Consider the following 54,795-nt stretch of genomic DNA (forward strand, 5'->3'; position numbering starts at 1 on the left):
TCGACACAACGCTGCGCGACGGCGAACAATCGCCCGGCGCCACCATGACCCATGCCGAGAAACTGGAAATCGCCGAGATGCTCGATGACATGGGCGTCGATATCATCGAAGCAGGCTTTCCCATTGCCTCCGAGGGCGATTTCAAGGCGGTCAAGGAAATCGCTGAACGCTCAAAGCAGGCAGTGATCTGTGGCCTGGCCCGCGCCAACCTCAAGGATATCGACCGCTGCTGGGACGCCGTGAGACATAGCGCCCGGCCCCGCATCCATACCTTCATCGGCACCTCGCCCCTGCACCGCGCCATCCCGGGCCTGACACAGGACGAAATGGCCGAGCGGATCCACGAAACCGTGAGCCACGCACGGGGCCTGTGCGACAACGTGCAATGGTCGCCGATGGATGCCACCCGCACCGAATGGGATTACCTCAAGCGCGTGGTCGAAATCGCGATCAACGCGGGCGCGACCACCATCAACATCCCCGATACCGTGGGCTATACCGCGCCGGTGGAATCGGCCGACCTGATCCGCCGCCTGATCGCCGAGGTGCCGGGCGCCGCGGACATCGTGTTCGCCACCCATTGCCACAACGATCTGGGCATGGCCACGGCCAACGCGCTGGCCGCCGTCGAAGGCGGCGCGCGCCAGATCGAATGCACGGTAAACGGCTTGGGCGAACGCGCAGGCAACACCGCCCTGGAAGAGGTGGTCATGGCCCTCAAGGTGCGCCACGACATCATGCCGTGGCACACGCAGGTGGATTCGACCAAGATCATGAACATCTCGCGCCGCGTCGCCACCGTCAGCGGCTTTGCCGTGCAGTTCAACAAGGCCATCGTCGGCAAGAACGCCTTCGCCCACGAATCCGGCATTCACCAGGACGGGATGCTCAAGAACGCCGAAACCTTCGAAATCATGCGCCCCGCCGATGTCGGGCTGGCCGAAACCAGCCTTGTGATGGGCAAGCATTCGGGCCGCGCGGCCCTGCGCGCCAAGCTGCACGATCTGGGCTTCGACATGGCCGAGAACCAGCTTGCCGACATCTTCGTGCGCTTCAAGGATCTCGCCGACCGCAAGAAAGAGGTCTACGACGAAGACCTGATCGCGCTGGTCCATGCCGGCGACGACCCGGAAAACGACCGGTTGCAGATCAAGTCGCTGCGCGTGGTCTGCGGCACCGGCGGCCCGGCCGAGGCGGAGTTGAAGATGATGATCGATGGCAAGGAAAAGACCGCGCAGCAAACCGGCGACGGCCCCGTCGACGCCGCCTTCAACGCGGTCAAGGCGCTGTTCTCGCACGACGCGACCCTGCAACTCTACCAGGTGCACGCCGTGACCGAGGGCACCGACGCCCAGGCCACAGTCAGCGTCCGCATGGAAGAGGAAGGCCGCATCGTCACCGGCCAATCGGCCGATACTGACACTGTCGTCGCCAGCGCACGCGCCTATGTCAACGCGCTCAACCGCCTGCTGGTCCGGCGCGAGAAATCCGCCCCCGGCGAGGACACCCGCGAGGTCAGCTACAAGGACGTGGGCTAACCGCGCGCCCCTTTCGACCCATCGAAGCGCGGCGCGTGATCATGCCTGCGCCGCGCTTCATCTTGCCCAAAATACTCCCGCCGGAGGCTCCGGCGACAGCCACGCGCGCAGCGGCCGGTCTTTGGCACGCCCTTCTATACGGGCGTGCGCAGTTTCTGCGCGGCGTCCAGCACTAGGGGGTCCAGCCCCTCGCCGCCCTGCGCGATATGATCCAGCAGTTGCCGGCGCATCCGCGGCTCCCAGAAGTCGTTGATATGATCGGCCACCCTGTCTGCCTGCGCCTCGCTGGGCTGGCTGTGGAAAAAGGTGGCGATCTGGTTGGCCATGCGGATCATTTTCTCAGGCGACATCATTGGTCCCTATCTTGATACGGTTTGCGTGCGAAAACAGCTCGAACCCCCTACCCTTGGCAAACGCGGCCAGGGTGATCCCCGCCCCGTCTGCCAGGCGCAGGGCATGCGCCGTGGGCGCGGACACTGCCACCAGCACCGGACAGCCGGCCATGGCGCATTTCTGCACCATTTCCACCGACACCCGACTGGTCAACACGAACGCCCCCTGCGCCGGGTCCAGCCCCTGCCGTGCCATCGCGCCGATCACCTTGTCCAGCGCATTGTGGCGGCCGACATCCTCGCGCGCGGCGACGATCCCCGCGCCGGGACTCAGGAAGCCGGCCGCGTGCACCGCGTTGGTGCGATCATGCAGCGGCTGATGCGCGCGCAGCGCCTCGTTCGCGCCCGCCAGTTCCGACCGCGACAGCATCGTGCCGCCCGATCCCACATGCGGCAACGTCCGCACCGCCTGTTCCAGGCTGTCGATCCCGCACAGGCCGCAGCCCACCGGCCCGGCCATCTGCCGCCGCCGCGCGCCCAGTGCCGCGCCGCAGCCTTCGCTCAGCCACATGCGCGCCTCGATACCCTGCGCGTGCTCGACCTGCTCGAACTCGGTGATCTGGCCGATGTCGCTGACGATGCCCTCGGTCAGGGAAAAGCCTATGGCGAAATCGTGTATGTCGGTTGGTGTCGCCATCATCACCGCATGTGTGGTGCCGTCATAGACCATCGCCACCGCCGCCTCTTCAGGCAGGGTGCGGGTGACGTCACGCACATCGCCCGGCCTGACGGACAGGCCGGGCATGCTTTGGGTGGCGCGCGTGGCCATCGCGTCGGCCCTATTGCGCCGCTGGCAGGATGCGCCGGGCACGCGCGGCCTGCGCAGCGTAGTCCTCCTGCCAGTCGGTTGGTCCGTTCGACGGGCTGACCTGCACCGCTGTCACCTTGTATTCGGGGCAGTTGGTCGCCCAGTCGCTGAAATCGCTGGTGATCACGTTGGCCTGAGTATCGGGGTGGTGGAACGTGGTATAAACGACGCCGGGGCTGACCCGGTCGGTCACCTTGGCCCGCAGCGACGTATCGCCGATGCGGCTGGCCAGCTTGACCCAGTCGCCCTCCTTGACCCCGCGCACCTCGGCATCGTGGGGATGGATTTCCAGCACGTCCTCGTCATGCCATATCACGTTATCGGTGCGCCGCGTCTGCGCCCCCACATTGTATTGCGACAGGATGCGCCCGGTGGTCAGCAACAGCGGATAGCGCGGCCCGGTCTTTTCCTCGGTGGCGACGTATTCGGTCACGATGAACCGCCCCTTGCCGCGCACGAACCCGTCCACATGCATCAGCGGCGTGCCGTCCGGATGTGCCTCGTTGCAGGGCCACTGCACCGATCCCTTTTCTTCCAGCAGGTCATAGCTGACGCCGCTGAAGCTGGGCGTTGTGGCGGCGATCTCGTCCATGATTTCCGACGGGTGCTGATACGCCCACTCGCCGCCCATGGCATTGGCCAATAGCTGTGTCACCTCCCAGTCGGCATAGCCGCTGCGCGGTGCCATCACCTTGCGCACGCGGTTGATGCGCCGCTCGGCATTGGTGAAGGTGCCGTCCTTCTCCAGGAAGGTCGACCCGGGCAGGAACACATGCGCATAATTGGCCGTCTCGTTGAGGAACAGGTCATGCACGATGACGCATTCCATCGCCGCCAGCCCCGCCGCGACATGCTTGGTGTCAGGGTCCGATTGCAGGATGTCTTCGCCCTGACAGTACAGCCCCTTGAAGCTGCCATCCACCGCCGCATCCAGCATGTTGGGAATGCGCAGGCCCGGCTCGTCGTCGATCTTGACACCCCACAGGTCCTCGTAAACCTCGCGCACATCAGGGTTCTTGACGTGGCGATAGCCCGGCAATTCATGCGGGAACGACCCCATGTCGCACGAGCCCTGCACGTTATTCTGCCCGCGCAGCGGGTTCACGCCCACGCCGGGCCGGCCGACATTGCCGGTCATCATCGCAAGGTTGGCGATGCCGATCACCGTGGTCGATCCCTGGCTGTGCTCGGTCACGCCAAGGCCATAGTAGATCGCTCCGTTGCCGCCCGTCGCGAACAGGCGCGCCGCCGCCCGCAAATCCGCCGCCGGCACCCCGGTCAGCATCTCGGTCGCCTCGGGGCTGTGGCGCGGATCGCTGACGAACTCGGCATATTCCATGAACTCGTCCCAATCGCACCGCTCGCGGATGAACGCCTCGTCCATCAATCCCTCGGTCACGATGGTATGCGCCATCGCCGTGACAACCGCCACGTTGGTGCCCGGCTTCAGGGGCAGGTGATGCGCCGCCTCGACATGCGCCGATTTCACCAGGTCGATCCGCCGCGGGTCGATCACGATCACCTTGGCGCCCTCGCGCAGCCGCTTCTTCAGGCGGCTGGCGAAAACCGGGTGCGCGTCGGTCGGGTTGGCCCCGATCACCACCGCCACGTCGGTATGCTCGACGCTATCGAAATCCTGCGTGCCGGCGCTGGTGCCCAGCGTCTGACCAAGCCCATAGCCGGTGGGCGAATGGCACACCCGCGCGCAGGTATCGGTGTTGTTGTTGGCAAACACCTGCCGCGCCAGTTTCTGCACCAGGTAGGTTTCCTCGTTGGTGCACCGGCTCGACGTGATCACCCCGATCGACCGGCGGCCATAGGTTTCCTGCAACCCGCGCATCTTCCGCGCCGCAAAGCTCAGCGCCTCGTCCCAGCCTACTTCGCGCCACGGCTCGTCCACGTGATCGCGGATCATCGGGCTCAGGATGCGATCCTTGTGCGCGGCATAACCATAGGCAAACCGCCCCTTCACACAGGAATGGCCGCGGTTGGCCTTGCCATGCTTGTAGGGCACCATCCGCACCAACTCGTCGCCGTTCAGCTCCGCCTTGAATGCGCAGCCCACCCCGCAATAGGCGCAAGTGGTCACCACCGAGCGCTCCGGCGTGCCCAGTTCGATCACCGATTTTTCCTGTAGCGTCGCGGTCGGGCAGGCCTGCACGCAGGCGCCGCAACTCACGCAATCGGACGACATGAAATCATCCAAAGACGCCCCGGCGCTGACCCGGCTGTCAAACCCGCGCCCCTCGATCGTCAGCGCAAAGGTGCCCTGAACCTCCTCGCAGGCGCGCACGCAGCGCGAGCAGACGATGCATTTACTGGGGTCAAAGGTGAAATACGGGTTCGACTCATCCTTGGGCGCCCATTCTGGGTTGGCCTCGCCGCTGCTATCGCGCGCCTCGAAATGATTGGCCAGGCCGCCACCTTCCGGCGCGCTGTAGCGCACATCGCGCAGACCCACCATGCCGGCCATGTCCTGCAACTCGCAATCGCCATTGGCAGAGCAGGTCAAGCAATCCAGCGGGTGATCCGAGATATACAGCTCCATCACCCCGCGCCGGATCTTCTTGACCTTGCCGCTCTGGGTGCGCACCACCATGCCCTCGGCCACCGGCGTCGTGCACGAGGCCGGCGTGCCCCGCCGTCCCTCGATCTCGACCACACATAGCCGGCACGAGCCGAACGCCTCCATGTTGTCGCTGGCGCACAGCTTGGGAATCTCCAGCCCCGCCTCGGCGGCCGCGCGCATCACGCTGGTACCCTCGGGCACCGTCACGTCAAAGCCGTCAATGCTCAGGGATACAGGCGCCCCCGTCTTGGCCGGGGTGCCCATGTCGCGATCGTCGGGGATGATGAAATCCTTCATGGCCGAACCCTTGCTTCATCTTGCCTGAAATACTCCGGGGGTGTGGGGGCAGCGCCCCCACCCGCGCGCCGCGCAGGGCGCGGCGCAATCGCGTGCGAACGCCCGATCATTCCGCCGCCTCCCGGCTGCGCGCGAAATCGTCCGGGAAATGCCGCAGCGCCGACATCACCGGGTAGGGCGTCAGCCCTCCAAGCGCGCAGAGCGAACCGTCGGTCATCGTCTCGCACAGATCGCCCAGCAACTCGGGCGCATCCGCGTCGCCTTCGGCGATGCGGTCGATGGTCTCGACCCCGCGCACCGCGCCGATACGGCAGGGCGTGCACTTGCCGCAACTTTCCACCGCGCAAAACTCCATCGCAAAGCGCGCCATCTTCAGCATGTCAACGCTGTCGTCGAACACCACCACGCCGGCATGGCCGATCAGCCCGCCCTGCCCGTCGAACTCTTCATAGGCAAAGGGCGTGTCGAACGTGCTGCGCGGCATGTACGCGCCTAGCGGCCCGCCGACCTGCACCGCCTTGACGGGCCGCCCGCTGGCGGTGCCGCCCGCGACATCGTCGATCAACTCTCTCAGGGGCATGCCAAAGGCCGTCTCGAACAGGCCGCCGTATTTCACGTTGCCCGCGATCTGCACCGGCGTCGTGCCCTTGGAGCGGCCCAACCCGAAATCGGCATAGTGCGCCGCGCCGCGCTCGAATATCACCGGCACGGTGGCCAGGCTGATCACGTTGTTGACGACTGTCGGCCGGCCCAGGAACCCCTCGATCGCCGGCAGCGGCGGCTTGGCGCGGACAACGCCGCGCTTGCCCTCCAGCGAATTCAGCAGCGATGTCTCCTCGCCGCACACATACGCACCTGCCCCGACACGGATTTCCATGTCGAACGCACGCCCCGATCCCAGCACGTCATCGCCCAGCATTCCGGCGGCGCGGGCGGCCTCGACGGCGGCGTTCATCACCTCGATGGCGACGGGGTATTCGCTGCGCAGGTAGACGTAGCCGCGCGTGGCGCCCACTGCCAGCCCGGCAATCGCCATCCCCTCGATCAGGGTGAAGGGATCGCCCTCCATGATCATCCGGTCGGCAAAGGTGCCGCTGTCGCCCTCGTCGGCGTTGCAGATAATGTATTTCTGCCCCGCCGGGGTGTCATGCACGGTTTTCCACTTGATCCCGGTGGGAAAGCCCGCACCGCCGCGCCCGCGTAGGCCGCTGTCGGTAACTTCCTGCACAATATCTGCGGGGGTCATCGCGATCGCGCGGCGCAGCCCCGACAGGCCCCCATGCGCCTCGTAATCGGCAATATCCAGCGGGTCGATCACGCCGCAGCGCGCGAATGTCAGGCGTGTCTGCCGGGCAAAGAACGGGATCTCTTCGACCGGGCCTAGCGTTTCCGCGCTGCCATCCAAAAGCGCGGGCACGTCGGCCACACTCACCGGGCCATAAGCCAGCCGCACGCCATCGTCATGCTCGATCTCGACAAGCGGCTCCAGCCAGATCATGCCGCGGCTGCCGTTTCGCACGATCTGCACGTCTTTGCCGCCGGCCTGCGCCGCATCGCGGATCGCCTCCGCGACCGCGTCGGCGCCAAGGGCCTTTGCCGCGCTGTCGAGGGGAACGTAGATCTTCATGCCCCGGCCTCCTTCAGGATCGTATCAAGCCGCTCCGCATCAACGCGGCCCACCAATTCGCCATCGACCATCGCCGCCGGCCCGCAGGCGCACAGGCCCAGGCAATAGACCGGCTCGATCGTGATCGCGCCATCGGCGGTGGTGCCGTGCCACGCGACCCCCAACCGCTCCAGCGCGGCATCGGCCAGCGCCGCGCCACCCATCGATTGGCACGCCTCGGCACGGCAGATCTTGACCACGTGGCGCCCGGCGGGCACGTCGCGGAAATCATGGTAGAATGATACCACGCCATGCACCTCGGCGCGCGTGATGTTCAGCGCGTCGGCGATCAGCGACACCGCCGCCTGCGGAATATGGCCGAACGCCTCTTGCAAGCTGTGCAGGATCGGCAACAGCGGCCCTTCCTTCTGCAGGTGGCGCTCGATCAGGGGCTGCATTTCCCCCGCTGTTGGCTGTGGCAGGTCTTGGCGCATATCGCCCCCCAGTCATTGCTATCGCGCATGGGTGGAGCAATCAGCATTTCAGATCAATATCGGTGTTCCGTTGCTTGATAGGCGTATCCTATCAAAAAAACGCCCGCGGCTCAAACCACACCGGTGCCCGCGTGAGGTTTGGTCGCGGCCAGACCCGCCTCGTCCAGCAGCGCCTGAAGCACCGGCGTGTGCGGCTCGCGGTACGGGGCGACAAGGCCCACCGAGTGCCCCTCGCTACTTTGCAGGATCGGGATAATCCGCAACGCCTTGCCCGCGGTCAGGAACCGCGCCAGATCCTGCGGCAGGATCGTCGTCCAGCCGCCGTTTTCCACATGCGCGACCAGTACCACCGTGGAGTTCGATTCCATCCGTGCCTGCGGTGCCACGCCGGCATCCATGAAATTCTTGTTGATGATCCGCCGGTTCTGCATGTCGGGCGTCAGCAGGCACAGCTTCAGATCAGCCAGATCCTGCCACGTCACCGCATCACGTCCAGCCAGCGGATGATCGGGCCCGCACACCAGCGTGTATCGCTCGCGATACAGAAACGCGGTGGAAACGCGGCCCAATGGCTCGTTATCTAGATAGGAAATCCCCGCGTCGATATCGAGGTTCTCCAGCATCGTCAGGATCTCGGCCGAGGTGCGCGACAGGATCGTGAAATCAACGTTCGGGTGGCGCAGGTTGAAATCCGACGCCAGCCGCGACGCCCATGTCAACGCGGTCGGGATCACCGCGATCCGCAGATGCCCCGACAGGCCCTTGCGGGTATATCGCATCTCCTCGCGCAGCATGCGCGCATCGCCCACGATCTGCCGCGCCCAGACCAGCGCGCGCTGCCCCTCGGGCGTCAGCCCGCCAAACCGCGAACCGCGCTGCACCAGTTTGACGCCAAGCTGATCCTCAAGCTGCCGCAGCCCCGTCGAAAGCGTCGGCTGCGTCACACCAAGGCTGGCCGCCGCGCGGCCAAAGTGCTGCTCCTTGGCCAGCGCCATGAACATTTCAAGCCTGTTTATCATGGATAAACCGATAGCATCGCCTGGGCGGATTTCAATAGAAATCGCCTATTCATCCAGCGCATAGGTTTCAAGCACCCGCATCGGCACGATATCCAGCGCGCTTTGATGCGTCGCCGACAGCATGACACGCGGCGCGCAGCCCTCATCATGCGCCTGCAGAAACCGCGCCGCGCACAGGCACCAGCGGTCCCCGACCGACAGGCCCGCAAAGCCAAACTCGGGGCGCGGCGTGCTCAGATCGTTGCCGACATACTTGGAATAGGCCAGGAACTCGGCCGTCATCACGGCACAAACGGTGTGGCGACCGGTATCCTCGGCACAGGTGTTGCAATGCCCGTCCCGGAAAAAACCCGTCACCGGATCGTTTGAACATGGTACCAGGGCCTGCCCAAACACGTTGACCGACTCGAACTTGTGAATTTCCATCGGCTGCCTCCGTCTGTGATCGCACGCCGGACAGGTAATCCGGTGTGGGCAGGTAATCCAGTGTTCGCCACCTGACACAGGTTACCCGATAATGGTCTTGTCGGCCATGCCGGGGGGCATGAACGGCCTTGAGCGGATGAGGTGGATGAATGAGGGGCCGCGCAGTGCCCGACCGCCGGGTGGGCGCTGCGCGGCGGCGCGCAAGCGCGCCTCTATTCCGCGCATTGGCGCCAAGCCTGAACGGCAACAACAGCCCATCCCCCCCTTATGTCAGATGTCGAACACCAGGCGGCCCGATACGCCATGATGAGGGCAGTGATACTCACCGAAACCTGTCGCGCAGCTTCTCCAGCGGGCTGCGGCGATCCGGCTGCGGCTCGGACTCTGGCTTCTGCTCTGGCTGCGGCGCGGACTTGTCCGGGCGCCCCGGCGCCCCTTCGCCGCCGCCCGACCGCGCCGGCGCCGTCCGCCGCGCCACCGCGTTCAGGAACTTCGGTGCCTCCCCCGCCGCCAGGTCGGGCGCGCCGTCGCTTATCCCGCGCAGCAGGTCGTCCAACCACTCCTGATCGGCGCGGGCAAAATCGCGCAGCACGTATTGCGCCACCGCGTCCTTGTGCCCCGGATGCCCGACCCCCAGGCGCACGCGCCCGAACTCGGCCCCGATATGCGACTGGATCGAGCGTAGCCCGTTATGCCCCGCATGCCCGCCGCCCCGCTTGAACCGCACCTTGCCCGGGGCAAGATCCAACTCGTCGTGAAACACAATCACGTCCGCCGGCGTCAGCTTGTAGAACCGCACCGCCTCGCCTACCGATTGCCCCGACAGGTTCATGAAGGTCGCAGGCTTAAGCAGCACCACCTTCTCGCTGCCCAGGCGCCCCTCGGCGACATGGCCTTGGAACCGCGCGCGCCACGGGCCAAACCCGTGGTCGGCGGCGATCCGGTCGACCGCCATGAACCCGATATTGTGTCGGTTTCCGGCGTATTTGGCCCCCGGATTGCCCAACCCAGCGAAGATCAGCATGCGCATATTCCCTTGCCTGAACCGGGGCAGTCCTACCGCGTTTCGGCGCGGTTTTGAAGCACCCCCGCGCCCCCGCGCACGCAAAAAGGGCGCGGCCCTTGTCGGTGCCGCGCCCCCACTGTCCCCCGCAAGCGGGGATCGGCGGTGATCAGTCTTCGCTGCTCTCGCCGGTGTCTTCGGCGCCTTCGGCCTCGGCCTCTTCGCCTTCTTCCTCTTCGTCATCCGCCGAACGCAGGCTGGACGGCGCCGATACGTTCGCGATCACGAAATCGCGGTCGATGGTCGGCTTGGCGCCCTTGGGCAAGTCCACGTCGGAAATGGTGACGGTGTCGCCGATCTGCAGCTTGGACAGGTCCACGGTGATGCTCTCGGGGATGTCGCCGGCGGTCACGCGCAGTTCCACCTCGGGACGCACAACCGTCAGAACGCCGCCCGCCCGCAGGCCGGGGCAATCCTCTTCGCCGACGAAATCGACATGGATGAACAGGTTGATCTTCGTGGTGCGGCGCAGGCGCATCAGGTCCAGGTGCGTCGGCAGGTCCTTGACCACGTCGCGCTGCACATCGCGGCAGATCACGCGCACATCCTCGTGGCCGTCAACCTTGAGGTTGAACAGGGTGGACTTGAACCGCCCATCCTTCAGCTTCTTGATCAGCGCGTTATAAGGGATGTTGATCGGCAGCGGATCGCTGTCGCCGCCGAATACGATACCCGGAACCATGTGCGCGCGGCGCGCTGCACGAGCGGCGCCCTTGCCCGTCCCCGTGCGTTCCTGGGCGTGAAGATCAGGAATTTCTCCAGCCATGTCAGTCTCCATATATTGGGGCGGGCATCCTCCAAGGCTGTATGCCCGCGTTAAGGTGTGCGCGTATAGACCAGACAACCGCCATTGGAAAGAGGGCGCAGCGGGTTTTTTCTGCACCCCCGGCCGCATCACCCCAACAGGTGCCCGCCCGCCTCCATGATCCGCGCATGCAGCGCGAAATCATTGGCCCGCGCGCGCCGCAGCTGCGCCTCCACCTGCGCACTGATCGGCGCCTCCGCCCCGGGCGAGACATTGCGCTGCGACACCTCGATATCACGGCCCGTGCGCTCCTCCATGAAGCGGTGGAACACGCCCAGCTTCTCATAGGCGAACAGATGCTCGACATGCACCCCGCCATCACCCGAGGACAGGAACGCAAACTGACTGCCGATATCGGCATAGGTCGGCGGCGCGTCCGAAATCGCGGCCAGCACGAAACTGTCGAAATCAAGGCCCGCCGCGCTGCGCGGGGTGCCTTTGCGCTCGGGGCGCTGGCGGTATCTGTACCAACTGCGCAAATGCTCCAACGGATCGCGCATCACCGCCACCCGCTCCGGGCGCAGCCCGTGCACCTGCGCCAGGTAGGGCGCAAAATGCTGCTCATAGGTGCGCAGGTTCATATGCTTGAGATGCCCCTTATGCGCCATCACGATATCGGCGCGCGAGCGCAGCGAGACATGATACGCCGTGCTGCCGGTCTTGGGCACCGCGAACAAGGTCAGGTTGGCATCGACAAAGACAAGCATCGCGCAAGGGTCCCTCAAGACATCCCGCGCACCCTGCCGCCCCCGCGCCCCGCCATCAAGCCCGAAACCGCCCACAGTTTCTTCTGGCAGGAAATATCCCGGGGGAATCGCCGACAGGCGATGGGGGCAGCGCCCCCTCACCGCTTAGCCGCCCGGGCGTACCGCCGCTACTGCCAGCGCCCCTCGAAATCCTCCGGGACCAGCAGGATATCGCGGTCCAGCTCGTCGATCCGCCGCCGTCCGCATAGCGCCATGGACACGTCCAGCTCCTTGTGGATCACCTCCAGCGCGCGGGTCACGCCCGCCTGCCCCATCGCGCCCAACCCATAGGTAAAGGCGCGCCCGATATAGGTGCCCTTCGCCCCCATCGCCACGGCCTTGAGCACGTCCTGCCCCGACCGGATGCCGCTATCAAGATGCACCTCCACCTTGTCGCCCACCGCGTCCAGGATCGCCGGCAACGCCCGGATCGAGCTAAGCGCACCATCGAGTTGCCGGCCGCCGTGGTTCGACACCACGATCGCATCGGCCCCGACTTTGAGCGCCATCCGCGCGTCGTCGGCATCAAGGATACCCTTCAGGATCACCTTTCCGCCCCATTGCTCCTTCAACTTGGCGATCTTGTCCCAATCCAGCGATGGATCGAACTGCTCGCCTGTCCACGCCATCAGCGACGAAGGGTCGGACACACCTTGCACATGTCCCACGATATTGCCGAAATCGCGCCGCTTCGCGCCCAGCATCCCGATCCCCCAGCGCCACTTCGTCGCAAGGTTCATCATCGTCGGAATAGTCAGCTTGGGCGGCGCCGACAGCCCATTCTTCAGATCCCTGTGCCGCTGCCCCAGGATCTGCAAATCCAGCGTGATCACCAACGCCGAGCAATTCGCAGCGCGGGCGCGCTCGATCAGCCGGCTCAGGTAATCCTGATCTTTCATCGTATATAGCTGGAACCAGAACGGCGCGCTGGTGGCCTCGGCCACCTCCTCGATCGAGTTTATCGACATCGTCGATAGGGTGAACGGCACCCCGAACGCCTCGGCGGCGCGGGCCGCCTTGATCTCGCCATCGGCGCATTGCATCCCGGTCAGGCCCACAGGCGCCAGCGCAACGGGCATCGCCACGTCCTGCCCGACCATCTGCGTCGCGGTCGACCGGCCCGTCATGTCCACCGCCACCCGTTGCCTCAACCGGATATCCTCGAAATCGCTGGTGTTCTCGCGGAACGTCTGCTCGGTCCAACTGCCGCTTTCGGCATAATCGTAAAACATGCGCGGCACGCGGCGCTGATACAGGCGTTTGAGATCGTCGATATTGGTAATCACGGGCATGTCTCTGGCCTTTTCGGGCTGAACTGGTCTGAATTTGTTACCCGTTCGGGGGTTTCGCTGCAACGCAAAAGCGCCGTTGCACACGCTCCGCCGCGCGCTAGCATGGCGGCGGCACTGACAACACGGAAACTGGCAACACGGAAAGGGCCCAGCGATGTATTTCGACGATCTGCCCGTTGGCTACCGCTTTGAAACCGGCGCGCGCACACTTGATCTGGAGGCGATCACCGGCTTTGCCGGCACCTGGGATCCACAGCCCTTCCACGTCGATGCCGAGGCCGCCGCCGCCTCCCCCTATGGCGGCATCATCGCCAGCGGCTTTCACACCCTGCTCACCGCCTTCGCCCTGACGCTTGAGGCGGACGTGTGGAACGAGGCGTCGATGGGCTCGCCCGGCATGGACGATATCCGCTGGCGCCGCCCGGTGCGCCCCGGCGACACCCTGCGCGTGCACGCCGAGGTGATCGCCGCCGCCCCATCGGCCTCGCGCCCCGACCGCGGACGTACCACGATCCGCTATGACGTGCTCAACCAGGATGACGAGCTGGTCATGCAATACAGCGCCACTCATATCCTGAAAAGAAAATATGAGAGCGACTCGCAATAGCCTTGCAATCCCGCTCCGAATGATGGAGCGTGCCGCCAACTCAGCAACCCGAAAGGCGCCCCCATGAACATCATCCTGATCGGCGTTCTGGCCAGCCTCGGCGCCGGGCTGATGACAGGTGTCGGCGCCATACCGGTGCTGTTCGGCAAACACATCAACCGACGCAACAACGACATGATGCTGGGCTTCGCCGCAGGGGTGATGATCTCGGCCTCGTTCTTCTCGCTGATCCTGCCGGGGATTGAGGAAGCGACCGATATCTACGGATCAATCCCCGTCGCGGCGCTGCTCGCCGCCGCCGGGATCGCGGCCGGCGCGGCCTTCGTCGCCGGCCTCAACGAATCGCTGCCGCACGAGCATTTCATCATCGGCCCCGAAGGCGCCGACCCAGGCGCGCTGCCCCGGATCTGGCTGTTCATCATCGCCATCACCATCCACAACTTCCCCGAAGGCATGGCCGTCGGCATCGGCTTTGGCGGCGGGAACATGACCAATGGGCTATCCCTGGCCACCGGCATCGGCCTGCAAAACGCCCCCGAGGGGCTGGCCGTGGCCCTGGCCTTGCGCGGCCAGGGATACGCCCGGCTGGCATCCTTCCTGATCGCGCTGGCCACCGGCATGGTCGAGCCGGTCGGCGGCCTCTTGGGCATCGCGATGATCAACGTTTCGGTCTACGTGCTGCCGCTGGGCCTGACCTTCGCCGCCGGTGCGATGCTCTATATCATCAGCCATGAAATCATCCCCGAGACCCACCGCTACGGCCACCAGAAATGGGCCACCACCGGCCTGATCGTGGGGCTGATCCTGATGATGATGCTCGACGTCACACTGGGCTGAAAGGCCGCAAGGGGGCGCTGCCCCCATCGCCTGACGGCGATTCCCCGGGATATTTAGGGCCATAAGAAACATCCGAGCCACGCATCCGGACACCGCCCTTCATCTTGCCCAAAATACTCCCGCCGGAGGCGCCCGAGCCGGCGCCCGCAGGGCAAAGGCGAGACATGATCTGGTGCGGCGCAGCCGCGCGCCGCTGGATACGGCCAGCGTTCAAGCGCGATGTGCGCCGCCCGACAGGCCCGCGACGAAGTTCAGCACCTCGTTCACCGGGCGACCCTTGGCCAGTTCGCCCACGATGGCACTGCCCACCACGCAGCCATCCGCGACGCCCGCGATCGCCTCGGCCTTTTCGGGCGAGTTGATGCCAAAGCCCACGATCACGGGCAAATCGGTCTGCGACTTGATACGCGCCACCTCGGGGGCCACGTCGGCGGCTTCGGCCTCGGCCGATCCGGTGATCCCGGTGATCGACACGTAGTAGACAAAGCCGCTGGTGTTCTCCAGGACCTTGGGCAGGCGCTTGTTGTCGGTTGTCGGCGTCGCCAACCGAATGAAGTTCAGCCCCGCCTTGGCCGCCGGAATGCACAGCTCCTCATCCTCCTCGGGCGGCAGGTCCACCACGATCAGCCCGTCGATCCCCGCCGCGCGCGCATCGTCCAGAAACCGAGCGACGCCGCGGTTGTAGATCGGGTTGTAATACCCCATCATCACGATCGGCGTCGTGTCATCGCCCTTGCGGAACTCGGCCGCCATGTCCAGCGTCTTTTGCAGGGTCTGCCCCGCCGCCAGCGCCCGCTGACCCGCCAACTGGATCGTCGGCCCGTCGGCCATCGGATCGGTGAACGGCATGCCCAGCTCGATCACGTCCACGCCTGCACCCGGCAACCCCTTCACCAACTCCAGCGAGGTGTCGTAATCGGGGTCCCCCGCCATCACGTAGGCAACGAAAGCTTTCTTGCCCTGCGCGCGCAGGTCGGCGAATTTGGCGTCGATACGGGTCATGTTGCTGGTCCTTGCTGATCGGCTCGCCCCGATGTGCCGCAAAAGCGCGGCAAACTCAATCGCTGATGCACGCCGCCCCCGCCCTTGTCATGCCCCGCCCCCCGCATTAAGAGCGGCGCAAACCAAGGAGGGCGCGACATGGGTTTCAAAATGGGCATCGTCGGGTTGCCGAACGTGGGCAAGTCCACATTGTTCAACGCGCTGACGCGCACTGCCGCCGCGCAGGCGGCGAATTTCCCGTTCTGCACGATCGAGCCCAATGTCGGCGAGGTCGCCGTGCCCGATGCGCGCCTTGACACGCTGGCCCGCATCGCCGGCTCGAAAACCACGATCCCCACGCGCATGACCTTTGTCGATATCGCCGGCCTGGTCAAAGGCGCCAGCCGCGGCGAGGGGCTGGGCAACCAGTTCCTGGCCAATATCCGCGAGGTCGACGCCATTGCCCACGTGCTGCGCTGTTTCGAGGATGGCGATGTCACCCATGTCGAGGGCCGCGTCGATCCGGTGGCCGATGCCGACACGATCGAGACCGAGCTGATGCTGTCGGACATGGAAAGCATCGAGAAACGCCTCGCCGGGCTGGCCCGCAAGATCAAGGGCGGCGACAAGGATGCCGTGCAACAGGACCGTCTGCTGCGCGCCGCGCTCGACGCGCTCAACGATGGCCGCCCCGCCCGCACCGTCGCCGTGGACGAGGACGACGCCAAGGCGTGGCGGATGCTGCAACTGCTGACGGCCAAGCCGGTGCTCTATGTCTGCAACGTGCCCGAATCCGACGCCGCCACCGGCAACGCCCAATCTGAGCGCGTCGCCGAAATGGCCGCCGCGCAGGGCAATGCACATGTCGTGATCTCGGCCCGGATCGAGGAAGAGCTGTCGCAGCTCGACGCCGAGGAAGCGGCGATGTTCCTCGATGAAATGGGCCTGCAGGAGCCGGGGCTGGATCGTCTGATTCGCGCGGGCTACGAACTGCTGCACCTCGAGACGTTCTTTACCGTCGGCCCCAAGGAGGCCCGCGCCTGGACCATCCCCACCGGCACCCAGGCCCCCAAGGCCGCCGGCGTGATCCATGGCGATTTTGAGCGCGGCTTCATCCGCGCCGAAACCATTTCCTTTGATGATTTCATCGCCCATAACGGCGAACAGGGCGCCAAGGAAGCGGGCCGCATGCGCGCCGAGGGCAAGGCCTATGTTGTCAAGGACGGCGACGTGCTGCACTTCCTGTCCAACACCTGAGCGAAGGGGCGCCGGCAAAAGGCGGCCCGCCGATGCGCTGCGCCCTGCGCGCGCTATTTCGTGCAGGGCGCTGTATGAGATGTCCGCTCAAGGCCAGTACCATCCACGTATTGAGCAGCAGCGAACGCCCGGTCAGGCCCGCCGCCGCGCCTCGATCCGGTTGGTCAACCGGCCACCGCCCGGTGCAGCAGGATCGTTGGCGCCGCCAATCGCGCGCCGGGCCGGGTCAGTCTTGCTCCCGCGCATCTTCGACGCCGGGCAGGGCGTCGCCGATCAGGTCTTCGATGAACAGGCCCAGCAACTGGGCCCGGCCCGAAACGCCCGCCTTGCGGTAGATCGCGTTGGACTGCGCCTTGACCGTCCCTTCCGAGGTATTGCGTAGCCGCGCAATTTCCTGCGTGCTCAGCCCCTTTACCGAGAACAGCGCCACGTCGCGTTCCGCCGGGGTCAGCCCCCAATCGCGGAACTGATCGTCAAGAAGATCCATGAACGCGCCAGACGCGGCGCGCAGCCGCCCTTCGACCCGCCGGTGACTGCGCAGGGTGTGGGCCACAGCCAACCCGCCGAACCCCACCCCCGTGACAAGGCCCAACGCCGCGCCAAGTTCCATGACCTCGCGCAGGTGCCAGCTCATTGGCGCGACATTCAGGCCCAGGATGGTCACAACAATGTCCGAGACGAAAAACAGGGCGCAAGCGACCTGGATAACGAAGAACAAGATGACCAGCGGCGGAATCAACATGGGGCAACATGACATGCGTGAGATTGCTTCAACCTGAACGCCCGCGGGTCAATCGCCATCGCCGCCATCGCCGTCACCGTCGCCATCGCCGTCACCTCCGTCGCCGTCTCCATCTCCTCCTTCGCCATCCCCACCGTCACCGTCACCGTCGCCGCCATCACTATCGCCGCCGTCGCTATGACCCGCGCCGCTGTCGCCGCCGCCATCCGCGTCGCCATCGCCGAAAATCGCATCGCCCAGAATATCCACAAGGCCCTTGCCCGGCTCCGCATCAGTGGCACGCGACATGTCTCGCAAGACCTCTCCGGTATTGGGGTTGACGACGATGACCCGTGTCATGTTGCCCTTGCGCGCCTCGAACCGCGCGCGCCCCAGCAATGTGCGCGACATGTCGATATCGCGATATCCCTGCGCGCTCAGTTGCCGCTCAACCGAAGCCCGCAACGTTTGGGCATGCGCAGAGGATACCAGCAACGCGAGCATCATACCGGAAACGAACAGAACCAATCGCGTTGCCATCTCTTCTCCTGTCACGAAGACCCGCGCCCTGAAATAGGCGCGGGTCATTTCCCTTTCACTCATGCGACCGCAGGCGCCGCCTCAGTCACTATCGCCACCGTCGCCATCACCGTCGCCGTCACCGTCGCCACCGTCACCGTCGCCACCGTCGCCGTCACCGCCATCGCTGTCGCCACCGTCGCCATGGCCGCCATCGCCACCGTCGCCATGGCCGTCATTGTCACCCGAATCATCGCCGCCATGATCATCGTCGCCGTGATCATCGTCGCCGTGATCATCGTCGCCGTGATCGTCACCGTGATCATCGTCGCCGTCGTTGTCGTCATCGTCACCTGCGCCGGCGGTGCCTGCGGTGCCAGTCCCGCTCGCCGAGGCTGTGGCGACACCGCCTTCGAACATGTCGCGCCCTGAAACACTGGTTCCCGTAGCGGCCCCCGTTCCGGTCGTGGCATTCGCTGCGTCGGCGGCTCCGGTTGCCGTTCCTGTCGCAGTGCCCGTCGCCTGTGCCTGCGCCATGGCCGAGCTGGCCATCACAAGGGCCGTGGTCATCATCAAAATGCGTTTCATGTCGTGTTCCTTTCACGTGTCTGGGATCAACCCGAAACGCAGGTCGCGTTCCGGCTGTCTCAACACGCCACATGGCTGTGCATTCATCCATTGACCCGGAGTTTAGCAATCGTGGCATAAACCCAACAAATAAATCCATAAACTCAGGTTTATGCGGCCAAGGACGCCTACCGCTCAGGCCCGTCGCCGCGCTTCAACCCGGTTTGCCAGGCCATCCACCGCCCGGTGCAGCAGGATCGTCAGCGCCGCCACCACCAGCACGACCGCGAACATCAGATCGATCTTTGCCCGCCCATTGGCCAGCAGCATCAGGTAGCCAAGCCCACGCGACGCGCCGACCCATTCCCCGATGATCGCCCCGATCGGCGCATAGACCGCCGCCAGCCGCAGCCCCGACAACAGCCCCGGCAAGGCCGCGGGCACCCGCACGCACCACATGATCCGGCCCGGCCCAGCGCCCATCACCCGGGCCTGCTCGACCCATCCGCGCGGGGTGGACACCAACGCGTCGAAAAACGCCGAGGTGACGGGGAAATAGATAATCAGCAGCGCCATCGCTATCTTTGCCGCCAGCCCATAGCCGAACCATAGCGTAAAGATCGGCGCCAGCGCGAAAACCGGCACCGACTGGCTGAACACCAACAGCGGCCGCACCATTCGCCGCGCCGAGGGCGACAGGGCAAGCCCGATCGCCGTGATCCAGCCAAGCACAGCCCCAAGGGCCAGACCGATCAGCACCTCCGCAATCGTCACAAGCGCGTTCTCGGCCAGCAGCGCGCGGTTCTCCCACAACGCGCCCGCCACGCGCACCGGCCCCGGCAGGATGTAGGGCGGCGGGCCAAGCACCACGATCGCCCCCTGCCAAAGGGCAAGGCCAAAGAGAACCGGCAAGGCACCCCGCAGCCCCCTCATGCCGCATCCAGCAATAACCGAGTGAGCCGGCCAGTAAGGGCCAGCGTATCATCGGCATCCGGCGCACGCGGAAAGGCGCGCGGCGCGCCCGCCGGCACCTCGGACACTCCCGCTGGCGTCAGCAGCACGATATGCTCGCCCAGCCGCGCCGCCTCGGCCGGGTCATGGGTGACGTGCAAGACGGTCCGCCCGCGTAGCTCGGCCGCGGCCAGCTCCTGCATCCGCGCGCGGTTGGCCACGTCGAGCGCCGAGAACGGCTCGTCCAGCAGGACAACGGGGCAATCCTCGAACAGGGTCCGCGCCAGCGCCGCGCGCTGCCGCTGCCCGCCCGACAGCGCATGCGGCTTGCGCCCCGCCAGACCGTGCAGCCCGACCCGTTCCAACAGCCGCGCCGCGCCCGCGTGACCCCTTCGCTCGCGCCGCAGCCGCGCGCCAATAGTGACGTTGTCGCGCGCCGTCAGCCACGGCAACAGCAGGTCCGACTGCGCCATCAACGCCACCCGCCCGGCCAGCGGCGCGCCATCCCCGGCCTCTGCCGTTCCGTCCAGCAGCAGGTCATCGCCCAACCCGGCAAAGCAATGCAGCAGCGTCGATTTACCCACCCCCGACGGGCCCAGCAGGCAGGTCCACCGCCCCGCCGCCACGCTTAGCGACATTGGCGCCAGCACCTGCGCCGCGCCCGACAGAACCCGCCCCGAAAACCGCAGGCCCGGCGGCGCGGTCACGGCCTCAGCCCCATATCCCAAAACCCGATCTCAAGGCGCGTCGCGGTGGTAAACGTCCGGCATAGCTGCGGCCAGCGCGGGCTGCCTTGCGGCGCCGGGCCCAACCGCCGCTCTGCCGCGCCATCGATCAGCGCGCCAACATCGGCGCATAGCGCCTGGTACTCAGCCCCGCCATAGGTGCCGATCCACTCGGCATAGGGCGCACCCCCGGCCTGCGCCGCCAGCCGCGCGCCGATCTCGCCATAGCCAAGCACACAAGGCGCCAGCGCCGCCAGCAGATCCATGAAGTCGCCCGAATGCCCGGCATCCAGCACGAACCGCGTATAGGCGAGGTTCTCGGCCCGCTCCTCGGCCTCGACCAATGCCGCCTCGTCTATCCCGGCGGCGGCGCAGGTGCGTACATGCAGGCGCAACTCGTCATCGATCAGGGCCTTGGCCGTCGCCGCGCAGGTCCGCATTTGCGCGACGGTTTCGGCCTTTGTCACCGCCAGCGCCCAGGCGCGCGAGAAATGCAGCAGGAAGATGTAATCCTGAACCAGGTAATGCAAAAAGGCCGCACGCGGCAGGCTCCCATCGCCCAACCCGCGCACGAAATCGTGCCGGACATACCCGGCCCATGTTTCGCCCGCGGCCTCGCGCCAATGCTGAAACGTGCGGCCATAGCTCATCCGTCCGCCCCCGGCATAATGGCAAGGCCCGACACCGGCCGCACCGCATCGATCAGGCCCGCGCCGTACAGGAATTCCTCGAATCGCACATAGCGCCCCGGATCAAGCGCCGCAGGGCGCAGCGCGAACCGCGGTAGCGTGTCGGCCCATGCCCGCGCGTTCAGCTCGTCGTCCAACTCCCTGGAGGTGGCCGCGAATATCTCCCAGCTGTCCTGTGGATGGTTGACGATGTATTGAACCGCCTCCTCGGTCGCGGCAAGGAACCGCTCGACCTGACCCGCATCCATATGCGCAGGGTTCGCAACGTAGATCAGCTCGTCATAGGGCGGCACGCCCTCCTCCTCTGGGTAAAAACAGCGCCCCTCGACGCCTTCGATCTCCATCTGGTTCAGCCCGAAATTGCGGAACGCGCCGATCACCGCATCCACCTGCCCCGACATGAGAGAAGGCGACAGGGACCAGTTCACATTGACCAACTCGATATCCGCCATTCCCAGTCCGGCGGGCTCTAGCATCGCCGACAAAAGCGCCTCCTCGACGCCGGCGACCGAAAAGCCCACCTTGCGCCCTTCCAGATCGGCGATCTCCGCGATCGGGCCGTCCTTGCGCACCAGAAGGCAGTTGAGCGGCGTCGCGACCAACGTGCCAACCCGCCTGAGCGGTAGCCCCTCGGCCACCTGCAGGTGCAGTTGCGGCTGGTAGGAAATCGCCAGGTCCGCCTTGCCGGCGGCGGCCATCTTAGGCGGATCGGCGGGATCGGCGGGCGCTATGATCTCGACCTCAAGGCCCCGCTCGGCAAACAGGCCGGTTTCCTGCGCGATGATGATCGGCCCGTGATCGGGGTTCACGAACCAATCCAGCGCGACGGTCATCTTATCCTGCGCCAGCGCGGGATGCGGCAATAATAGAAGGGCAAGAAGCAGTTTTTTCATGGGGTCTCTCCAGTAGGGCCGCCAAGGGCGACAAGGGTGATCTCGCCGTCCCACCGGGCGGCAAGACGTTCCGCGGCAGCCCAGGACCGAAGCCCTGAGCGACAGCAGAAAACAGCGCGTTGGCCCGGCGCGGGGCACGGCCCGCCGGGGCCAAAGGCATCCGGTGGCAGGCGCTCTGCGTCGGGCCGTACAAGCGGGCCTTCCGATGGCGCGCGCAGGTCAACCACGTAATCGCCTGCGCCGATCTGCGCCGGGTCGATGAACCGCGGCTGCCATTGCGGCTCGGGCGCGCCGTCAAAGCGAAAGCCGCCAAAACGGTGCGTGGCGGCATCGAAACTTGCGATCCGGCCCAGTGGCGTTTGCGCCATCCCCACCGCCACGGCCAACGCCATTTGCGCCTGAAGGCTGCCGATCACGCCCACCACCGGGCCCAGAACGCCATCCTCGGCGCAGGACCCAAGGCGCTGCGGCAGGTCCGGGAACACCGCGCGCAGCGACGGCGCGCCGCCGCAAAACCCGCCCGCGTACCCCGCGCAGCCGATGACGGACGCACTGATTAGCGGCAGGCGGCGCGCGTGGCACAGGTCCGACAGGATGTAGCTGACCGCAAAGCTGTCGGCACAGTCCAAAACCATATCGGCCCCCTGCGCCAGCGCCGCCGCATTCGCCGGGCCAAGCGCGCACGTCAGCGGCTCAACCCGGCAATCGGGGTTAAGCCCGTCCATCGCCCGCGCCGCCTGCTCGGCCTTGGCCAGGCCGATATCGGCGCCGCGAAACAGCGTCTGGCGGTGCAGGTTGCTTTCCTCCACCCGGTCGGGGTCCACCAGCCGGATATGCCCGATCCCGGCGCCCACAAGGTATTGCAGCACCGGCGCCGCCAGCCCCCCCGCGCCTATGATCAAGGCCGTCGCCCGACGCAGGCGGGCCTGCCCCTCGGCGCCCATCTCGGGCACTGCGGCCTGCCGGGCATAGCGGCTCATCGCGTCACCTCGATCCAGTCGCGTATCCGCCCCTCAGGATCGGGGTTCAGGGTGATGTCGGTGGCAACCGAAACCACGTCGGCCCCGGCGGCAAACGCCTCCGCCGCGCGCGCGATGTTCAGCCCGCCAATAGCCACCAGCGGCATATCGCCCACGCGCGATTTCCATTGCCGGACACGGTCCAGCCCCTGCTGATGCCATTTCATCTTCTTCAGGATCGTCGGCCAGACCGGCCCAAGCGCCACGTAGTCGGGATCGCACGATAGCGCGCGCTCCAACTCCGCCTCGTCATGCGTCGAAATACCCAGCCTAAGGCCCCCCCGGCGGATCGCGCGCAGATCGGCGGTAGCCAGATCCTCCTGCCCCAGATGTACCCAGTCGCAGCCCAGGTCGAGCGCCGCGCGCCAGTGGTCGTTGACCACCATCACCGCCCCCGCCGCGCGACAAAGATCGCGGCTGCGCGCCAGACTTGAACGCAATTCCGCCTCCGGCAGGTCCTTCAGGCGCATCTGCACCAACCGAACCCCAAGCGGCAGCGCCCGCTCAAGCCACGCCGGATCGTCGAAGATCGGGTAGAAACGATCGCGCATCATTCCAGCTCCGCCAGTCCCAAAACGGGCGTCGATGGCGCGGCCATGTCGCGCGGCTCCATCGGGTCGGCCTCATGGGCCAGCCGCCCCGCCTCCAACGCGCGCGCGAAACCCTCTGCCATCGCCGCCGGGGCGCCCGCCTTGGCGACCGCCGTATTCAACAGCACCGCGTCGAACCCCAGCTCCATCGCCTGCGCCGCGTGGCTGGGCATTCCAAGCCCTGCGTCGATCACCATCGGCACGCCGGGAAACTGCGCGCGCAGCGTGCGCAGGCCATAGAGGTTGTTCAAACCCCGTCCCGTGCCAATCGGCGCGCCCCAGGGCATCAGAACCTCGCACCCGGCCTCAAGCAACCGGCCGGCCAGGATGCCGTCCTCGGTCATGTAGGGAAACACCCGGAACCCGTCCTCGCACAGGATGCGCGCCGCCTCTATCAGGCCGAACGGGTCGGGCTGCAGCGTGTCCTCGTGGCCGATCACCTCAAGCTTGATCCAGTCGGTGCCAAACAGCTCGCGCGCCATGTGCGCGGTGGTAACCGCCTCGCGCACGCTGTGGCAGCCGGCGGTATTGGGCAGAACCGGCACGCCCAGCCCTTCGATCATGTCCCAAAACGCGCCGCCGTCGCCGCCCGCCGCCTCGCGCCGGACCGATACGGTCGCCACGCCCGCACCCGAGCGGTGAAACGCCTCGGCCATGATCGCCGGCGAGGGGTATTGCGCCGTGCCCAGCATCAGCGGCGAGGCGATTTCGACACCATAGAAAACCGGCATTCTACCCCCCCTGCCTTGGTGCCAGAATCTCCAGCCGGTCACCCTCGCAAAGCGCATGATCAGCGCGCATGGCGGCGGGCACGAATTCCCCGTTCACCGCCGTGGCAACCCGCGCCGCGCCATAGCCCAGCTCGTCCAGCGCCGCCGCCAGCTTTTCCGCCGCGATCTGGCTGCTCTCTCCGTTGACGGTAATCCTCATTGCAAAAACTCCGATGTATTCCCCTCAAGCACCCAATCCGCCGTCATCCGCGCCAGCGCGGGCGCCAGCAGATAACCGTGCCGAAACAGGCCGTTGACATGAATGCGATCCTCCTGCCGAACGATGCGCGGCAGGTTGTCGGCAAAGGCGGGCCGGGCATCGGCGCCGATCTCAAGCACCTGCGCCTCGGCCAGCCCGGGATGCAGCGCATAGGCCGCGTTCAAGAGCTCCACCACCGAACGCAAGCTCGCCGGGCCGCGCCCTTCGCTTTCGATCTGGGTGGCACCCAGCATGTAGATGCCATCACCGCGCGGCACGATATAAAGCGGATGTCGCGGATGCAGCAGGCGCACGGTGCGGTTGATGCCGACGCCCGGCGCGCGTAGAATCGCCATCTCGCCCCGCACCCCGCGCAGGCCCGGCAGCCGGTCGCGGGCGGCAAGGCCACGACAGTCGATTATCTGGCCCTGCGGCGGGGTCGCGCGCTCGATCCGCACACCGCGCGCAGCCAGGGTCCGTTGTAGCGTCTCAAGCGCGGCGCGCGGGTCCATATGCGCCTCGCTGGCAAAATGCAGCGCGCTGGCAAACCTGTCAGGCAGCTCCGGCTCAAGCGCGCCAACCCCCGCGCGGTCAAGCGTCTCGTGCCCCCCGGTGCGCCGCGCGAACCGGTCAAGCTCGCCGCGGTCGCGGTCCAGTGCCACAACCAGCGTTCCCGCCTGCGTCACCGCCGCGCCCGCCGCCTGCCACCACGCCGCCGCCTCGCGGCCAAGGCGCACAACCGGCTCTTCCGCCGTCTCGCCCTCGCACAAGGGCGCCAGCATCCCCGCGGCCCACCACGAACACGCCAGCGGTCCCGGTGCGCCCTCCGGGTCGATGAGGCGCACGCGCGCCCCCCGCGCCGATAGCTCCGCCGCGACAGACAGCCCCGCAACCCCGGCGCCCAGGATGGTCGCGTCAATATTCATGTCCAAACCTCGTGAAAATGATGCACCGGGCCATGCCCGCGCCCCACGCCAAGCGCATCCGCCGCCGCGATCGCCCCGTGCAGCCAGCCATGCGCGCGGCCCACGGCATCCTGCGGCGCCGCGCCCTTGGCCAGTTCCGCCGCGATCGCCGACGATAGCGAACAGCCGGTGCCGTGGGTGTTGCGCGTGCTTAGCCGGGGCGCCTCGAACACCGCCGTGCCTGCCGCGCTTATCAGCGCATCGCGGCAAACCGGCCCCGCCGCGTGTCCGCCCTTCATCAAAACCGCCCGCGCGCCCAAATCGCGCAGCGCGCTGCCTTGCGCCTCGACAGCGCCCGGCGTGTCCGCCTCCTCGCGCCTCAGCAGCCGCGCCGCCTCGGGCAGGTTGGGGGTCAGGATCGTCGCGCGCGGCACAAGGGTGCGCGCAAGCGCCGCCACCGCGTCATCGGCCAGAAGCGCATCGCCCGACTTGGCAACCATCACCGGGTCCAGCACGATCGGCCCTTCGTAGCCCGACAGCGCCTCGGCCACGGCCTCGATGATGCCGGCATCGCCCAACATCCCGATTTTGACCGCGTCCACCTCGATATCGGCCAGGACCGACGCGATCTGCGCCGACACAAGGCCAGGCGGCAGCATCCGGGCGGCCTGAACGCCGGTTGTGTTCTGCGCCGTGATCGCGGTGATCGCAGTCGCGGCATACACGCCGAGCGCCGAGGCCGCCTTGATATCCGCCTGGATACCGGCGCCACCGCCACTGTCGGATCCTGCGATCACGAGTATTCTGGAAATGTTTCCCATGTCCTCCTCCGGTTGCGGGCAACGGCAAAGAGGACAAAGAAAGCGGGCGATATGCGCGCTCAAGCTCCGTTCCCTACGCCGGTATTGCCCGGATCAGGTTCGATGGGTTGGCGCATGCGCCTCTCAGCCCCGGTAAGGGCACCCCAACGGATTTGACGAAACGGTAACGGATGTGCACGGAGCCTGCAACCGCATCCTGTGCATGGGCCTATTGCGACCCCTGCACGAGCGGTCGACAAGCCGCGCATCGACGGGCCGCGGTGCGGCGATCCTGCGCTGGTGTGGGGCACTTTATGCCCGCCAAATTCGAATAAGCGCAGAGCAATGCGCCCAGCCCAGCCAAATCGCCGTGCCGTCACGCCAGAGGCGCGCCGATGAAGGGTGGCGCCCCTTCGGGGCGACGGACGGCCCGGCGATGCGCGGCGCCCTGCGGGCGCTATTCCGCGCAGGGCGCTGTGGCCAAAGGGCCGATCAAAGCCAGCGCACCCACTTCTCGAATAGATCCGAACGCTCAGCGCCCCTCGGGGGCGCCTTCCATGTCGAAGCCCAGGTGCCGAGCGACGGTGTAGATGTCCTTGTCGCCGCGCCCGCACATGTTCATTACCAGGATATGATCGGCCGGCAGATTGGGCGCGATCTTGGCGACATGGGCCAGCGCGTGGCACGGCTCCAGCGCCGGTATGATCCCCTCCAGCGCGCAAGACAGCTGGAACGCCTCCAGCGCCTCGGCATCGGTGATCGACACGTATTCGGCCCGGCCGGTATCGTGCAGCCAGCTATGCTCGGGCCCGATGCCCGGATAATCCAGACCTGCGGAGATGCTGAATCCTTCCAGGATCTGGCCGTCATCGTCCTGCAACAGGTACGTGCGGTTGCCATGCAGGACCCCCGGACGCCCCCCGGTCAGCGACGCGCAATGCTCCATCTTCGCGTTCACGCCCTTGCCGCCGGCCTCGACCCCGATGATGTTCACCGATTTGTCGTCAAGGAACGGAAAGAACAGCCCCATCGCGTTCGAGCCGCCGCCGATCGCCGCTATCACCGTGTCGGGCAGGCGGCCCTCGCCCTCCTGCTCGGCCAGTTGCCAGCGCACCTCCTTGCCGATCACTGACTGGAAATCGCGCACCATCGCCGGATAGGGATGCGGCCCCGCCACCGTGCCAATGCAATAGAACGTGTCATGCACGTTGGTCACCCAGTCGCGCAGCGCGTCGTTCATCGCGTCCTTCAGCGTGCCGCGCCCCGATGTCACCGGCACCACCTCGGCACCCAAAAGGCGCATGCGGAACACGTTTGGCGCCTGCCGCTCGACGTCATGCGCGCCCATGTAGACCACGCATTTCAACCCGAACTTGGCGCAGACCGTGGCTGTCGCCACGCCGTGCTGCCCGGCGCCGGTCTCGGCGATGATGCGCTTCTTGCCCATCCGCCGCGCCAGCAGGATCTGCCCCAGCACGTTGTTGATCTTGTGCGCGCCGGTATGGTTCAGCTCGTCGCGCTTGAGGTAGATCTTGGCGCCGCCGAAATGCTCGGTCATCCGCGCGGCGTAATAAAGCGGGCTGGGCCGGCCCACGTAATGCGTCCACAGATCATCCATCTCGGCCCAGAACGACGGGTCGGTCTTAGCCGCCTCGTAATGCTCTTCCAAAGACAGGATCAGCGGCATCAGGGTCTCGGACACGAACCGCCCGCCGAAGTCGCCGAAGCGGCCCTTTTCGTCCGGGCCGGTCATGAAGCTATTGAATAGGTCGTTGGACATGGCTCGCCCCCTTCGGGTCACACTGATCTGGCTTTGACGTGAATATGGGGTGCACAGGCGTTTTTCCAGCGGTTTTTGATGCCGCCCGCACAAGCCGGGCACGTGCCTGTCCGTCGGATGGCGCCGCAACGAATGAGCTGGTCACTTTATCGCGCCACGCACCTCCACGCTATCAACGGCAGCGCCACACCTCCAAAGCGCCAGCCCGCCGGAACGGGCAGGCGCTCGCCCGGCGCCTGTCGGCGCTATTCGGGCGGGGCCAGCCTCCCCTACCCCAGCAACCGCTGCGCCACTTCGCCGCTGGCGTGGGTGATGCGCCCGCCGGCCATCGTCAGCCCGACGCGCCCGGCCGGGTCCAGCACCACCAAATCGGCCCGCAATCCGGGTCTCAGCGCGCCGCGGTCCTGCAGGCCCAGCGCCCGTGCCGGACCGGACGACACCAGCGCCCATGCCTCGGGCCAGCCGACCTGCCCGGCCAGTGCGCGCGCTGCCTGCAACGGCGCCGGGTAATGGTAATCCGACGCCAGCGCATCGCACAGCCCCGCCGCCACCAACTCCCCGGCGCTGACCCGCCCGGTATGCGAGCCGCCCCGCACCACGTTGGGCGCGCCCAGCACGATCGCATCGCCCGCCGACCGCGCCGCGCGCGCGGCCTCTTCGGTTTCGGGAAACTCGGCCACGTCCACACCGCGCGCCTGCCACGCCGCGCGCGCCGCACCAGTGCGGTCGTCATGACTACCCATCCGCACACCCGCCGCCCCAAGCCCAGCCGCCAGCGCATCCAGCGCGGCGGGCACCGCGCCCCCCTGCGCATGCAGCGCGCGCAGCAGCCCCAGATGCGCCTCGGGGCTGCGCCCACCCTTGAGCGCCTGCCCCGTAAGGCGCGGCGGCCGCTTGCCCCGGTCCAGCGCGTCATGCGGCAGGTGATCGTTGAACACCACGTACCCCACCCCGTACCGCTCCACCGCATCCGCGAAGGCGCCGTAATCATCCAGCATATGCGTCTCGAACCGTAGCTGCGCGCGCATGTCGGTGCCGACCGCCTCGTAGTGCTCCAGCGCCTCAAGGAACCTTTGCGCGAACTCGGGGCCGCGCATGCCGCCCTCCCAGCTCCAGAATTGCGCCAGAACGGCGGTGGTGATGCCGCATGCCGCCAGTTCCGCCTCAACGGCGGCCAGTCCCGCGCCCAAATCGCGCACCGCCCCCCGGCGCGGCGCAAGGTGCCGTTCGAACCCGTCGCCGTGCATATCCACGATCCCCGGCAGCACGGTGCAGCCGGGCAAGTCCACCGCGCGCCCCTGCGGCGCCTCGGCGATCACCCCGTCCGCCAGCGCCAGCGCCCCCGCCCGCAGGCCATCGGGCCACAGCACCCGCGCCCCAGTCAGTGTCAACGCCACGCTCATCTCTGGTCCGGCAGCTCCATCACCGCCTCCCCGTAGCTCAGATCGTGATCGAACGCGCCCGTGCGCAGGAACCGCTCGACCTGCGCGATCACCAGCGGGCTGTTCATCATGAACGTATGCGTCACCGGCAGCACGATATGATCGGCCATCCCCTCCACCCGGGTCGAGGCGACCGACACCTTGCCATCGTCCGGCCCCTCGATCATGGCCGAGAAGACGGGGCTGATTGATCGGTTTCCCGCGATCACGCCCAACTCGAAATCGACGGGCGGCAAATGCGCAGGCAGCCCCCGCGCGCCGGTCCCAAGCTGCTGCCCCGCCGGCCCGTTCAGCCACGCGAACGCCTCCAGATCGCCCAACTCGTCCACCAGTTCGGCCCCCTGGTTCGGCGGCGCCAGCATCACCACCCGGCCCAGCGCCCCGGGCCGGCTTCCAACCAGCCAATAGCGCGTCAGGATCCCGCCCATCGAATGCGTCACGATATGCGTGCGTTCGCCCCCGCAGCGCGCCACCGCACGCGGCAATACGTCGGCGGCAAGGCTTGCGATCGTCGCCTCGGTCGAGGGGTAGCCGGGCCGCACCACGCGGTAGCCCTTGCGCTCCAACACCTCCTCCATCAGCAGGAAAGACGCCTGCGTGCGCGCCAGCCCATGCAGCAACACAACGCAATCCGCCGCCGCCACGGCGGGCCAGAACATCAACAGGGCAAGGATCCATTTCATGGCGTTCAAATAGGGTGTTTGCCCGCAGCGCGAAAGGGGCAATGGCGGCGCGCGCCATACCCCGGGCGCACAACGATCCTGTGACACTATGGCTCACGGGCCACTCAAGGAACAAGAAACGGTTATCGCCACTCCCCCTGCGCGGAATAGAGGCGCGTAGCGCCGCCGCGCAGCGCCCGACCGCCCCCTCGGGCGGACGCTTTTGCAGGCGTACCAAATGATTGATAGCTAGGAGGTATTTGGCCGGCATAAAGCGCAATCCACACCCGTTGCTGCGCCCACCCGGCGGTCGGGCACCGCGCGCCGCCTACCGGGCGCCGTCCCCGGTGCCATCCATCTGCGCCAACGCGCCCAGCGTCACCGGCTTGAGCGGCGGGCGCACGCGCATATACCCCGTCTCATCCGGGGTCTGCCCGTTAGCCTGCGCCAGCAGCCCGGTCACCGACAGGCCGCAATACCGCCCTTGGCACGGCCCCATGCCGGGCCGCCCGAACGCCTTGGCCTGGTTTGGGCCAAGGCATCCAAGACGCGCATAGCCGCGTATGTCCCCGGCGGTGACCTCTTCGCAGCGGCAGATGATGGTGCTGTCGGCGGGCGCAAGCGCCTCGGCAAAGGGCGGATAAGCCGCGTCAAGAAAGGGGCGCACCGCGCGTTCGCGACCGCGCGCGCGCAGAAGCGGCGCCGCCAGCCTGTCGCGCTCACCTTCCGTTATCCGGCCAAGCTGCTCCACCGCCCTGAGCGCAGCAATCCGCCCCGACAGCTCTGCCACCACGGCGCCGCCGATCCCGGCCCCGTCGCCGGCGATCAGGGCCTCCGCCCCCTCGGCCCCGCCCCACGTGTCCAGCACCGGCGCAAAGCAATGCTGCGCCGCATCCCAGCGATGCCGCACCCCGATGGACCGCGCCGCCTGCGTGTTCGGAACCACACCGTGATGCAGCAAGACCGTGTCGCAGGCGATGCGGTGCGTCTTGCCCCCGCTTTGGCAGATCACAGCCTGGGCGCGGTCCGTGCCCTCGATCTCGATCCCGCGCGCCCCGGTATAGCGCGGAACTCCTGCGCGCCGTATTTCCGCTAGCAACCTCAACCCCTTGGCCAGGTGCCGCCAGCCGCGTAGCGCGCCGCCCATATGCCGGGCAGCGCCGGTAAGGTCATGCCGCGTCTGCGTCTCGATCAGGGCAACAGGCGGCGTGCCCGCCCGCACCATCTGCGCCGCCACGAGATACAAGAGCGGCCCGCACCCCACCAGCACCGCCCGCCGCGCCAGCACGCCCGATTGCTTCAAAAGGATCTGCCCCGCCCCGGCGGTCATCACCCCCGGCAGGGTCCAGCCCGGCACCGGCATCGGCCGTTCAAGCGCCCCGGTCGCAAGGATCAGCCGCCCCGCCTCGATCTGCGCGGCGCACCCACGCCGGGTGTAGCTGACGCGGCCCTGCCCCTCGATCGCCCAGACCTCGGCGCCGTCTATGTGCGTGATCCCCGCCGCGCGCAATTCACCGCTAAGGCGCGCACCATGCAGGTAATCGCGGCCCAGGATCGCGGCGCGCGCCGGCCCGGCCCGATCCACGTCGCGGTAGATCTGCCCGCCGGGGCGGCTTTGCTCGTCCAGCACCGTAACCGACGCGCCGTGCCCCGCCGCGGTCGCGGCGGCGGCCATGCCGGCAGGTCCCGCGCCGATGACCACCACGTCACTTCGCTGCATCGTCCGTCCCCTTCGCCGCCTCAGCGCCAGGGCGCACGATCTCAAGCTCGTCCACCACGTCGATCATGCAGGCCTGCCGCACCACGCCGTCGATCTCGACAAGGCAGTCGAAACAGGCGCCCATCATGCAAAACGGCGCACGCGGCGCGTCTGAGACGGGCGTGCGGCGAAACACCCGCACCCCAGCCGCAAGCAACGATGCGGCAAGGTTCTCGCCCTCGGGCAGCTCGAACCGCTCCCCCTCGAACGTGACCCCGACGCGGGGCTTCTCTTCCAGCTCAAGAAACGGCGAAACGGTCTTCACTGAACACCTCCAGGTCCGGGGCCGCGTCCGTCCGTTCAAGCCAATCGGGCAACAGGCGGGCATGCGCGGCGGCAAGCGTGATGCCACTGTGACAGGTAACCAGGAAGGCGCCCGGCATCTCGCGGCTTTCCTGGTAGATCGGCAAGCCATCGGGCGTCAGAACCCGCAGCGCGCCCCAACTGCGCACAAGCTGCGCCCGCGCCAGCGCCGGATAGGCGGCGATCGCCTCAGCCGCCAGCCCCGAAAGACCGGGTTGCGTGACGCCGTCATCGTGCCCGACCTCTTCGTTGGTCGCGCCGATCTGGATGCCGCCCTCGTCCACCTGCCGCGCAATAAGCGACGGGCGGTTGATCATCTTCGGCAGCTTCTCGGTGATCAGGACCTGCCCGCGTTGCGGCCGCACCGGCGCCCTGAAGCCCAGCATCGGACCAAGCGCCGCCGCGCCAAGCCCCGCCGCCAGGATCAGCTTTTCGGCGCGCACCTCGGCCCCGTCCGAGCAGCGCACGCAAAACCCGTCCGGCTTCGTCACCCCGGTCACGGTTTTCCCGTTCAGGACAACGCCGCCCCGTTGCCGCACCCCGGCGGCCAGCGCCATCAGCAGGCGCAGCGGATTCACATGCCCATCCTGGTGATGCAGGATCGCGCCGACCACCTTGGGCCCGATATGCGGCTCTTCCTTGCGCAGGGCATTGTGACCCAGCACATCATAGGGATAATCGCCGCCCAACTCGGCCTTCAACGCCTCGTATTTCCGGGCGGTCGCCTGCAACGTCTCTTCCGAGAAATGCAGATCATACCCGCCCTTTTGCTCAAGCGCCGCATGGTGCCCCGTCTCGTCGCCCAGCGTATCGGCAAACTCTGCCCAGATGCCCGCCGATTGCTGTGACCAGCGCGCATAGCGCGGCTGTTCCATGCCCTTGGACTGCACCCAGACCAGCCCGAAATTTCCCCGGCTGGCCCGAAAAGCCCCGTCGCCGCCATCCACGACGATAACGCGCTTTCCGCGTGTCAGAAGGCCCCACGCGATGGACAGGCCAACAACGCCGCCGCCGATGATGGCATAGTCCGCCTGCATCGCTCTGCCCTTTCCCTTGCCTGATCTGCCTTGTGCAGGGGCCGCGCCGCGCGCCGCCCCCACACGAGGCGCGCGCGTTACTTGCCAAGCTTGTCGAGGATCCCCTGGCCCCATTCGGCGCCGACATCCTCAAGCACGACCGGCCACACATCGGCCCGGACCTTTTCGGCCATCGCCTCAAGCTGCGCATCGCTCAGGTCCACGACATTGGCGTCCAGCTCATCGGCAAGGCGTTGCTCCCACTTGCCCTGATCCTCTTCCGCCACGGTCCAGCGGGTTGCCTCGAAATCCTTCGCCGCAGCCTTCAGCGCCGCCTGGTCGTCCTCATCCAGCGCCGCCAGCGACTCGTCCGAGACGATCATGTACCAAACCTCGAAATGGGTGTTGGCGGGGATGTAGGCCTTGGTCACATCGCGAAACGAGGCATAGTAGCCTTCGGCGCCCGACCCGATCACGCCATCAACAACGCCGGTTTGGATCGCGGTGAACGCCTCGGAAAACGGGATCGGCGACGGGATATAGCCCAGCGCCTCGCCGGTAAGCTGGAACGACTTGATGCCGGGCACGCGCACCTTGATCCCCTTGTCCTCGACCGAGCCGGGCGAGACGGGATCGGTATTGAGCGATATGCCCCCGAAATACACCGGGTACGCGGCCAGCATGGTGATGCCCTGCTCGGCGTAAAGCCCGGCCATCACCTCGCGCACAACGCCGTCGGGGCCGTAGATTTGCCGCGCCTCGTCCCAGTTGTTCGCGAGATAGGGGAACGAGCTGATCTGCATCCGCCGCTCGGCGCCGGTGGCGGCCGGTTGCGTCGCCATGTCGATGGCGCCGACGCTTACGCGCTCCTGCACAGTGGTGTAATCGCCAAGCGCGGAGGCGGGAAAGACGTTGATCGACACGTCGCCGCCCGTCGCATCGGCCACCTGTTCGGAAAAGGCGCGCAATTCCTTGTCGATAGTCGCATCTTGCGGGCGCACATGGCTCATCTTCAGGTCGGCCGCGCCGGCCATGCTCCCGATGGCGACAAGGGCCGCGGCCGCGGTGCTGGTCAAAAGGTGTTTCATTGTCTTTCTCCTCTCGGTTGGTTGGTTTCTTGGTTGGTTGGTCTCTTGGTTGGTTTTGGATGCGCTCAGTAGCCGAACAAACGCGGCAAAAAGAGCGACAGATCCGGCCAAAGCGATGTCAGGAACACGACCGGCACATACCCGGTCAGGATCAGGATCATCGCTGGCGGAATGACCTTGGTCACCTTCACGTTGCCGATGCGCGCGCCGAGATAGAGGATCGAGGCATAGGGCGGCGTCACCCCGCCCATCGCCGTGTTGACCCCCATGATCGCGGCGAACTGCACCGGGCTGACCCCGATCGCCTGCATCAGCGGCAGCAACAGCGGCGCAATCAGGATGATGGCGGTGACGTCGTTCACCACCATGCCCACGAGAAACAGCAGGATGTTGATGAAAATCAGCAGCAAAACCTTGTTCTCGGTCACCTGGAAAATGGCGCTGACCATTTTCTGCGGGATCGCCTCGTAGACGAACATCTGGCTCAGGATCATCGAGAACAGGATCATCAGCATGATCGCGCCCACCGCCGTTGCCGCCTCTTTCCCGGCGTATAGGAAACTGTCCCATGTCAGCCCGCGATAGATGAAAAAGCCCACCGGCACCGCGTAGATGACCGAAATCGCGGCGGCCTCGGTCGGGGTCATGATCCCGCCATAGATACCGCCAAGGATGATGATCGGCATCAGCAGCGCAGGCGTCGCGTTGAACCCGTTGCGCGCGACCTTGCTTGTCAGTTCGGAAAAGCTGGGCTTGTCATCAAGGACTAGGTTGAACTTGCGGCTCATCCACAGGTTCATGGCCGAGAAATTGAACATGATCAGCAGGCCGGGCCCAAGCGTCGCCAGGAAACAGGCCAGTATCGAGGTGTCGGTCACCCAGCCATAGACGATCATCGTGACCGATGGCGGAATGAGCAGGCCCAGGATCGACGAATTGGCAATCAGCGCCGTGGCATAGGCCCGCGGGTAGCCGCGCTTTTCCATTTCCGGGATCAACAGCGGGCCAATCGCCGCGATACCGGTCAGGCCCGAGCCGGAAATCGCCCCGATGATCGCGCAGGACACCGCCGCCACCACGCCCAGCCCGCCGCGCACATGCCCGATGAACGCGTTGACGAACCGCAGCAAACTGGCCGCGATACCACTGGCCGACATGATCGTCCCCGCCAGCACGAACAGCGGGATCGCCAACAGCACGGGATTGCCAAGCTGTTGCACGCCCCACAGCATCATGCCCTTCATGGTCACGCCGCCAAGGAAATACATCACCATCAGCGCCCCGCCGAAACAGTAGGGCAACGGCACACCAAGCGTCAGCGTGATCACCAGAACGGCGATGGCCAAAAGCGCGATCTCGATCATTTGGGGGCTCCAGTGCCGCGCAAGGCCTTGATGTGACGAACCAGGTGCGCCGCCGTGTAAAGCATCATCAGGCCCAGCCCGATCACCAGCGCCACGTCGGAATAAAACGTCGGGATATAAAGCGTCGGGCTTTCCTTCCAGACACGCCATGCGTAGCCTGTGAACTCCCACGCCCAGACAAACAGCCACAGACCGACGGCAAGGCTGATCACCTCGCCCACGATCGCAAGGATCGTGTGCCCCCGCGGCGTCTTGATCGCGATCTCAAGGACATTCGCGCGGATATGCGTATCCTCGCGCGAGGCGTTCACCGCGCCCAGAACATACAGCCATATCGTCGGGTACAGCATAGTCTCCTCAAGCCCCATCACCGGGATCTGCAGGACGTAGCGGGTGATCACCTGCACGAACTGGCCCAGCGCCACGAGACAGATCAGCCCCGTCAGCAGGTATTTCGAAAACGTGTCCATCAATCCTCCCGTCCGGTGCCACGAAAGCGCCGGTTGGGGGTGATTTCACTGGACAGGGCTTATAAAATCAATTTCAAAATATCTTTAACTTGATAAATTAGCCTTATGGGGGCGCCATGAATATTTCCCTTCGCCAGATCGCAACCTTCCGCGAGGTCATGCGCAGCGGATCCATCTCACAGGCCGCGCGCACGGTGATGCGCACCCAACCGGCGGTCAGCTCGATGATCTCCACCCTCGAAGAGGAGCTGGGCTTCAGCCTGTTCACCCGCGAGCATGGCAAGCTGACGCCGACGCCCGAGGCGCATTTTTTCCTCGAGGAATGCGAGGCGATCCTCGATCGGCTGGAACGCACCGAACGCACCATCAGCCAGATCCGCGCGCTAGAGGCCGGCAAGCTGCGGATCGCCTGTCACCCGGCCGCATCGGGGCTATTTATGCCGCGGCTGTTGACCGATTTCCTCGCCGGGAAGGACGATTTGGATGTCGAGCTTATCATGCGCTCCTCAAGCGTGATCGAGGACATGATCGCGTCGCAGCAATACGATCTGGGCTTTTCCGAAACGCCGATCCCCCGCGCCTCGATCGACCAGACCGATTTCGACCTTGAATGCGTCTGCGTCCTGCGCGCCGACGACCCGCTTGCCCAGCTCGATGAAATCGTGCCCCAGGACCTCGACGGCCGGCCGATGGCCGTGCTTTTCGAGAACCACGCGACCACGATGCAAACCGCCTCCGTGTTCGAACAGGCCGGCTGCACCCTGAAAAAGCGGGTCGAGCTGCGCACATCGCTTCCGGGGCTGCAATTCGTCTCGGCCGGGGTGTGCCACATGATCTGCGACATGATCACCGCCTACAGCTACATCGTCCAGGGCCGCGTCGACGACAACCTTGTCGTGCGCCGCTTCCGCCCCCTGATCAGCAACAGCGTGTCGATCCTGACGCCCGGATACGCCACCAGGTCGCTCACGACGCAGGCGCTCTCGGCGCATCTTGAGCAGTCGATCCGCGAGATGCAGACAACGATGGCCACCGCGATCAGCAGCGGCGCACCCTAGCCGACGGACCTGCCGCGCGGGCCGGAATAGGCGCGATCGACCCTAGCTATGCGCAGCTCGTAATGGGTGTACCAGCGCTCAATTCCCATGCGCTGCGCGACCAGGTGCCTGGCATCTTCCTTCCACCGGGCGATGCTTTCCTCGCTGTCCCAATATGAAACGGTGATCCCGAAGCCCGTCTCGTCGCGGGCGCTCTCGGCGCCGAAACAGCCTGGCTGCTGCAGGGCCAACTCAAACATCTTGTCGCCCATCTCGGCGTAGCCATCATCATCATCGGCAAGCTGGCTGCTGAAGATGACCGCGTAATGATGATCGTTCGGTGCCTTGGCAAATCGCTCGCTCATGGTATCGCCACCCTCGTTGTTTGGCTGTTTGGAGCATACAAACGGACGCAAAACAACGGTATCGCCTGCCTTCGGGGTCGCCCGAAGCCGCGCAGCGTCCCGTTGACGCGATAGGACAACTGTCCTAATCTCACCTCAAACCACCCGCGACACTGGCCCATACCCATGCCCACACACTCCACCCGGGATATTATCGTCGAAAAGGCGGATGCCCTTTTCTACCAAGGCGGATTTGAGGCCACCTCTTTTGCCGACATCGCCGCCGCCGTGGGCATCTCGCGCGGGAATTTCTATCATCATTTCAAGACCAAGGACGACATACTCGATGCCGTCATCGCGCGCCGGATGGAACGGACGCGCGCCATGCTCGACGCTTGGCAGGACGCCAGCGAAGGCCCGCGCGAACGTATCGTGTGCTTCATCCGGATACTGATCACCAACCGCACCAGCATCATGGCCTACGGCTGCCCGGTCGGCACGCTGTGTTCCGAACTGGCCAAGCTGGACCACGCGGCACAGGGCCGGGCGGCCGACATATTTGGCCTCTTCCGCGACTGGCTCACCGCGCAATTCCGGGCGCTTGGCGCGGCCGACCGGGCCGGCGCGCTGGCGCTGCATCTTCTGGCGTGGTCGCAGGGCGTGGCAGTCCTGGCCGCGGCATTGCGGGACGAGGCGTTCATCCACGCCGAAGTTGCCGGGATCGAACACTGGCTCGCCTCGCACCCGGATCTTTCCCAACCGACATGACCCCAACATGACCAAGGAGCACCGATGTTCATCACCTTCCTGAAATTCGCGGAAAATCGCGCCGCCGCGCCGGACTACATGACGGCGCATAACGACTGGATCGCGCAGGGCTTTGCCGATGGCGTCTTTCTTTGCGCCGGTGCGCTCTTGCCCGGCGCGGGGGGTGCGATCCTTGGCCATGGCGAAAGCCGCGCCGCACACGACGCGCGCATCGCCGCCGACCCGTTCGTGGCGCAAGGGATCGTGACCGCCGAAACCCACGAGATCGACCCCAAGCGCACGGTCTCCGCCCTCGATTTCGTGAAGGCCGGGGCATGAGCGCGACAGTCCCCGGCCCGGACGGGCGCCCGCGCTGCGCCTGGTGCGCCGCCGCGCCCGAGTTCTTCGCCTATCACGACCGCGAATGGGGCTTCCCGGTGACCGATGACATACGCCTGTTCGAGAAGCTGTGCCTTGAAAGCTTTCAGTCGGGCCTGAGCTGGCGCACGATCCTGGCCAAGCGCGAGAATTTTCGCGCCGCCTTTGCCGGGTTCGATTTCCGAAAGGTGGCGCAGTTCGACGAGGCGGACGTGGCGCGGTTGCTGGCGGATGCGGGCATCGTCCGGCATCGCGGCAAGATCGAGGCGACCATCAACAACGCCCGCCGCGCCTGTGAGATCGCCGAAACCGAGGGCTCGCTCGCGGCATACCTCTGGCGGTTCGAGCCCGCGGATGACGGCGCCGCGCCGCAAAGCCGCTCAACCTCGCCCGCGTCCGAGGCATTGTCGAAAGAGCTGCGCAAACGTGGCTGGAAATTCGTCGGGCCGACCACCGTGTTTGCCTTCATGCAGGCGATGGGCCTGATCAACGATCACGCCGAGGGCTGCGTCCTGCGCCCCGAGGCAAAGCGCGCGCGCGAAAGGGCCTCCATCCCCTCATGACGGTTGGCGGCTGAAGGCGGGGGGCGGTCATACGTGGCCGCCCCCGCCCGGTACGCGCGCGAAACGCGCAGGGCGAACGGTTGAGGCACCGCGCGGGGGCTTCAAGGGATCGATGCGCTCGCCCGCAGGCTCAACCGGCGCGCTTCATACCCTTTCAACCATCAACTATATGAAATATAACGCCTAACCCCCACAGTGGCACACCCTCACCCCCGCCGCCGTCCCGGTAGCACCGACAGCGCCACACCTCCCAGCACCACGGCCGAGGCCGCCGCCACGCCCCAGCTCACCCCTTCGCCCAGCAGCAGCACCCCGCCCGCCAGCGCGATCACCGGCACGCTGAGCTGCGCCGCCCCCGCCGCCGAGGCCGCCAATCGTGGCAAAACGGCATACCAAAGCGCGTATCCCAGCCCCGATGTCACCGCCCCCGACAGCACAGCCAGCGCCGCGCCCTGCGCCGTCACGGCCGCCCCCTGCCCCATCATCGCAAGGCTCAGCGCCGCGCCTATCGGGGTGGCCAGCACGAAATTCGCCGCCGTCCCCTGCAGGGCATCGCCGCTGCCCCGCCCGGCCAGCGAATATAGACCCCAGCCCACGCCAGCCGCCGCCATCAGCAGCCCATGCAGGACACTGACCTGCACCGGCCCGACCGGCCACAGCAGCCACACCAGACCAGCCAGCGCCAGCCCAGCCCCGATCAGGCGCCGCGGCGGCACCGCCTCTTGCCCGATCACCGCGCCGGCGAACATCGTGATCTGGACCACCCCGAACAGGATCAGCGCCCCCAGCCCCGCATCAAGCGCCACGTAGGCGGTGGAAAACCCGTAGATATAGACCACCAGCGCCGCGACCCCCACGGCGCGCCCCGCCCCGCCAAACCGCAGCCCGCCGCGCAGGAGCAGCGACAGCACCGCCAGCATCACCGCCCCGGCAGCCAGCCGGATGGTGCCGAAACTGATCGCGTCGATCCCGCCCCCCGACAGTGCCAGCCGGTTCAGGATGGAGTTGGCGGCAAACGCGGTCATGGTCAGGGCGGTCAGTAAAAACAGGCGCATCAGGGGTCCTCGAACGCGGCAGGATAAATCAGTGTCTCTTGCGGGGTATCGTCGCCGGGACCGGCCAGCAATGTATGCGCGACCGGATAGGGCGTGCTCAGCCGCGCCGCGCGGGCCGCGCTGAACCCCGCCCGCTGGTAGAATTCGACATCGCCCAACACCACCACGTGAACCCCGCTCAGGCGGGCCCACTCGGCGATCATCCCCACCAGCCGCGTTCCCAGCCGCTGCCCCTGCGCCTCTGGGTCGACGGCCACCGGCGCCAAGCACAGCCATCCCTTGGGTGCCCGCATCGCCGACAGCGCGGCATAGGCCATCACCTGCCCCCCGGTCGGAATCACCATTTCGCCGGCGATCGCGCCGGCCTTGCGCAGCCGCGCGACCAGGCGCGCCTCGTCCTGCCCGCCAAAGGCGCGGCGCAGCAGGGCATCGACCTGACGTTCCTCGCCGCGGCGCATCTCGCGCATGAAGCCGGGCATTGATCGCATGGTTGGGTCTCCGGGCCGGTGCTTGAACAAGAAAAGGGGCCGCCCAATGGGCGACCCCCTCGTGATAGCACGTTCGTGCGGATGATTACATCATGCCGCCCATGCCGCCCATGTCGGGCATGCCGCCGCCGGTGCCACCGCCAGAGCCCTCTTTCTCGGGCTTGTCGGCGATCATCGCCTCGGTGGTGATCAGCAGACCCGCGATGGATGCGGCATCCTCAAGCGCGGTGCGCACCACCTTGGCCGGGTCGATCACGCCATAGGCAAACATGTCGCCATATTCGCCGGTCTGCGCGTTGAAGCCGAACTTCAGGTCGTCGCTTTCGCGGATCTTGCCCGCGACAACGGCGCCGTCGACACCGGCGTTCTCGGCGATCTGACGCAGCGGCGTTTCCAGCGCCTTGCGCACGATGGCGATCCCTGCGGTCTGGTCCTCGTTGGCACCAGTTAGACCCACAAGCGCCTTGGCCGCCTGAACCAGGGCGACACCGCCGCCCACGATGATGCCTTCCTGAACCGCGGCGCGGGTTGCGTTCAGCGCGTCATCGACGCGGTCCTTACGCTCTTTCACCTCGGTTTCGGTCATGCCACCGACCTTGATCACGGCAACACCGCCGGCCAGCTTGGCCACGCGTTCCTGCAGCTTCTCGCGGTCGTAGTCGCTGGTGGTTTCCTCGATCTGCTGACGGATCTGTGCGACGCGGGCTTCGATTTCGCCCTTCTCGCCATTGCCGTCCACGATCGTGGTTTCGTCCTTGGTGATGTTGATCTTCTTGGCGCTGCCAAGCATGTCCATCGTGACGTTTTCCAGCTTCATGCCCAGGTCTTCGCTGATGACCTGGCCGCCAGTCAGAATCGCGATGTCCTGCAGCATCGCCTTGCGGCGATCACCAAAGCCCGGCGCCTTGACGGCAGCGATCTTCAGGCCGCCGCGCAGCTTGTTGACCACCAGGGTAGCCAGCGCTTCGCCTTCGACGTCCTCGGCGATGATCAGCAGGGGCTTCTGGCTCTGGATCACCTGCTCCAGCAGGGGAACCATCGGCTGCAGGCTGCTGAGCTTCTTCTCGTGCAGCAGAACAAGGCAGTCGTCCAGGTCGGCGATCATCTTGTCGGAGTTGGTCACGAAGTAGGGGCTGAGGTAGCCGCGATCGAACTGCATGCCTTCGACAACGGTCGTCTCGGTCTCAAGACCCTTGTTTTCCTCGACGGTGATCACACCCTCGTTGCCGACCTTCTGCATCGCGTCCGCGATTTGCTGGCCGATCTCGGATTCGCCGTTGGCGGAGATGGTGCCGACCTGCGCAACTTCGGCGCTGTCGCTCACCGGGCGTGCGGCGTCCTTGATCGCCGCGACAACCTTGTCGGTGGCCATGTCGATACCGCGGCGCAGATCCATCGGGTTCATGCCGGCGGCAACCGATTTCATGCCTTCCTTGACGATGCCCTGTGCCAGGACCGTCGCGGTGGTGGTGCCGTCGCCGGCCTCGTCATTGGTGCGGTTGGCCACTTCCTTGACCATCTGCGCGCCCATGTTTTCGAACTTGTCTTCCAGTTCGATTTCCTTGGCGACCGACACACCGTCCTTGGTGATCCGCGGCGAGCCGAAGGATTTGTCCAGAACCACGTTGCGGCCCTTGGGGCCCAGCGTCACCTTGACGGCATCGGCCAGAACATTGACCCCGCGCAGGATCTTGTTGCGGGCCTCGGTGTTGAACATCACGTCTTTTGCAGCCATTGCGCTTGCTCCTGAATGTCAGAATTGTTGAGAAAGGAACCGGGGCTCGCTTACGCGAGGATACCCATGATGTCGCTTTCCTTCATGATCAGCAGCTCTTCACCCTCAAGGGTGATCTCGGTGCCCGACCATTTGCCGAACAGAACCTTGTCGCCCGTTTTCACGGCCATCTCGATCCGTTCGCCGTTGTCCTTGCGCGCGCCATCGCCCACGGCAACGACTTCGCCTTCTTGCGGCTTTTCCTTTGCAGTGTCGGGAATGATCAACCCGCCTGCGGTTTTCTCTTCGCTCTCAACGCGGCGGACAAGCACGCGGTCATGCAGCGGTTTAAATGCCATCTCTGAAGCTCCTTGGCTCAAAGTTTCCCTGATCTGGTCCGGCTGGACCTGTTAGCACTCGTCACACCCGAGTGCTAACGGCGCATAGCTAGGGAGTTCGCCGCGGGCTGTCAACTGCCGATAGGGGCGAAATCCGCCGACGCGCTGCGGGCGCCGCTGGCGGCAGTCGCGCCGCAGCGCAGCAAAAAAGCCACAACCCCGCGTTTCGCCCGCGCCACGCGGTCGTGACAAGCCCGCCGCGCGCCCCTATAACGCGCCCGAACAGACATGCCCATCACCAAAGGACAGACCATGACCATCCAAGTCTTCGGCCACAAATCCCCCGATACCGATTCCACCGGCTCGCCGATCATCTGGGCCTGGTACCTCAACGAAGTGAAAGGCGAAAATGCCGAGGCGGTTCTGCTTGGCGAACCCAACACCGAGGCCGCGTTCATGCTGGACCGTTGGGACCTGCCCAAGCCGCGCCTGATCGAAGGCGTGGAGGACGGCCAGCCCTGCGTCGTGGTCGACACCAACAACCCCGCGGAACTGCCCGAGGGCATCAACGGCGCCGACATCCGCGCCATCATCGACCATCACAAGCTGGTCGGCGGGATCGAAACCAAGGGCCCGATCGACATCACCATTCGCCCGCTGGCCTGCACCGCCACGATCATGCTGGACCTGATGGGCGATGACGCAGCGAAAATGCCCGACTGGGCCAAGGGAGCGGCGCTAACCTGCATCCTCAGCGATACGCTGGAATTCCGCAGCCCCACCACGACGGACCACGACCGCGCGACAGCGACAAGGCTGGCGGCTGACCTGGGCCTCGACATCTCGGACTACGCCGCCGAGATGTTCGCGGCGAAATCCGATGTGTCGGCCTTCTCCGACGCCGAACTGATCCGCATGGACAGCAAGCAATACGAGGTGAATGGCACCAAGTTCCGCGTCTCGGTGCTTGAGACGACCGCGCCCGCGATGGTACTGGACCGCAAGGCGAGCCTGATCGACAGCATGAGCGCCGTCGCTTCCGAGGACGGCGTCGACCAGGTGCTGCTGTTCGTGGTGGATATCCTCAACGAAGAGGCGACCCTGCTGGTGCCCAACGACCTGGTGAAAACGGTGGCCGAGAAATCCTTTGGCGCTACTGTCTCGGGCGATACCGTGGTGCTGCCCGGCGTGATGAGCCGCAAGAAACAGATCATCCCGAACCTGTCGGTCTGATCGCCCCTATCGCGGCGGGGCGGCGTTGTGCGTTCCCCGCCGCCCATCCTTTTTGCCAAGGCTTTCCATGACACAGATCATTTCCGCCCTGTCCGAGGTCTCCGCACGCTACCAGGCGGCGTTCGTCGATCTGTGGGGATGCGTCCATGACGGCGTGCGCGCGATCCCTTCGGCGGTGGAGGCCCTGCGTGCCTATCGCGCCTCGGGCGGGACGGTGGTGCTGCTGACCAACTCGCCGCGGCCGCGCAAGGGTGTCGAGGCACAGCTTGATCAATTCGGCGTGCCGCACGACGCGTGGGACACCATCGCCACCTCGGGCGACAGCGCCCGCGCCGCCATGTTTCGCGGGGTGGTGGGCAACAACGTGTTCTTCATCGGGGAAGAGCGGGATTTGCCGTTTTTCGAGCCGATGCACGTCATCGAAAACCCGGCCGAGATCCACCTGACGCCACTGGACCAGGCGGACGGCATCGTCTGCACCGGGCCGTTCGACGCCATGGCCGACCTTGCCGTGCTGCGGCCGCAGCTCCTGCTGGCCAAGCAGCGGGGGCTGAAACTACTATGCGCCAACCCCGATATCGTCGTGGACCGGGGCGACCACCGCGAATGGTGCGCCGGCGCGGTGGCCCGCCTTTATACCGAGATGGGGGGCGAGAGCCTCTATTTCGGCAAACCGCACCCGCCGATCTACGACCTCGCCTACCGCCGCCTGGCCGAGCTGGGCCGCGACGTCTCGCGGCAATCCATTCTGGCCATCGGCGACGGGACGCAAACGGATATCGCCGGCGCCATGGGCGAAGACCTCGATTCGCTGTTCATCACCGGCGGGCTTGCGCGCGTTGAAACGCAAACCGCGGCCCACCCCGACGCCGAGGCGCTAGAGCGCTACCTGGCAAGCGAATCCGTGGCGCCAACCTTTGCCATGGGACAGCTGGCTTGACCAAATTAGGGGTTGATTTTCTGCGCGCGCAAAGTAATAAAGTTCCAACATCTGGCGTCAGCATATCCTAAAATTTCGCGCGCCTGTCGGACTGGAGGATCGGATGTTGGACAATATGCCCCGCGGCACCATCTGCATCGAGGATATCGAGATGGGGATGACGCGCCACCTGCGCAAAACCGTCACCGACCGCGATATCGAGATGTTCGCCGAGGTCTCGACCGATCACAACCCGGTCCACCTTGATGACGCCTACGCCCAGGACACGATATTCGAAGGGCGCATCGCCCACGGCATGCTGACCGCCGGGCTAATCTCGGCCGTAATCGGCGAACAGCTTCCGGGTCATGGCACGGTCTACATGGGTCAGTCCCTGAAATTCCTCGGCCCGGTGCGCCCAGGCGACACCGTCACCGCCGAGGTCGAAGTGATCGGCATCGACCACGCCAAGCGCCGCGTGCAGCTTGAGACGCGCTGCACCGTCGGTGGCAAGAAGGTCCTGACCGGCGAGGCCACCGTCCTCGCGCCCTCGCGCAAGTTCGACTGATCCGACCCGGCCCCCAAACGGGGCGGCTTCGCCGCTTGTTCTTCTTCGCGTTCAGGCCACGCAGGCCTTGGGGCTCCGCCCCAAACCCCGGAGTATTTCGGGCAAGATGAAGGACGGATGAGTCCCTTGTGCTTCATCTTGCTGAAAATACTCCCGCCGGAGGCGTCCGCCCTGTCAGCGCGCGCGCCGTTTTCGCGGCTTGCGCCCGGCCCTCGCGGACGCTAACCCATGCGGCATGCGGATCATTCGCGATCATACCTTCGTCGCCCCCCAGGACCGTGGCGCCAGCGCCGCCATCGGCAATTTCGATGGCGTGCACCTGGGGCATTTGTCGGTGATCGACCTGGCCCGCCAGGTGGCAGACAGAACCGGCGCGCCGCTTGGCGTGGTCACGTTCGAGCCGCATCCGCGCGAGTTTTTCGCGCCCGATGCGCCACCCTTTCGCCTGATGGGGCGCACCGCGCGGGCGCACCGGTTGGAAAAGATCGGGGTGCAGCGTTTGTACCAGCTCAATTTCAACGCAGCGCTGTCCTCGCTCACCGCGCGGGAGTTTGCGCGCGACGTGTTGTCGGTTGGGCTTGGCCTGACGCATGTGGTGGTGGGGGCCGATTTCCGGTTCGGCAAGGGGCGCGATGGTTGCGCGCAGGACCTGGAGGGGTTCGGCGCCGAGTTCGGCTTTGGCGTAACCCTTGCGCCGCTTCTTTCGGGTGACAGCGGGCAAGTGTCCTCGACCGCCATCCGCACCGCGCTAAGCGAGGGGCGGCCGCGCGACGCGGCGGCGATGCTGGGGCATTGGCACCGGATCGATGGCGAGGTCGTGGGCGGAGAGCAGCGCGGCCGCGAATTGGGCTATCCCACCGCGAACATGTCGATCGAAGGGCTGCATCCACCCCGTTTTGGCGTCTACGCGGTGTTGATCGATGTTCTCGACGGCCCCCACGCCGGGAGCTATCACGGCGCGGCATCGATCGGGGTGCGGCCGATGTTCGGGAAAAACCGCCCCAACCTTGAGACTTACCTGTTCGATTTCTCGGGCGATCTGTACGGCGCGCAGTTGTCTGTCGGCCTGGTAGATCATTTGCGCGACGAGGAAACTTTCGACAGCCTGGACGCGCTGACCGCGCAGATGGCCGAGGATTGCGCCCGCGCCCGGGCCATACTGGCCGCGACATGACCGATGATCCGATCCGCCGCGACGGGCTGCGCCCGCGTTTTTGGGAGACGGTGCCGCTCTCGCGGATGACCCGCGCGGAGTGGGAGGCGCTGTGCGATGGCTGCGGCAAGTGCTGCATGAACAAGCTTGAGGACGAGGACACCGGCGAGGTCGCCCTGACCCGTGTCGCGTGCCGCCTGTTCGACGACAGCACCTGCCGCTGCGGGCAGTACGAAGAGCGCCATCAGTTCGTGCCCGAGTGCATCGTGCTCAAGCCCACCAACATGGACACGCATGCCTACTGGATGCCGGACACCTGCGCTTACAAGCTGCTGTGGCAGGGCAAGCCGCTCTATGACTGGCATCCGCTGATCTCGGGCACCCCGGATAGTGTGCACGCAGCGGGCGTGTCGATGCAGGGCCGCACCGTGCCGGAATTCGAGATCGACGAAGACGACTGGGAAGATCATATCATCGAGGAGCCGACCTGATGTTTTTCACCTCCGACAACGCTGGCCCCGCCCATCCCGCGGTGATCGATGCGCTGAGCCGCGCCAATTCGGGCTTCGCCGCGGCCTATGGCAGCGATGCCCTGATGAATGACGTGCGCGCGCGCATCCGCGAGGTGTTCGAGGCGCCCGAGGCGGCCATTTACCTTGTCGCCACCGGCACGGCGGCCAATTCGCTGGCGCTGGCGACCCTGTCGCAGCCGTGGCAGACGGTGTTCTGCGCGCCGGTCGCGCATATCCACGAGGACGAGTGCAACGCGCCCGAATTCTATTCCGGCGGGGCCAAGCTGACCCTGGTGGGCGACGCCCCCAAGATGACGCCGGAGGCGCTTGAGCAAACCATCGCCGCCGAGGAATCGCGCGGCGTGCACGGACCGCAGCGCGGGCCGGTGTCGATCACCAATGTCACCGAACGCGGCACCGTCTATTCGGTCGCGGAAATCACCGCGCTATCGGACGTGGCGCGGGGCTATGGCCTGCCTGTGCACCTGGATGGTGCGCGGTTCGCGAATGCGCTGGTCGCGCAGGACTGCACCCCGGCCGAGATGACATGGAAGGCGGGCATTGACGCCGTCAGCTTCGGCGGCACCAAGAACGGGCTTCTGGGGGTCGAGGCGGTGATTTTCTTCGATCCCGCCCATGCGTGGGAGTTCGAGCTGCGCCGCAAGCGTGGTGCACACCTGTTTTCCAAGCACCGCTACCTGTCAGCGCAGATGCTGGCGTACCTGACCGACGATCTGTGGCTCGATTGCGCGCGGCGCGCCAACGGGAACGCGGCGCGCCTTGCCGCCGGGTTGGCCGATGTGCCGCAGGCCGGGCTCGTGCACGAGGTGCAGGCGAACATGATCTTCGCCACCCTGCCGCGCGCCACGCATGAGCGGCTATTCGATGCCGGCGCCGAATACCACCTGTGGAACAGCACGCTGGAGGGCGCGGCGCCCGACGCGCCGTTGGCCGCGCGGATGGTTTGCGACTGGTCGATCGGCGAGGACCAGATCGATCGCTTCCTGGAAATCGCGCGCGGCTAACTCGGCGCGCGCCTCAGGTTTCGGGGAAGCCGTCCAGAAAGGTGCGGATCTCCGCCGCCACCGGCGCGGGGTGGGTGATCGGCACCATGTGCCCCGCCCCGTCGATCACCGCGCGCCTGCTGCCGGGGATGCGGCGCGCCAGCCCCTCGTTGATCGCCGCGATATACTCGGGCGACGCGCCCCCTTCGATCAGGAGGACCGGCACCGCGATCCGCGACAGCGCGCCAGAGGACAAAAGCCCCGCCACATCGCCATAGATCGCGCCGGCGCCCGCCTCGATCAGGTGAATGCGCTGCACCATCGCCGCGCGCTGCGCCTCTGGCAGGCTGTCCCACGGCCGCCCGTCGCCCCAGCGGCTTGTGAATGCGCGGGCGGCGCGCTCGGCATCGCCAGCCTCGACCGCTTCGGTATAGGCGGCCATGTCGGCGTCGTGCGTTTGCGCCCAATCGGGATGATCGGCCAGGGCCACCGCAAAGAACACCGGCTCGATCAGCACGAGACTGCGCACCAGCTCTGGCCGTTCCACCGCGAGGCGGAGCGCCACCGTCGCGCCAAAGGAATGGCCGATCACGTCCACCGGCGCGCCGCCCTCCGCCTCGATCAGGTCGGCGGCGATGTCGGTGCTCAGCCCCTGAATTTCGCGCGTACCGTCCCAGTCGGCGCTGCGGCCGTGGCCCGGCAGGTCAAAGGCGGCCGCGTGCAGCAGATCGTCCAGCGCCGCCATCATCGGCGCCCAGCCCCCCGAGTGCCCCAATGAGCAGTGGATCAGCAGCGCCGCGCGCGGCCCCTGGCCCATGCGCGTGACATGGGTGACATGACCACCCGCCATGACTTGCGGCATTACAGGTCTCCGGCCAGGTGCGCGTCCAAATCCGGCAGCCGATCCTGACCCCAGAATTTCTGCCCGCTATCGACCACGTAGAAGGGCGATCCGAACACGCCGCGCTCGACCGCTTCCTCGGTGTTGGCGGCATAGGTCTCCGCCCCGCTCAGCAATCCGCGATTCGCCAGGTCGGGATCAAAGCCCGCCCCGCTCAGGCATTCGCGCACCACCGCGTCGTCGGCGATGTCGCGCTCCTCGGCCCAGCAGGCGCGCAGGATGGAATGCACCAGCGCCCCCAGATCGCCGCCGCCCGTGTCCTGCGCGGCGATGATCGCATAAGAGGACGGCGCCGGGTTGGTCGGGAAATGCGCCGGCTGCAAGGTTAGCGGCAAACCCGTCTTGGTGGATTGGCGCGCCAGTTCCTGCAGGCGGTAATCCTGCCGCGATGGGTGCCGCTCGGCCGGGGGGGTGCCGCCGGTGCGCCCGAACAGGGCGATGATATCCATCGGCTTGTATGTCAGTGTCGCGCCGTGCCGCGCGGCGATTTCCTCGGCTCGCGTGCCCGCCAGATAGGCGAACGGGGAGAGCGTCGAAAAAAAATAGTCGATATGGGCCATTTGCGCGACCTTCCTTTGGCTGCATAGCTTTGCCAGACCGTAATCGGATGCTAGTCAGTGTCAACGTCACGAATCTGTCATCCCGACCAAACCGGAGCTGCCCCGTCATGTCGTCCATAACCGAGCCGAAGCTGATCGCCGGCAATGCCAACCTTTCGCTTGCCAAGGGCATCGCCCGCCGCATGTCGATCCACCGGGGCCGTAGCGTCGGACTGGTCGATGCGCGGGTCGAGCGATTCAACGATCAGGAGATATTCGTCGAGGTGTTCGAGAACGTGCGCGGCGAGGATATGTATATCATTCAGCCCACCTCGAACCCCGCCAACGACAACCTGATGGAGCTGCTGATCATGGCCGATGCCCTGCGCCGGTCATCGGCGGCGCGCATCACCGCCGTGATCCCCTATTTCGGCTATGCCCGGCAGGATCGCCGCTCGAAGGCGCGCACGCCGATCTCGGCCAAGCTGATCGCGAACATGCTGGTCGGCACCGGAATCGAGAGGGTCCTGACCATGGACCTGCACGCCGCGCAGATCCAGGGCTTCTTTGATATCCCGGTCGATAACCTCTATGCCGCGCCGATCTTCGCGCTTGATATCAAGCACCAGTTCGGCCCCGACATGTCCGACGTGATGATCGTCTCGCCCGATGTCGGCGGCGTGGCGCGCGCGCGTGAACTGGCGGCCCGGATCAACGCGCCGCTGGCGATCGTGGACAAGCGCCGCGAAAAACCCGGCGAGATCGCCGAGATGACCGTGATCGGCGACGTGACGGGCAAGAAATGCATCATCGTCGATGACATCTGCGACACCGCCGGCACATTGTGCAAAGCAGCCGAGGTGTTGCTGGAAAGCGGCGCATCCGAGGTGCACTCCTACATCACCCACGGCGTGCTCAGCGGCCCAGCGGTTGAACGGATCACCAATTCGGTGATGAAATCGCTGGTCATCACCGACACGATCGAGGCGCCCGAGCCGGTGCGCAACGCGCCCAATATCCGCATCCTGCCCACCGGGCCGATCTTTGCGCAGGCAATCCTTAACATCTGGAACGGCACCAGCGTGTCATCGCTATTTGAAACCGAAACCCTCGACCCGATCTACGAGGGGTTTTTCAACAGCCACTGACGCGCGGCGCGGCGGCGTGGCTGTGTCAGTATAGCTGCCACTGATCGTCATCGACCGCCGCGCCAATCGCCATCCACGCGATCCGCACCCGTGCGATGCGGGTGTCCCCCCAGGTGCGGAACACCGCCGTGAATCCGTCGCGGGTGACTTCCTCGGTGGTCAGGTCGGCGCGCTGGTTGTGGCCGTGATCCATGTCCCACATCGACAACCCGCAATGAACGCTTGGCGGCTGTGCGAACGGCTCGCTGAACGCGATGGTCTTGCGGCGTTCGCGCGGGCCCTCACCGGACCACATGTCGCCGTCGTCCTCGAAATCCGAGAACAGGATTTCCTCGCCCTGGTCCACGGCGATCAGGTGCCCCTTGATCCGCTTTGCCATTGCCCGCCCCCTGCCGCGTGCTATCCGAAAGGACAGGCTAGTGCATCCCCCGCCAAAGAAAAAGGCCCCCGAACCGGGTGTGTGGGTTATAGCGGTATGGTTCCCCTGAATGCGTTGGAACGCGCCTGGGGCGGGCATTGAGCGACCGGTTGAGGGGCCGCGCGGTGCCCGGCCGCCGGGTGGGCGCTGCAACCTGTGTGGATTGCGCTTTATGCCAGCCAAATACATCTTCGTTGTCGATCATTTGATACACCTGCAAAAGCGTCCGCCCGTCACGCCAGAGGCGTGCCGACGATAAGCGGCGCACCTCTGGCACGACGGGGGCGGTCGGGCGCTGCGCGGCGGCGCGCAAGCGCGCCTCTATTCCGCGCACTGGTCAATAACCGCAACAGGCCACGCACCCCCAAAAAGCAAAGGCCCCGCAGCGAGTGCGGGGCCCTTGGCATTGATCAAACGGTTGCGAAGGCTCAGCTCTTGCCGATCGCCGGGTCCAGGTTGATATGATCGCCCATGGCGACCATGTCCGCCAGCACCTTTGCCGCGTCATCCACCAGGCCGGGCTCGTTCTTGAACGTGACCTGTGCCTTCTCGTAGGCGTCGCGGGCGTCCTGCAGCATCTTGTCGTAATGCTCTTGCGTCACGTCCCCGCGATGCAGCGACCATTCCGCCAGCACCGAAATCCCGTTGGCCGAGATCTCGGCAAAGCCGCCGGTGACGACGTACTCGTCCTCGCCGTCGGGCCCTTCGATCCGCAGGATCCCGGGGCGCAGGTTGGTGATCACGGGGGCATGGTCGGGCATTGCCACCATGTCCCCCTCGGCACCGGGGATCAGAACCTGGTTCACCGGGCCGGACGTCAAACGCCGCTCCGGCGAAACAAGATCGAATTGCACTGTATCAGCCATGTTGCCCTCCTCAGGCCGCGTCGGCGGCCATTTTCTCGGCTTTGGCTTTCACGTCCTCGATACCGCCAACCATGTAGAAGGCCCCTTCGGGCAGGTGGTCGTATTCGCCGGCCACGACCGCCTTGAACGAGGAAATGGTTTCCTCCAGCGGCACCTGGATACCGTCCGAGCCGGTGAACACCTTCGCCACGTCGAACGGCTGCGACAGGAAACGCTGCAGCTTACGCGCACGGCTCACGGTCAGCTTGTCCTCTTCGCTCAGTTCGTCCATCCCGAGGATGGCGATGATGTCCTGCAGCGACTTGTAGCGCTGAAGGATCTGCTGAACGTCGGTGGCCACCTTGTAGTGCTCTTCCCCGATCACGGCCGGGTCCAGCAGGCGCGAAGTGGAATCGAGCGGGTCAACGGCCGGGTAGATGCCCAGCTCGGAAATGGCCCGGCTCAGAACCGTGGTTGCGTCAAGGTGCGCGAACGACGTGGCTGGCGCGGGGTCGGTCAAGTCGTCGGCGGGCACGTAGATGGCCTGCACCGAGGTGATCGAGCCCGACTTCGTCGAGGTGATCCGCTCTTGCAGGGCGCCCATGTCGGTGGCCAGCGTCGGCTGATAGCCCACGGCCGAAGGAATACGACCCAGAAGCGCCGACACCTCGGACCCCGCCTGCGTGAAGCGGAAGATGTTGTCGACGAAGAACAGCACGTCGGTGCCCGACTGGTCGCGGAACTGCTCTGCCAAGGTCAGGCCGGACAGGGCCACACGCATACGCGCACCCGGCGGCTCGTTCATCTGGCCATAGACCAATGCCACCTTGGACTCGGTCAGGTTGTCGGGAACGATAACGCCCGACTCGATCATCTCGTGATACAGGTCGTTACCTTCACGGGTCCGTTCACCCACACCGGCAAACACCGAAAAGCCCGAGTGCACCTTGGCGATGTTGTTGATCAGTTCCATGATCAGAACCGTCTTGCCCACGCCGGCGCCGCCGAACAGGCCGATCTTGCCGCCCTTGGCGTAGGGGGCCAGCAGATCGATCACCTTGATGCCGGTGGTCAGAACCACCGACTCGGTCGATTGCTCGGCGAATTCGGGGGCAGGCTGGTGGATCGCGCGATACTCGTCCGCCTTGACTTCGCCCTGCTCGTCCACGGGCTCGCCCACGACGTTCAGGATGCGGCCCAGCGTGGCGTTACCCACCGGCATGGTGATCGGGGAGTCGGTATCGGTCACCTCCTGCCCGCGCACCAGACCTTCGGTCGCGTCCATGGCCACTGTGCGAACGGTGTGCTCGCCCAGGTGCTGCGCAACTTCCAGAACCAGCGTCTTGCCGTTGTTATCCGCCTCAAGCGCGTTGAGGATCGCCGGCAGGTGGTCGTCGAACTGCACGTCAACGACGGCACCGATCACCTGCGTGATTTTGCCTTTTACCTTTGCCATTTATTTCGTCTCCGGTTCCTTAGAGCGCCTCAGCGCCCGAGATGATTTCAATAAGCTCGTTGGTGATGACGGCCTGACGGGTGCGGTTGTATTGGATCGTCAGCTTGTCGATCATCTCGCCCGCGTTGCGCGTTGCGTTGTCCATTGCGGACATGCGCGCGCCCTGCTCCGATGCCGCGTTTTCCAGCAGCGCCGAGAAGATCTGCGTCGCCACGCCCCGCGGCAGCAGATCGGCAAGGATCGCCTGCTCGTCGGGCTCGTAGTCATAAAGCGTGCCGCCGGCGTCCTGCTCGTCTTCCTTGGCCTCGTACGAGGCGGGAATGATCTGTTGCGCCGTCGGGATCTGGCTGACCACGTTTTCGAACTGCGAGTAGAAGATCGTCGCAACGTCGAACTGCCCGTCGTCGAACCGCGCCAGCAGGTCATCGGCGATCGACTTGGCGTCGTCATACCCGATATGCTTGACGTCGGTCAGATCGACATGGTCGGTCAGCAGTTCACTGTATCCGCGCCGAAGCGCATCGCGCCCCTTCTTGCCCACGGTGATGATCTTGACGGTCTTGCCCTCGGCCAGCAGCTTGTCGGCGTGGCTCTTGGCCAGCTTGGCAATGTTACCGTTAAAGCCACCGCACAGCCCCCGCTCGGCGGTCATGACCACCAGCAAATGGGTCTGGTCGCTGCCCGTACCGGCCAGAAGCCGAGGCGCGCTTTCGCTATCCCCGACCGAGGCCGACAGCCCCGCCATCACGGCATTGAACCGCTCCGTATAGGGGCGCGACGATTCCGCCGCATCCTGTGCCCGCCGCAGTTTTGCGGCGGCCACCATTTGCATGGCCTTCGTGATCTTGCGGGTCGATTTGACCGACGCGATCCGGTTCTTGAGGTCCTTGAGATTTGGCATTGCCTTATCTCCTCACGCGAAATCTTTGGCGAATTCGTCGAGTGCGGCCTTGATCTTGTCCTCTGCTTCGCCCTTGATCTTGGGGTCCTCCTTGGTGATGAACTCCAGAAGATCGGCATGCTTGCTGCGCAGGTGACGCAGCATATCCTGTTCAAAGCGACCAACATCCTTGACGTCGATCTTGTCCAGGTAGCCCTTGGTCCCGGCGTAGATCACGCAGACGATCTCGGCGTTGGTCAGCGGCGAATACTGCGGCTGCTTCATCAGCTCGGTCAGGCGCGCACCACGGTTCAAAAGCTGCTGCGTCGCGGCATCGAGGTCCGAGCCGAACTGTGCGAACGCCGCCATCTCGCGGTACTGCGCCAGTTCCAGTTTCACCGGGCCGGCAACCGATTTCATCGCGCTGGTCTGCGCGGACGAGCCAACACGCGACACCGAAAGGCCGGTGTTCACGGCCGGGCGAACACCCTGGTAGAACAGTTCGGTCTCAAGGAAGATCTGCCCGTCGGTGATCGAAATCACGTTGGTCGGAATAAACGCCGACACGTCGCCGCCCTGGGTTTCG

At 65.8% G+C, this 54,795-nt stretch carries 61 protein-coding genes and 1 riboswitch (2 of these 62 only partly in view); of the genes, 15 read left to right on the forward strand and 46 right to left on the reverse strand.

Annotation, left to right across the window (positions count from 1 at the left end):
- Window positions 1-1,538, forward strand: partial view of a 2-isopropylmalate synthase gene (locus G568_RS0110075; RefSeq protein WP_026757914.1) — the 3' portion only. 37 nt of this gene lie to the left of the window's left edge; 1,538 of the gene's 1,575 nt are visible here — the last part of the coding sequence; its start codon lies off the left edge, out of view; its stop codon occupies window positions 1,536-1,538.
- A gap of 134 nt (window positions 1,539-1,672) precedes the next feature.
- Here G568_RS0110075 and G568_RS0110080 read toward each other — a convergent pair whose 3' ends face one another.
- The 11 genes from G568_RS0110080 to G568_RS0110130 all read right to left on the reverse strand — a co-directional run bounded on the left by G568_RS0110080 (window position 1,673) and on the right by G568_RS0110130 (window position 13,055).
- Window positions 1,673-1,888: a formate dehydrogenase subunit delta gene (locus G568_RS0110080; RefSeq protein ID WP_084627384.1), complete on the reverse strand. Its 216-nt coding sequence runs from the start codon at window positions 1,886-1,888 to the stop codon at window positions 1,673-1,675.
- Complete coding sequence (gene fdhD / locus G568_RS0110085; RefSeq protein WP_026757916.1) at window positions 1,878-2,699, reverse strand: formate dehydrogenase accessory sulfurtransferase FdhD; 822 nt, start codon at window positions 2,697-2,699, stop codon at window positions 1,878-1,880. Before fdhD ends, G568_RS0110080 begins: the two co-directional genes overlap by 11 nt.
- Before the next feature lie 10 nt (window positions 2,700-2,709).
- Window positions 2,710-5,604 carry a formate dehydrogenase subunit alpha gene (gene fdhF, locus G568_RS0110090; RefSeq protein ID WP_026757917.1) on the reverse strand — a complete coding sequence of 965 codons (2,895 nt, stop codon included), beginning with the start codon at window positions 5,602-5,604 and terminating at the stop codon, window positions 2,710-2,712.
- A gap of 106 nt (window positions 5,605-5,710) precedes the next feature.
- Window positions 5,711-7,231 carry a formate dehydrogenase beta subunit gene (locus G568_RS0110095; protein WP_026757918.1) on the reverse strand — a complete coding sequence of 507 codons (1,521 nt, stop codon included), beginning with the start codon at window positions 7,229-7,231 and terminating at the stop codon, window positions 5,711-5,713.
- Window positions 7,228-7,704, reverse strand: coding sequence for a formate dehydrogenase subunit gamma (locus tag G568_RS0110100; RefSeq protein WP_026757919.1), 477 nt, complete (start codon window positions 7,702-7,704; stop codon window positions 7,228-7,230). The genes G568_RS0110095 and G568_RS0110100 overlap by 4 nt, the downstream gene beginning before the upstream one ends.
- Before the next feature lie 110 nt (window positions 7,705-7,814).
- Window positions 7,815-8,723 carry a LysR family transcriptional regulator gene (locus G568_RS0110105; protein WP_026757920.1) on the reverse strand — a complete coding sequence of 303 codons (909 nt, stop codon included), beginning with the start codon at window positions 8,721-8,723 and terminating at the stop codon, window positions 7,815-7,817.
- A 45-nt stretch (window positions 8,724-8,768) separates the two neighbouring features.
- Window positions 8,769-9,149 (reverse strand): DUF2237 family protein, encoded by a 381-nt coding sequence (locus G568_RS0110110; protein ID WP_037373997.1) that lies wholly within the window; start codon window positions 9,147-9,149, stop codon window positions 8,769-8,771.
- Between the two features lie 322 nt (window positions 9,150-9,471).
- Window positions 9,472-10,173, reverse strand: coding sequence for an aminoacyl-tRNA hydrolase (pth, locus tag G568_RS0110115; RefSeq protein ID WP_026757922.1), 702 nt, complete (start codon window positions 10,171-10,173; stop codon window positions 9,472-9,474).
- Window positions 10,174-10,321: 148 nt separating this feature from the next.
- Window positions 10,322-10,978, reverse strand: coding sequence for a 50S ribosomal protein L25/general stress protein Ctc (locus G568_RS0110120; RefSeq protein WP_026757923.1), 657 nt, complete (start codon window positions 10,976-10,978; stop codon window positions 10,322-10,324).
- A gap of 128 nt (window positions 10,979-11,106) precedes the next feature.
- Window positions 11,107-11,724 carry a hypothetical protein gene (locus G568_RS0110125; RefSeq protein ID WP_026757924.1) on the reverse strand — a complete coding sequence of 206 codons (618 nt, stop codon included), beginning with the start codon at window positions 11,722-11,724 and terminating at the stop codon, window positions 11,107-11,109.
- Between the two features lie 167 nt (window positions 11,725-11,891).
- A complete protein-coding gene (locus G568_RS0110130; RefSeq protein WP_026757925.1) occupies window positions 11,892-13,055 on the reverse strand; it encodes an alpha-hydroxy acid oxidase in 1,164 nt (387 codons plus the stop codon).
- Window positions 13,056-13,209: 154 nt separating this feature from the next.
- Here G568_RS0110130 and G568_RS18645 point away from each other — a divergent pair, with 154 nt between their 5' ends.
- A complete protein-coding gene (locus G568_RS18645) occupies window positions 13,210-13,662 on the forward strand; it encodes a MaoC family dehydratase (protein ID WP_037373998.1) in 453 nt (150 codons plus the stop codon).
- Between the two features lie 63 nt (window positions 13,663-13,725).
- Window positions 13,726-14,499: a ZIP family metal transporter gene (locus G568_RS0110140; RefSeq protein WP_026757926.1), complete on the forward strand. Its 774-nt coding sequence runs from the start codon at window positions 13,726-13,728 to the stop codon at window positions 14,497-14,499.
- A gap of 210 nt (window positions 14,500-14,709) precedes the next feature.
- Here G568_RS0110140 and trpA read toward each other — a convergent pair whose 3' ends face one another.
- Window positions 14,710-15,501, reverse strand: a complete 792-nt coding sequence (trpA, locus tag G568_RS0110145) for a tryptophan synthase subunit alpha (protein WP_026757927.1) — start codon at window positions 15,499-15,501, stop codon at window positions 14,710-14,712.
- Window positions 15,502-15,639: 138 nt separating this feature from the next.
- Here trpA and ychF point away from each other — a divergent pair, with 138 nt between their 5' ends.
- Entirely contained in the window at window positions 15,640-16,737 is a 1,098-nt protein-coding gene (gene ychF, locus G568_RS0110150) for a redox-regulated ATPase YchF (protein ID WP_026757928.1), read from the forward strand.
- 226 nt (window positions 16,738-16,963) lie between these two features.
- Here ychF and G568_RS0110155 read toward each other — a convergent pair whose 3' ends face one another.
- The 22 genes from G568_RS0110155 to G568_RS0110260 all read right to left on the reverse strand — a co-directional run bounded on the left by G568_RS0110155 (window position 16,964) and on the right by G568_RS0110260 (window position 35,969).
- On the reverse strand, window positions 16,964-17,479 hold the full coding sequence (locus G568_RS0110155) for a helix-turn-helix transcriptional regulator (RefSeq protein WP_037374000.1): 516 nt from the start codon (window positions 17,477-17,479) through the stop codon (window positions 16,964-16,966).
- Between the two features lie 48 nt (window positions 17,480-17,527).
- Entirely contained in the window at window positions 17,528-17,998 is a 471-nt protein-coding gene (locus tag G568_RS20575) for a hypothetical protein (RefSeq protein ID WP_026757930.1), read from the reverse strand.
- Window positions 17,999-18,079: 81 nt separating this feature from the next.
- A complete protein-coding gene (locus G568_RS20515; protein WP_026757931.1) occupies window positions 18,080-18,565 on the reverse strand; it encodes a hypothetical protein in 486 nt (161 codons plus the stop codon).
- 174 nt (window positions 18,566-18,739) lie between these two features.
- Window positions 18,740-19,477 carry an ABC transporter permease gene (locus tag G568_RS0110170; RefSeq protein ID WP_026757932.1) on the reverse strand — a complete coding sequence of 246 codons (738 nt, stop codon included), beginning with the start codon at window positions 19,475-19,477 and terminating at the stop codon, window positions 18,740-18,742.
- On the reverse strand, window positions 19,474-20,202 hold the full coding sequence (locus G568_RS0110175; protein WP_026757933.1) for an ABC transporter ATP-binding protein: 729 nt from the start codon (window positions 20,200-20,202) through the stop codon (window positions 19,474-19,476). The genes G568_RS0110170 and G568_RS0110175 overlap by 4 nt, the downstream gene beginning before the upstream one ends.
- On the reverse strand, window positions 20,199-20,870 hold the full coding sequence (locus G568_RS0110180) for a TenA family protein (protein WP_026757934.1): 672 nt from the start codon (window positions 20,868-20,870) through the stop codon (window positions 20,199-20,201). Before G568_RS0110180 ends, G568_RS0110175 begins: the two co-directional genes overlap by 4 nt.
- Window positions 20,867-21,802 (reverse strand): ABC transporter substrate-binding protein, encoded by a 936-nt coding sequence (locus G568_RS0110185; protein ID WP_026757935.1) that lies wholly within the window; start codon window positions 21,800-21,802, stop codon window positions 20,867-20,869. The genes G568_RS0110180 and G568_RS0110185 overlap by 4 nt, the downstream gene beginning before the upstream one ends.
- Window positions 21,799-22,782 (reverse strand): HesA/MoeB/ThiF family protein, encoded by a 984-nt coding sequence (locus tag G568_RS0110190; protein ID WP_026757936.1) that lies wholly within the window; start codon window positions 22,780-22,782, stop codon window positions 21,799-21,801. The genes G568_RS0110185 and G568_RS0110190 overlap by 4 nt, the downstream gene beginning before the upstream one ends.
- Complete coding sequence (locus G568_RS0110195; protein WP_026757937.1) at window positions 22,779-23,375, reverse strand: thiamine phosphate synthase; 597 nt, start codon at window positions 23,373-23,375, stop codon at window positions 22,779-22,781. Before G568_RS0110195 ends, G568_RS0110190 begins: the two co-directional genes overlap by 4 nt.
- A complete protein-coding gene (locus G568_RS0110200) occupies window positions 23,372-24,142 on the reverse strand; it encodes a thiazole synthase (RefSeq protein ID WP_026757938.1) in 771 nt (256 codons plus the stop codon). Before G568_RS0110200 ends, G568_RS0110195 begins: the two co-directional genes overlap by 4 nt.
- A gap of 1 nt (window position 24,143) precedes the next feature.
- The gene (gene thiS / locus G568_RS0110205; RefSeq protein WP_026757939.1) at window positions 24,144-24,341 is read right to left on the reverse strand and encodes a sulfur carrier protein ThiS; all 198 of its coding nucleotides are present in this window, start codon (window positions 24,339-24,341) and stop codon (window positions 24,144-24,146) included.
- Window positions 24,338-25,306 (reverse strand): FAD-dependent oxidoreductase, encoded by a 969-nt coding sequence (locus G568_RS0110210; protein WP_026757940.1) that lies wholly within the window; start codon window positions 25,304-25,306, stop codon window positions 24,338-24,340. The genes thiS and G568_RS0110210 overlap by 4 nt, the downstream gene beginning before the upstream one ends.
- The gene (gene thiD, locus G568_RS0110215; protein WP_026757941.1) at window positions 25,303-26,106 is read right to left on the reverse strand and encodes a bifunctional hydroxymethylpyrimidine kinase/phosphomethylpyrimidine kinase; all 804 of its coding nucleotides are present in this window, start codon (window positions 26,104-26,106) and stop codon (window positions 25,303-25,305) included. Before thiD ends, G568_RS0110210 begins: the two co-directional genes overlap by 4 nt.
- A gap of 53 nt (window positions 26,107-26,159) precedes the next feature.
- A riboswitch (TPP riboswitch) is annotated at window positions 26,160-26,262 on the reverse strand.
- A 355-nt stretch (window positions 26,263-26,617) separates the two neighbouring features.
- Window positions 26,618-27,865 carry a tryptophan synthase subunit beta gene (gene trpB / locus G568_RS0110220; RefSeq protein WP_026757942.1) on the reverse strand — a complete coding sequence of 416 codons (1,248 nt, stop codon included), beginning with the start codon at window positions 27,863-27,865 and terminating at the stop codon, window positions 26,618-26,620.
- Between the two features lie 269 nt (window positions 27,866-28,134).
- A complete protein-coding gene (locus G568_RS0110225) occupies window positions 28,135-29,268 on the reverse strand; it encodes an alpha-D-ribose 1-methylphosphonate 5-triphosphate diphosphatase (protein ID WP_026757943.1) in 1,134 nt (377 codons plus the stop codon).
- Window positions 29,265-29,990, reverse strand: a complete 726-nt coding sequence (locus G568_RS0110230; RefSeq protein ID WP_026757944.1) for an esterase/lipase family protein — start codon at window positions 29,988-29,990, stop codon at window positions 29,265-29,267. Before G568_RS0110230 ends, G568_RS0110225 begins: the two co-directional genes overlap by 4 nt.
- A gap of 307 nt (window positions 29,991-30,297) precedes the next feature.
- Window positions 30,298-31,689: an FAD/NAD(P)-dependent oxidoreductase gene (locus G568_RS0110235; protein ID WP_026757945.1), complete on the reverse strand. Its 1,392-nt coding sequence runs from the start codon at window positions 31,687-31,689 to the stop codon at window positions 30,298-30,300.
- Window positions 31,676-31,993 carry a (2Fe-2S)-binding protein gene (locus G568_RS0110240; RefSeq protein ID WP_026757946.1) on the reverse strand — a complete coding sequence of 106 codons (318 nt, stop codon included), beginning with the start codon at window positions 31,991-31,993 and terminating at the stop codon, window positions 31,676-31,678. The genes G568_RS0110235 and G568_RS0110240 overlap by 14 nt, the downstream gene beginning before the upstream one ends.
- Window positions 31,968-33,068, reverse strand: coding sequence for an NAD(P)/FAD-dependent oxidoreductase (locus tag G568_RS0110245; protein ID WP_026757947.1), 1,101 nt, complete (start codon window positions 33,066-33,068; stop codon window positions 31,968-31,970). The genes G568_RS0110240 and G568_RS0110245 overlap by 26 nt, the downstream gene beginning before the upstream one ends.
- A 77-nt stretch (window positions 33,069-33,145) precedes the next feature.
- The gene (gene dctP / locus G568_RS0110250) at window positions 33,146-34,135 is read right to left on the reverse strand and encodes a TRAP transporter substrate-binding protein DctP (protein ID WP_026757948.1); all 990 of its coding nucleotides are present in this window, start codon (window positions 34,133-34,135) and stop codon (window positions 33,146-33,148) included.
- A gap of 65 nt (window positions 34,136-34,200) precedes the next feature.
- Window positions 34,201-35,499 (reverse strand): TRAP transporter large permease, encoded by a 1,299-nt coding sequence (locus G568_RS0110255; protein WP_026757949.1) that lies wholly within the window; start codon window positions 35,497-35,499, stop codon window positions 34,201-34,203.
- Window positions 35,496-35,969, reverse strand: coding sequence for a TRAP transporter small permease (locus G568_RS0110260; protein WP_026757950.1), 474 nt, complete (start codon window positions 35,967-35,969; stop codon window positions 35,496-35,498). The genes G568_RS0110255 and G568_RS0110260 overlap by 4 nt, the downstream gene beginning before the upstream one ends.
- A 116-nt stretch (window positions 35,970-36,085) precedes the next feature.
- Between G568_RS0110260 and G568_RS0110265 the strand changes: the two genes are divergently transcribed.
- On the forward strand, window positions 36,086-37,027 hold the full coding sequence (locus tag G568_RS0110265; protein ID WP_026757951.1) for a LysR family transcriptional regulator: 942 nt from the start codon (window positions 36,086-36,088) through the stop codon (window positions 37,025-37,027).
- On the opposite strand, the gene G568_RS0110270 is transcribed toward G568_RS0110265, so the two are convergent.
- Window positions 37,024-37,371, reverse strand: a complete 348-nt coding sequence (locus G568_RS0110270; protein WP_026757952.1) for an antibiotic biosynthesis monooxygenase family protein — start codon at window positions 37,369-37,371, stop codon at window positions 37,024-37,026. The genes G568_RS0110265 and G568_RS0110270 overlap by 4 nt on opposite strands.
- 165 nt (window positions 37,372-37,536) lie before the next feature.
- Between G568_RS0110270 and G568_RS0110275 the strand changes: the two genes are divergently transcribed.
- From G568_RS0110275 to G568_RS0110285, 3 genes are read left to right on the forward strand one after another with little or no spacing between them, the layout of a single operon-like run.
- The gene (locus G568_RS0110275; protein ID WP_026757953.1) at window positions 37,537-38,118 is read left to right on the forward strand and encodes a TetR/AcrR family transcriptional regulator; all 582 of its coding nucleotides are present in this window, start codon (window positions 37,537-37,539) and stop codon (window positions 38,116-38,118) included.
- Window positions 38,119-38,142: 24 nt separating this feature from the next.
- On the forward strand, window positions 38,143-38,436 hold the full coding sequence (locus G568_RS0110280) for a YciI family protein (RefSeq protein WP_026757954.1): 294 nt from the start codon (window positions 38,143-38,145) through the stop codon (window positions 38,434-38,436).
- On the forward strand, window positions 38,433-39,038 hold the full coding sequence (locus G568_RS0110285; protein ID WP_026757955.1) for a DNA-3-methyladenine glycosylase I: 606 nt from the start codon (window positions 38,433-38,435) through the stop codon (window positions 39,036-39,038). The genes G568_RS0110280 and G568_RS0110285 overlap by 4 nt, the downstream gene beginning before the upstream one ends.
- A gap of 206 nt (window positions 39,039-39,244) precedes the next feature.
- Here G568_RS0110285 and G568_RS0110290 read toward each other — a convergent pair whose 3' ends face one another.
- The 4 genes from G568_RS0110290 to groES all read right to left on the reverse strand — a co-directional run bounded on the left by G568_RS0110290 (window position 39,245) and on the right by groES (window position 42,654).
- Window positions 39,245-40,093: a DMT family transporter gene (locus G568_RS0110290; RefSeq protein WP_026757956.1), complete on the reverse strand. Its 849-nt coding sequence runs from the start codon at window positions 40,091-40,093 to the stop codon at window positions 39,245-39,247.
- Entirely contained in the window at window positions 40,093-40,581 is a 489-nt protein-coding gene (locus tag G568_RS0110295) for a GNAT family N-acetyltransferase (RefSeq protein ID WP_245582928.1), read from the reverse strand. Before G568_RS0110295 ends, G568_RS0110290 begins: the two co-directional genes overlap by 1 nt.
- Window positions 40,582-40,666: 85 nt before the next feature.
- Complete coding sequence (gene groL / locus G568_RS0110300) at window positions 40,667-42,316, reverse strand: chaperonin GroEL (protein ID WP_026757958.1); 1,650 nt, start codon at window positions 42,314-42,316, stop codon at window positions 40,667-40,669.
- A gap of 50 nt (window positions 42,317-42,366) precedes the next feature.
- A complete protein-coding gene (groES, locus tag G568_RS0110305; protein ID WP_026757959.1) occupies window positions 42,367-42,654 on the reverse strand; it encodes a co-chaperone GroES in 288 nt (95 codons plus the stop codon).
- A 291-nt stretch (window positions 42,655-42,945) separates the two neighbouring features.
- Here groES and G568_RS0110310 point away from each other — a divergent pair, with 291 nt between their 5' ends.
- From G568_RS0110310 to G568_RS0110335, 6 genes are all read left to right on the forward strand, one after another.
- Window positions 42,946-43,866 carry a manganese-dependent inorganic pyrophosphatase gene (locus G568_RS0110310; RefSeq protein ID WP_026757960.1) on the forward strand — a complete coding sequence of 307 codons (921 nt, stop codon included), beginning with the start codon at window positions 42,946-42,948 and terminating at the stop codon, window positions 43,864-43,866.
- Between the two features lie 67 nt (window positions 43,867-43,933).
- A complete protein-coding gene (locus G568_RS0110315) occupies window positions 43,934-44,806 on the forward strand; it encodes a TIGR01459 family HAD-type hydrolase (protein ID WP_026757961.1) in 873 nt (290 codons plus the stop codon).
- Window positions 44,807-44,909: 103 nt separating this feature from the next.
- Window positions 44,910-45,353, forward strand: coding sequence for a MaoC family dehydratase (locus G568_RS0110320; protein WP_026757962.1), 444 nt, complete (start codon window positions 44,910-44,912; stop codon window positions 45,351-45,353).
- Window positions 45,354-45,588: 235 nt separating this feature from the next.
- A complete protein-coding gene (locus G568_RS0110325; RefSeq protein WP_026757963.1) occupies window positions 45,589-46,527 on the forward strand; it encodes a bifunctional riboflavin kinase/FAD synthetase in 939 nt (312 codons plus the stop codon).
- Window positions 46,524-46,997 carry a YcgN family cysteine cluster protein gene (locus G568_RS0110330; RefSeq protein ID WP_026757964.1) on the forward strand — a complete coding sequence of 158 codons (474 nt, stop codon included), beginning with the start codon at window positions 46,524-46,526 and terminating at the stop codon, window positions 46,995-46,997. The genes G568_RS0110325 and G568_RS0110330 overlap by 4 nt, the downstream gene beginning before the upstream one ends.
- A complete protein-coding gene (locus G568_RS0110335) occupies window positions 46,997-48,043 on the forward strand; it encodes a threonine aldolase family protein (protein ID WP_026757965.1) in 1,047 nt (348 codons plus the stop codon). The genes G568_RS0110330 and G568_RS0110335 overlap by 1 nt, the downstream gene beginning before the upstream one ends.
- 13 nt (window positions 48,044-48,056) lie before the next feature.
- On the opposite strand, the gene G568_RS18650 is transcribed toward G568_RS0110335, so the two are convergent.
- Window positions 48,057-48,884, reverse strand: coding sequence for an alpha/beta fold hydrolase (locus G568_RS18650; protein WP_051202916.1), 828 nt, complete (start codon window positions 48,882-48,884; stop codon window positions 48,057-48,059).
- Entirely contained in the window at window positions 48,884-49,483 is a 600-nt protein-coding gene (locus G568_RS0110345; RefSeq protein WP_026757966.1) for a 2-hydroxychromene-2-carboxylate isomerase, read from the reverse strand. Before G568_RS0110345 ends, G568_RS18650 begins: the two co-directional genes overlap by 1 nt.
- A 107-nt stretch (window positions 49,484-49,590) precedes the next feature.
- Between G568_RS0110345 and G568_RS0110350 the strand changes: the two genes are divergently transcribed.
- Entirely contained in the window at window positions 49,591-50,610 is a 1,020-nt protein-coding gene (locus G568_RS0110350; RefSeq protein WP_026757967.1) for a ribose-phosphate pyrophosphokinase, read from the forward strand.
- Window positions 50,611-50,635: 25 nt separating this feature from the next.
- On the opposite strand, the gene G568_RS0110355 is transcribed toward G568_RS0110350, so the two are convergent.
- The 5 genes from G568_RS0110355 to atpA form a co-directional block, all read right to left on the reverse strand.
- Complete coding sequence (locus G568_RS0110355) at window positions 50,636-50,989, reverse strand: H-type lectin domain-containing protein (protein WP_037374003.1); 354 nt, start codon at window positions 50,987-50,989, stop codon at window positions 50,636-50,638.
- 467 nt (window positions 50,990-51,456) lie between these two features.
- Window positions 51,457-51,894, reverse strand: a complete 438-nt coding sequence (locus tag G568_RS0110360; protein ID WP_026757969.1) for a F0F1 ATP synthase subunit epsilon — start codon at window positions 51,892-51,894, stop codon at window positions 51,457-51,459.
- A gap of 10 nt (window positions 51,895-51,904) precedes the next feature.
- A complete protein-coding gene (atpD, locus tag G568_RS0110365; protein ID WP_026757970.1) occupies window positions 51,905-53,329 on the reverse strand; it encodes a F0F1 ATP synthase subunit beta in 1,425 nt (474 codons plus the stop codon).
- A 19-nt stretch (window positions 53,330-53,348) separates the two neighbouring features.
- A complete protein-coding gene (locus tag G568_RS0110370; RefSeq protein ID WP_026757971.1) occupies window positions 53,349-54,230 on the reverse strand; it encodes a F0F1 ATP synthase subunit gamma in 882 nt (293 codons plus the stop codon).
- Between the two features lie 12 nt (window positions 54,231-54,242).
- Window positions 54,243-54,795: the 3' portion of a F0F1 ATP synthase subunit alpha gene (gene atpA / locus G568_RS0110375; RefSeq protein WP_026757972.1), read on the reverse strand. Its footprint extends 986 nt past the window's final position; only the last 553 of its 1,539 coding nucleotides appear in the window; its start codon lies off the right edge, out of view — the gene reads right to left on this strand; the stop codon is at window positions 54,243-54,245.

Source organism: Sediminimonas qiaohouensis DSM 21189 (assembly GCF_000423645.1).
GTDB classification, from domain to species: Bacteria; Pseudomonadota; Alphaproteobacteria; order Rhodobacterales; family Rhodobacteraceae; genus Sediminimonas; species Sediminimonas qiaohouensis.

Coding starts and splice junctions, on each gene's coding strand:
- G568_RS0110080 (WP_084627384.1), bottom strand. CDS start 1,888: ATGTCGCCTGAGAAAATGATCCGCATGGCCAACCAGATCGCCACCTTT.
- fdhD (WP_026757916.1), bottom strand. CDS start 2,699: ATGGCCACGCGCGCCACCCAAAGCATGCCCGGCCTGTCCGTCAGGCCG.
- fdhF (WP_026757917.1), bottom strand. CDS start 5,604: ATGAAGGATTTCATCATCCCCGACGATCGCGACATGGGCACCCCGGCC.
- G568_RS0110095 (WP_026757918.1), bottom strand. CDS start 7,231: ATGAAGATCTACGTTCCCCTCGACAGCGCGGCAAAGGCCCTTGGCGCC.
- G568_RS0110100 (WP_026757919.1), bottom strand. CDS start 7,704: ATGCGCCAAGACCTGCCACAGCCAACAGCGGGGGAAATGCAGCCCCTG.
- G568_RS0110105 (WP_026757920.1), bottom strand. CDS start 8,723: ATGATAAACAGGCTTGAAATGTTCATGGCGCTGGCCAAGGAGCAGCAC.
- G568_RS0110110 (WP_037373997.1), bottom strand. CDS start 9,149: ATGGAAATTCACAAGTTCGAGTCGGTCAACGTGTTTGGGCAGGCCCTG.
- pth (WP_026757922.1), bottom strand. CDS start 10,173: ATGCTGATCTTCGCTGGGTTGGGCAATCCGGGGGCCAAATACGCCGGA.
- G568_RS0110120 (WP_026757923.1), bottom strand. CDS start 10,978: ATGGCTGGAGAAATTCCTGATCTTCACGCCCAGGAACGCACGGGGACG.
- G568_RS0110125 (WP_026757924.1), bottom strand. CDS start 11,724: ATGCTTGTCTTTGTCGATGCCAACCTGACCTTGTTCGCGGTGCCCAAG.
- G568_RS0110130 (WP_026757925.1), bottom strand. CDS start 13,055: ATGCCCGTGATTACCAATATCGACGATCTCAAACGCCTGTATCAGCGC.
- G568_RS18645 (WP_037373998.1), top strand. CDS start 13,210: ATGTATTTCGACGATCTGCCCGTTGGCTACCGCTTTGAAACCGGCGCG.
- G568_RS0110140 (WP_026757926.1), top strand. CDS start 13,726: ATGAACATCATCCTGATCGGCGTTCTGGCCAGCCTCGGCGCCGGGCTG.
- trpA (WP_026757927.1), bottom strand. CDS start 15,501: ATGACCCGTATCGACGCCAAATTCGCCGACCTGCGCGCGCAGGGCAAG.
- ychF (WP_026757928.1), top strand. CDS start 15,640: ATGGGTTTCAAAATGGGCATCGTCGGGTTGCCGAACGTGGGCAAGTCC.
- G568_RS0110155 (WP_037374000.1), bottom strand. CDS start 17,479: ATGTTGATTCCGCCGCTGGTCATCTTGTTCTTCGTTATCCAGGTCGCT.
- G568_RS20575 (WP_026757930.1), bottom strand. CDS start 17,998: ATGGCAACGCGATTGGTTCTGTTCGTTTCCGGTATGATGCTCGCGTTG.
- G568_RS20515 (WP_026757931.1), bottom strand. CDS start 18,565: ATGAAACGCATTTTGATGATGACCACGGCCCTTGTGATGGCCAGCTCG.
- G568_RS0110170 (WP_026757932.1), bottom strand. CDS start 19,477: ATGAGGGGGCTGCGGGGTGCCTTGCCGGTTCTCTTTGGCCTTGCCCTT.
- G568_RS0110180 (WP_026757934.1), bottom strand. CDS start 20,870: ATGAGCTATGGCCGCACGTTTCAGCATTGGCGCGAGGCCGCGGGCGAA.
- G568_RS0110185 (WP_026757935.1), bottom strand. CDS start 21,802: ATGAAAAAACTGCTTCTTGCCCTTCTATTATTGCCGCATCCCGCGCTG.
- G568_RS0110190 (WP_026757936.1), bottom strand. CDS start 22,782: ATGAGCCGCTATGCCCGGCAGGCCGCAGTGCCCGAGATGGGCGCCGAG.
- G568_RS0110195 (WP_026757937.1), bottom strand. CDS start 23,375: ATGATGCGCGATCGTTTCTACCCGATCTTCGACGATCCGGCGTGGCTT.
- G568_RS0110200 (WP_026757938.1), bottom strand. CDS start 24,142: ATGCCGGTTTTCTATGGTGTCGAAATCGCCTCGCCGCTGATGCTGGGC.
- thiS (WP_026757939.1), bottom strand. CDS start 24,341: ATGAGGATTACCGTCAACGGAGAGAGCAGCCAGATCGCGGCGGAAAAG.
- G568_RS0110210 (WP_026757940.1), bottom strand. CDS start 25,306: ATGAATATTGACGCGACCATCCTGGGCGCCGGGGTTGCGGGGCTGTCT.
- thiD (WP_026757941.1), bottom strand. CDS start 26,106: ATGGGAAACATTTCCAGAATACTCGTGATCGCAGGATCCGACAGTGGC.
- trpB (WP_026757942.1), bottom strand. CDS start 27,865: ATGTCCAACGACCTATTCAATAGCTTCATGACCGGCCCGGACGAAAAG.
- G568_RS0110225 (WP_026757943.1), bottom strand. CDS start 29,268: ATGAGCGTGGCGTTGACACTGACTGGGGCGCGGGTGCTGTGGCCCGAT.
- G568_RS0110230 (WP_026757944.1), bottom strand. CDS start 29,990: ATGAAATGGATCCTTGCCCTGTTGATGTTCTGGCCCGCCGTGGCGGCG.
- G568_RS0110235 (WP_026757945.1), bottom strand. CDS start 31,689: ATGCAGCGAAGTGACGTGGTGGTCATCGGCGCGGGACCTGCCGGCATG.
- G568_RS0110245 (WP_026757947.1), bottom strand. CDS start 33,068: ATGCAGGCGGACTATGCCATCATCGGCGGCGGCGTTGTTGGCCTGTCC.
- dctP (WP_026757948.1), bottom strand. CDS start 34,135: ATGAAACACCTTTTGACCAGCACCGCGGCCGCGGCCCTTGTCGCCATC.
- G568_RS0110255 (WP_026757949.1), bottom strand. CDS start 35,499: ATGATCGAGATCGCGCTTTTGGCCATCGCCGTTCTGGTGATCACGCTG.
- G568_RS0110260 (WP_026757950.1), bottom strand. CDS start 35,969: ATGGACACGTTTTCGAAATACCTGCTGACGGGGCTGATCTGTCTCGTG.
- G568_RS0110265 (WP_026757951.1), top strand. CDS start 36,086: ATGAATATTTCCCTTCGCCAGATCGCAACCTTCCGCGAGGTCATGCGC.
- G568_RS0110270 (WP_026757952.1), bottom strand. CDS start 37,371: ATGAGCGAGCGATTTGCCAAGGCACCGAACGATCATCATTACGCGGTC.
- G568_RS0110275 (WP_026757953.1), top strand. CDS start 37,537: ATGCCCACACACTCCACCCGGGATATTATCGTCGAAAAGGCGGATGCC.
- G568_RS0110280 (WP_026757954.1), top strand. CDS start 38,143: ATGTTCATCACCTTCCTGAAATTCGCGGAAAATCGCGCCGCCGCGCCG.
- G568_RS0110285 (WP_026757955.1), top strand. CDS start 38,433: ATGAGCGCGACAGTCCCCGGCCCGGACGGGCGCCCGCGCTGCGCCTGG.
- G568_RS0110290 (WP_026757956.1), bottom strand. CDS start 40,093: ATGCGCCTGTTTTTACTGACCGCCCTGACCATGACCGCGTTTGCCGCC.
- G568_RS0110295 (WP_245582928.1), bottom strand. CDS start 40,581: ATGCGATCAATGCCCGGCTTCATGCGCGAGATGCGCCGCGGCGAGGAA.
- groL (WP_026757958.1), bottom strand. CDS start 42,316: ATGGCTGCAAAAGACGTGATGTTCAACACCGAGGCCCGCAACAAGATC.
- groES (WP_026757959.1), bottom strand. CDS start 42,654: ATGGCATTTAAACCGCTGCATGACCGCGTGCTTGTCCGCCGCGTTGAG.
- G568_RS0110310 (WP_026757960.1), top strand. CDS start 42,946: ATGACCATCCAAGTCTTCGGCCACAAATCCCCCGATACCGATTCCACC.
- G568_RS0110315 (WP_026757961.1), top strand. CDS start 43,934: ATGACACAGATCATTTCCGCCCTGTCCGAGGTCTCCGCACGCTACCAG.
- G568_RS0110320 (WP_026757962.1), top strand. CDS start 44,910: ATGTTGGACAATATGCCCCGCGGCACCATCTGCATCGAGGATATCGAG.
- G568_RS0110325 (WP_026757963.1), top strand. CDS start 45,589: ATGCGGATCATTCGCGATCATACCTTCGTCGCCCCCCAGGACCGTGGC.
- G568_RS0110330 (WP_026757964.1), top strand. CDS start 46,524: ATGACCGATGATCCGATCCGCCGCGACGGGCTGCGCCCGCGTTTTTGG.
- G568_RS0110335 (WP_026757965.1), top strand. CDS start 46,997: ATGTTTTTCACCTCCGACAACGCTGGCCCCGCCCATCCCGCGGTGATC.
- G568_RS18650 (WP_051202916.1), bottom strand. CDS start 48,884: ATGCCGCAAGTCATGGCGGGTGGTCATGTCACCCATGTCACGCGCATG.
- G568_RS0110345 (WP_026757966.1), bottom strand. CDS start 49,483: ATGGCCCATATCGACTATTTTTTTTCGACGCTCTCCCCGTTCGCCTAT.
- G568_RS0110350 (WP_026757967.1), top strand. CDS start 49,591: ATGTCGTCCATAACCGAGCCGAAGCTGATCGCCGGCAATGCCAACCTT.
- G568_RS0110355 (WP_037374003.1), bottom strand. CDS start 50,989: ATGGCAAAGCGGATCAAGGGGCACCTGATCGCCGTGGACCAGGGCGAG.
- G568_RS0110360 (WP_026757969.1), bottom strand. CDS start 51,894: ATGGCTGATACAGTGCAATTCGATCTTGTTTCGCCGGAGCGGCGTTTG.
- atpD (WP_026757970.1), bottom strand. CDS start 53,329: ATGGCAAAGGTAAAAGGCAAAATCACGCAGGTGATCGGTGCCGTCGTT.
- G568_RS0110370 (WP_026757971.1), bottom strand. CDS start 54,230: ATGCCAAATCTCAAGGACCTCAAGAACCGGATCGCGTCGGTCAAATCG.